Origin of the sequence: Fusobacterium sp. (assembly GCF_032477075.1) — a bacterium.
In the GTDB taxonomy this organism is placed as follows: domain Bacteria; phylum Fusobacteriota; class Fusobacteriia; order Fusobacteriales; family Fusobacteriaceae; genus Fusobacterium_A.
The window spans coordinates 1-57,671 of record NZ_JAWDXO010000005.1; the positions used below are offsets into that span (position 1 = coordinate 1).

Sequence of the window (57,671 nt, forward strand, 5' to 3'; positions counted from 1 at the left end):
AATCTATTTACTCAGTTTTTTTAACTGATTATTTACACCTATTTATTGTTTGTTGATTTTTTCTTCTCTCTCTATTCTGTTGTTAATGTCCTTATTTTCTTTATTTGATTTGTTTTATGCCTTGCACCGCTTTCCTGCGGCACATTGATTATAATATCACAATTAATACTTCTCGTCAACAAGTTTTTTAAAATATTTTTAAATATTTTTTATTCCTTTAAAGAACCCTTTATTTTATTGAACTCTTTATTAGGATAAGAATTTAAAAAATTATTTATTTCCATCTTAAATTTTAAAAAATTATTAAAAATTTTCAAAAAATAAAAGCTCTCTGAAATTTGAGAGCTTGCATTTTAAATTTTTTATATATTTTTTAAAGAACTTTCAATATATTAAATGATAACTATAAATAAAACCTTAAATCCCCTGCTGTTTTTCTTTAAAAAATATTCCTGATAATCTTAAAACTCTATTTTTATTATTTTTTATCTCCACAGAATAAATAAAAGAGGCTATATAAGTAGTAATAGGTGCGACTACTACCAGTCCTATACTTCCTATTATTATTTTAATAATTTCAGAGGTTACCATTTTCATATTTAATATTTGAAGTATAGTTGTATTTCTTTCCATAAACAGTATCATTAAAGTTAGAAAACCTCCTGAATATGCAAGTAAAAGAGTAGTTGTCATTGTTCCTATAACTGATCTTCCAACATTAAATCCTGACTTTATCAAGGCTTTCCTGGAGATATCAGGATTATGTATTTTTAATTCTTCAATAGTTGCTGTCATATCCATAGCTATATCCATGGCTGCTCCACTTGCTCCTATTACTATCGCTGCATAAAATATATCCAAAATATTTATACTCATAAAACTTGAAAATACAACACTTTGAGCCAGAGGCTGATTCATTCCATCAATTCTGAATGTATCCCCAAAAAGAAATGTAAGAGCAGCAGTAACAAAAAGTCCTGACATTGTTCCTAGAAAAGCACTGAATCCCTTTCTGGTAAATCCTGCTACCAGAAATATTATCAATGCTGAAAGAAGTATAAGGGCAAATACTGTTATTATAAAGACATTTTCTCCTTTTCTAAGTGCTGGTATAAGATATTCCCATATTATTATAATACTTCCTGCAAAAGAAAGAAGAGATTTAAAACCTACTTTCCTTGCATATATGATAAGAAGAATCACAAATATAAAAGCTAAACCAGCAATTTTGTCCATTCTTAAGAGAGACAATACTTTTCCATCTAATCTTCCATTATTTTCTAAAACTGCCATTAATACTTTATCTTTTTCTATATAGAATTCATCATACTCTATACTTCCACTTAAAAGATTATTTATTTCTAATATTTTTCCCTTATGCTTTCCTGTAAGAACCTTCACAGTAAGATGCTGACATCCTACTTTAGATATTCCCTGAACTATTGCATCGCTATTATCCACTGTAAGAACTCTTCCTATACTTTCTTTTTTAAAGAAATACCCTTCTAATTTTCCGCTGAAAACTAGAAGGGCAAGGAATGTCACTACAACTGCTATTCCTATTTTCTTCACCTATTTATCCCCCTGAGGTTATTTTATCTCTTTTCCCAAACTTTTTCCTATAAGTTTAGCTACTTCTGTGTTATCTTTAAAACCTGTAAAATTTTGAGAATCTTTTCCAACTGCTGCCAATGGTACTTGTACAGCTGTATGTGCATAAGATGTCCACTGCATTCCTGATCTCTCTGAGATTATATGAGTAACTGCTATAGCTACTGGACTATATCCTCCAAACATTTCACTTGCATCTTTATTTTTATCTTGAAGATCCATAGCTTTTACTATATTATTTTTTTCTGCATCTGTTAATTTTCCTAATCCCATATTATCTGCTATATATTTAAAGAATCCATCTCTATCTCCTGTATAAGCTTTTTGAAGAATATCCTCAACTGATACTTTTACATTTTTAAGTTCATCAAGTTTTAAAAAGTAGTTATTTCCAAAACCAAGTCCCATACCTCCAGTTTCATGGTCTGCAGCTACTACTATAAGTGTATCGTTTGGATTTTCTTTGTAGAATTTATAAGCTGTCTTAAGAGCATCATCAAAAGCTATAGTATCATATATTGTTCCCATAACATCATTAGCATGTGAAGCATGGTCAATTCTTCCACCCTCTACCATCATAAAGAAACCATCTTTATCTTTTTTTAACAGTTCAATTCCTTTTTCAGTCATTACACTAAGACTTGGACTATCAGACTTTCTGTCTATTTCATATGGCATATGAGAAGCTTCAAAGGCTGCAAATACTTTTTCTCCATCTTTTGGAGCCCAGTTCTTAAAATCTCCTGCTGATTTCTGTCCTACAAATGTTTTGTATCCTTTTTCTTGAAATTCCTTTACAAGATTTCTGTCATCTTTTCTCTTACTTGAAAGTTCTCCATCCTTTGGAGTAAAATGTCTGTATCCTCCACCTGCAAAATAGTCCACATTACTTTTTACATAATCTGATGCTATCCCATTTTCATCATCTCTATCTATGTTATGGGAAGCAAATACTGCTGGTGTAGCATGAGTTATTCTTGTTGTTGTCACCAAACCTGTTGCTCTTCCATCTTCCTGAGCCATTTCCAACAGAGTTTTCAAATCATTTCCCTTTGTATCCTTAGCTATGTATCCATTATTTGTCTTATGTCCAGTAGCTAGGGCTGTTCCTGCTGCTGCTGAGTCTGTTATAAGAGTATCTGCTGAATATGTAGTAGTTATTGCTGAAAATGGAAGTGAATTCATAAGAAGTTTTCCATCCTCTTTCATTACTCCTTTTTTATACTCCTCTGTAATCTGTCTTTGAGCGGCTCCCATACCGTCACCTATAAAATAGAATATATACTTTGCCTGTGCAAAACTTGTAGCCGCCATAAGCAGCATTCCTGCTAAAACCATTTTTTTCCTGTTCATTATCATTTCCTCCTTGACATTTTATTTTTGTTTTCAAAGATATTCTACCTTCATAATGTTAAAGGAGTTTTATATTTCTGTAAAAAAACTGTAAAAGAAAAAGTGATTAAAAAATCATTGCTTCTTAATCACTTTAAACTATACTTAATTTTAAAAACACTATTGAAATTTTCTTTTATTTCAATATTTTTTCTCTTTTATTGCCAATATAATAAGGGCTTTCATTACATATTCCAGCAAAAATAAATCCTCTGCTTTCATAGTAATCATTTAATTCTTTATTTTTTATACCACAGTCCAAACGAAATCTCTCTTTTCCATCCTGAGCAGCCTTTTCTTCACAATATTTTAGTATTATTTCTCCAAGCCCCTTTATTTCTGGGTCAGTAGTAAAATTATGGAGATAATATGATGAAATATTATCATCCCATCTTTTATCTTTCTCTAAAAGAACAAACATTCCAACTATCTTTTCTTCCATTTGAGCTACATATAATTCTCCATTGTCTGCTTTATCAGAAAAATAATCATGATTATAAAAATTCAAATATCCCTCATTATTCCACTGCTGAATTCCTTTTCTGTCCATCCATCTGCATCTTTCTTTCAACAGTTCTACAACAGCATTTACATCAGCTTTTATACCTTTTCTAAAACTTACTTCTCCATATTCCATTTTACCACCTTAATTTCTGAAAAATACTTTATAAGCTCTGTAAGTTTCATATACATCCAGTTTAGACGAAACTTCAAAAGGTGAGTGCATAGCCAACAGAGCTGGTCCTATATCAATAGTATTGATTCCAAGATGAGCAAGATACATAGCAACTGTTCCTCCTCCACCTTCATCTACTTTTCCTAATTCTCCTATCTGCCAGTTGACTTTGGCATCATTAAGCATTCTTCTTATTTTTCCTACATATTCTGCATCTGCATCATTAGTTCCGCTTTTTCCTCTTGCTCCAGTATATTTTGTAACTACTACTCCATATCCTATTTTGGCAGCATTTTGAGCATCATGAACTCCTCTGAATATAGGATCTATTCCTGCATTTACATCTGATGACATAGCATTGGAATTCCATAATGCTTTTCTAAGCATCATTTCATTGAAAATTCCTTTTATTTTGTATATCATATCTCCTGTAATATAGTTAATATAATCAGATTTAAGTCCTGTACTGCCTGTAGAACCTATTTCTTCCTTATCAGCTAGAAAACATACAGCAGTTCTTACTGGAATTTCTTTAAGATCTATTATCGCCATCATAGAAGTATATCCGCATATTCTGTCATCCTGTCCATATCCACCTATCATTGATCTGTCAAATCCTAAATCTCTGCATTTTCCAGCTGGAACTAATTCCAGTTCAGCAGAAATAAAGTCTTCTTCTATCATTCCATAATCTCTGTTCAATATTTCAAGAACTGTATATTTTATTCTTTCTTTTACATCTTTATCTTCTATAGATGATGGAATACTTCCTACAATTATTTGAAGTTCCTCTCCTTTTATTACTTCACCAGCTTTTCTCTCTCCTTGTATTTTAGCAGAAAGATGAGGCAGTATATCAGGAATTGTAAATACAGGATCATCATCCTTTTCTCCAATAGTTATCTCAACTTTCTTTCCTGAAGCTAATACTACTACTCCATGTAAAGCCAGTGGAAGAGATGCCCATTGATATTTTTTTATTCCTCCATAATAGTGAGTTTTCATATATGCTAAATCAAGGTCTTCGTATAAAGGATTTCCTTTTAAATCCAATCTTGGAGAATCTATATGAGATACTACATAGTTTATTCCATTTTCTATATCTTCTTTGCCTACAACAGCAAGAACAAGATTTTTTCCTCTGTTTACATAATATATCTTATCTCCAGCTGTTAATTTATCTTTTTTTTCAGCATTTACAAATCCGTTTTCTTCTATAAGTTTTATCCCTTCAGTTACAAATTCTCTTTCAGTTTTTGCTCCATCCAGAAATTTCTTGTATCCTTCAGAGAAATCAAATACTGCTTCTCTGCTGTCTATACATTTCCATCCATTTTCTTTTTTGTAATTCATCATTACCATCTCCTTTTTAGATGTTATCTCACTCTCTCAGTATATCATATATTAGAGTTTTTCTAAATAGAGAAGATATAAGTATCTTTAAAAAAATAAAAAAGAGAAAGTTATAATTTTCTATACTTTCTCTTCCCTTATCATTTTTATCATTCTATTTTGCAATCTCTGCATCTGCCCACAATGTCAACTGTTCCAGCATATCTTCACTTATTACTTGTTCTGCTGCTAAAACTTCTTTAGTTTTATTGTACATTTTTCCTCCTGTATCAGATTAAATATTTATATAAATTTTTTAATTTCTAATATGACATAGAAGGTTATTATATATCTCTTTTTAAGTTTTGACAAGTACTTGTTTTATGAATTTTTATTCTGTTTAACATGTTGTTACTCTATTTAACTTTAGACTTCCTATATTCACTACACCATACCATGTGATCATTTACCATTCCAGTAGCCTGCATAAAAGCATAACAGATAGTTGACCCTGCAAATTTAAATCCCTTTTTCTTCAATTCCTTACTCATTTTATCAGATATCTCAGTCTTAGCTGGAACTTCAGAAATATTTTCCCATTTATTAACTATTGGCTTATCTTCTGTAAATTTCCATATATATTTGCTGAAGCTCCCATATTCTTCCTGTATTTTCATAAAAGCTTTAGCATTGGAGATAAGTGCATCTATTTTGAGTCTGTTACGAATAATTCCTTCATCTTCCAGAAGAGATTTTTTCTTGTCATCATCATATTCAGCAATTACTTTATAGTCAAATTTATCAAAAGCTTTTCTCATATTTTCTCTTTTTCTCAAAATAGTGCTCCAGCTCAATCCTGCCTGCATAGTTTCCAGAATAAATATCTCAAAAAGCTTTTCATCTTTATACTCTGGCTTTCCCCATTCTTCATCATGATATTTAATATCAAGCTCCCCTTTTGCCCATTCACATCTTTTGATTTCTTTCATTGCCCAATCCCTCCTGTAGTCTTTTCTTACTTTCTATTATATTTCATCTACAGGCTAAGAGCAATAAATTAAATAGAAAAATAATTCAGCTTAGACGAATTCTCTCTTTATCTCTTGTTATTTATTTTTCAAAAGAGTTATTCTGCAATTTGAAACTATATGATCTCTTATTTCAGGTCCTAGCTTGTCAAAAAAACTATAGTCCCATCTGTCTTTTAAAAGTTCTTCCATTCTTCTGCTTCCAATATATTCCATATCTATTTTTTCTGCAAAACTCTTTATATCATTACAGCCCCATTTAAATTTAATTTCACTGCTTATACTGCTGACAGAAGGATGTTTTATATCTGAAAAATTAGGTGAACTTTCTATTATGAACCAACTTGTTTTTGATTTTTTAACAAGATTCTTCAAAAGTTCTTTTATTTTTTCCTCCTCAAAAAACATTAATATTCCTTCAAAGATAAAAATATTATTTTCAAAAGGAATAAAATCCCATTCAGCTGTTTTTGTTATATCTGCACTTATATTTTTCTCATTAGGTTGAAGGGGAAGTATATTATTTCTATACTCAATTACCTCTGGAAGATCTATATTTGTCCATGTAACATTTGACAGAGACAGTCTCTTGTTTCTGCAATCCAGACCACATCCAACATTAAAAACATTAAATTTCTTTTCTTTATCTTCTAAAATTTTTCTTAAATAGTCATCAATCAGCATAGTTCTTGATATAACTCCAGTAAAAGAATTTTTATCTTTGTCCAGTTCTGAAAAATTTATAATATCTCTATTCTTATTATCAGAAAAGAATTTTACAGCCTCTGCATCATAGATGTTTTTTTCTCCAACAGATTCTTTATATTTGAAATAAAATGGAATAAATAGTGTTTTTGATAAAATATTCATATTGTTTTTCCCTCCTTTTATTTTATATTTTTACAATACTCTTTTATCAATAAAAAATCAATATATTTTTATAATGAAATTTTTTTATTAACAAATATTTTGAATTAAAAAATTAAAAAGATATTTATTAAATATAAATAAAGGTTGATATAACAATTTAATGCTAGCTTAAATTTTAAAATTACTACAGCATTAAAATAAAAATAAATTTAATATATTAGATATTTTAATCCTCTATAATAAAATATATTATAAGTACAAAATTTATTCTAAAAATCTTCTTCCAAATTCTGGACTAATTATTCATATAAGTCAAGGAAAGTAATTTACAGGCAAAAATTTTCAACTATTATTAAAATCAGAAAGATTATTTATAACCAAAGTAGAAAAAGTTATGACAAACCTTTGATTATAAAAATAGAGCTTATTCAGGATCTAAAATTTGAAATTCCTGAACAAGCTCAAAAAAAATTTTAAGTATATAAAAATTATAACACTAAAAGAATGTATTCTTCCTTAGGCTATTTACTGTCTGTTCAATATGAAAAATAAAATCCATAAATTTTATTTAACTTTATATCTAAAAGATTGATAATTCTATCTCTTCCATCTTAATATTATACAAGATTTTATTATACATTCACACCATAATTCTGGCAAAGGGTTTTAAGCCCATTCTGATATCCTGCTCCCACTGCATTGAATTTCCAGTCATTTCCATGTCTGTAAATTTCACATACTACTAATGCTGTTTCAATAGAGAAATCCTCCATGAGATTAAATCTCAACACTTCTTGTCCATCAGTATCAGTTTCATTTATCATTCTGGCTACCCTTACATAAGCATTTGATACTTGACCAAAATTCTGCCTTCTGAATGCTGCATCATGAATAGTTACTGTTACAGCTATTTTATGTATTTCCTGAGGAATTTTTCTGAAATCAATGATAATCACTTCATCATCTCCATCACCATCTCCAGTTAAGTTATCTCCAGTATGAGTAACAGCACCATTATAAGCAGTAAGATTATTATAGAAAATAAAATCTTCATCTTTTAAAACTTTTTCATTTTTACCAAGCAAAAATGCTGAAGCATCTAAATCGAAATCATAACCACCAGAGTATTTATTAGTATCCCAACCTAGTCCAATTAATGCCATAGTTATACTTTTATCAAGATTTACACGTTGTCCTTTTGATAAATTTACACTCATTACATTTTCCCCTTTTTTCTATTTTTTTATTACAAATTTTTTTCTTATTATATCAACTGGTATAATAGTGAATGCCATAATAATTACTACTGCCCATTCTTTTAAAGTTAGTCCATAGCAACTTAAAACAACTCCACCTAAGTATGTCATAATAATTTGTACAATAACAATAAGAATAATTATATTAAGGAATCCTTTATTTTCAAAAATATTATCAAATAAATTAGTTTTCTCCGTTCTAGCATTAAAAGCATTAAAAACAGATATAAATATAAAGAAAGTAAAATACCCAGTTAGAAGATATTCATTATTTATTCCTGGTCTAAATAAAGCCTTTATTTGTGGAGTAAGAAGGAAGAACATACTTAATATAAATGTCCAAATACTTCCAGTGAATATAGCACTCCACATATAACTACTGACAATATTTTCTTCTCTGCGTTTAGGTTTTTCCTGCATAAATCTTTTCAAAGCTGGTTCTCCACCAAATGCCAGAGCTGCTAAAGTATCCATAACTAAATTTACCCATAAAATCTGAGTAATTGAAAGAGGATTTTCCATTCCAAGTAAAGGGGAAACAAATGATACCATTACTGCAGCTACATTGATTGTAAGCTGAAATATTATAAATTTCCTAATAGAATTGAAAATTGTTCTTCCATAAAGAATAGCTTTTTCAATAGACATAAAGTTATCATCTAGTATAACAATATCTGAAGCTTCTTTAGCTACTTCTGTACCACCACCCATAGCAAATCCAACATCAGCTTTTTTCAAGGCAGGAGAATCATTAACTCCATCTCCTGTCATTCCTACTACAAGATTCAACTCTTGAGCTATTTTTACAAGTCTAGATTTATCACTTGGCAAAGCTCTTGAGACTACTTTAATATTTTTCATTTGAGCAGCAATCTCACTATCTGTCATTTGAGCTAGTTCATCAGAAGTATAAACTAAATCTGTATCTTTAGTAAGAAGTCCAGCTTCTTCAGCAATAGCTACAGCAGTATCCTTTCTATCGCCAGTTATCATTACTACTTGTATTCCTGCCCCTTGCGCCTCTTTTATAGCAGAAATAGATTCAGGTCTTACTTCATCCCTAATACCTATAATACCAATTAAAGTACAATCTTCAATTTCTTTATCATCCTCATGTATTCTTTTCTCACAGCTTGCAAATGCTAATACCCTTATAGCTCTTCTGGCAAGCTCATTTATTATATTTTCTATTTTATCATAGTCATTAAACTCTTTTTTCTCTCCTTCTTCAGTATAATAATATTTACATTTTGAAAGAAGTTTTTCAGGAGCTCCTTTTACTAGTGTAATATCACAGTCACCAGTTACTGAACAGGCAGAATATTTATTTGTACTATTAAACGGCAATGAACAACAGACTTCCACATTCAAATCACAACAGTTTTTTCCAACAAAGCCGAGAATAGCTCTTTCAGTAGCATTTCCTCCCACTATCTTAATATTATCTCCATCTCCTGTAATAAGAGCATTTGTATTTTTGAATATATTAAGGGAAAATATTTTTTTTAATTCATCAGAAATATGGTCATATTTTTTAGTTTCCTTACCAGATCCATCCACAAATAATATTGTCTCTAATTTTCCTTTAGTAATAGTCCCTGTTTTATCTGAAAAAAGGATATTCAAGCTTCCAGCAGTTTCAATACCTACTATTTTTCTTACTAATACATTATCTTTCAGCATTTTTGACATATTCAATGCTGATACAATAGCTATCATTAATGGAAGACCTTCTGGAACAGCCATAACTATAATGATAACAGCAAGCATAACAGCATGAATTAAGTCATTCACTAAAACCATCCAGTTAGAACAATAAGCAATAATTCTTGTCATTTCAAATCCATTATGTATTACAATTCTTTGAAATAGAAGTGCTATTGCTATTGCTATACCACCAATATATCCAAATTTACTGATGTCATCTGCAAGTTTTCCAAGCTTTAATTTTAATGGAGATTCTCTATCATCATCTATTTGTAATTCACTTGCTATCTGACCATATATACTCTTATCTCCAACTACAGTAACTTCCATCACAGAATTCCCAGAACAGACAACTGCACCTCTGAATACTTTATATGGATTTAAAAAATCCATTGAAGCCTCTTCATCTTTATAATCTTCTGGCAATGGTTTTTTAGTGGCTTCCTTAGTTTCACCATTTAAAACAGATTGATCCACCTTAATAGTTCCATCTGTAATTATTCCATCTGCAGGAATCTTATCTCCAGATTGAAGTAAGATCCAATCTCCTACTACTATATCATTAATAGATATTTCAGTTACTTCATTGTTTCTATATACTTTACACATTATTCTTGAAGCTTCTTCTTGAAGCTTCTGGAAAGCATTTTCATTTCTATATTCAGAAAATGTAGAAACAAATGTAGCAAGTATGACAGCTACAGCTATACCAAAAGGTTCATACCATTCTGTTTGCCCCATGAATGTAAAAATAACATTGATAATCAGAGCTACACACAATATTTTTATCATTGGATCGCCAAAGTTATCCTTTAATTTATCAAAAAAACTTTCTGTTTCTTGTTCTGTAATTATATTGCTACCAAATTTTTCTTTTGATGCTACAACTTCTAAATCTGTTAATCCCCTCTTTTTCAAAATATTTTATCCTCCTTAGATGTTTTTCCTCTATTCTTGAAATTTTTTTACTATTTGCAGCACTTTATCTGAAAAAAGTTCTTTTTCAGATATAACATATTGTTCTCCCTGACTGGATAAAAAAATTTTTAACTGTTCAGGAAAAATAGATATATTTGCTTTTTCTAACATTGGAATATCCATTTCGCTATCTCCTGCACAGATTACTGTATCAGCTTCTAAAAAATTTTTTAATCTTTCTAAAGAAGTTCCTTTATTCAGTTCTTTAGGAAATATATATAATTTTTCTCCATGATTATGTATATCTACAAGTTCTTGATTTAGATTATCTTTTAATTTTTTTATGACTATTTCTATATTAAAACCTTTAGTAAAAATAAAAAGTTCATCTACTTTTCTAACTTCAAAATATATATTCTCATCTTCTGTTAGCAGTTTCATTCCTTTTTCCAGTTCTTTCATAGATTTTTTTGATATTTCTAATGATTTTTGATACCATTCACTGACAGTTTCCCCTCTATATAGGAGAATTCCCCCATTAGCTACAAGAGCATACTGTGGCTGATAATTTTCAAAAAATTTTATCCTTTGATATTGCTCCAGAGAGCGTGTTGTTATAGGAATAAAATTCACTTCTTTTAACAATTCATGGGAAATTTTTGACATATAAGAAAGTTTTTTCCCATTTTTTGTTTCTACAAGTATTTTATCTTTTCCTATATCTCTTTTATATGAATATATTAAAGTATTATCCAAATCTGTTGTAAAAATTTTCATTTTTATTCCTTTCAAATAAGTACAGGCATCTCTATATAAGATACTTTTTTTTCTTTTTTATCAATTTTCCAATTTTTATCTATACCTAAAAGTTGATTTACAGCTATATTAGGAATATTGATACCTGCTGCAAGACATGTATAATGTATTCCTCCAGACATTCTGGTATTTATTTCTAATAAATAAGGAATACCATTGCTATATCTAAATTGAATATTACAGGGATGTTCCAATCCATATTTATTAAAAAAATCTTCACATATATCTAAAATTTCTTTGTCATATCTTATTATTTCTGTTCTTGTTAGTGTTTTTATTCTTGGAATAGCAATTAAGCCATTTTTTGTTTTTAAACAATCTACACTTACTTCTTCACTTTCAAGATATGGCATCAGCATCATTTCAGCAGCATTCTCTCTTTTCTTTAAAGAATTATATACTTCTTCTGATGTAACTTTAAGTCCTTTTCTTACTAAAAAAATATCAGCATCCTTTATAGAATCATCTATTACTCTAAAACTTACAGCCCCTTCATCTTCAACAAATTTAAAACATATTTTTTTATAATTTATTTTTAGTTTTTTATAAGCCTCAATAAATTTTTCAGCAGTATTCACTATGTAATATTCAGGAATATTTCCAATTTTTAACATTTTGAATAATTCATATGTATTCTTTTTATTGTTAAGTTGTTTCATTTTTTCAAAATTTCTTTCTGCAAGAACCTTAACAGATATATCCTCAAACCTTTTTATATTTTTAACTATGTAAAGCTGCTTTTTTCTTGGAATAAATATATTTATAGAATGTTTCTGACAAAACTCTAAACAATACTGCACATATTCTTCATCACTTAAAATATCAGGTTCTTTTTCCCAATAATCACACACTGTTTTCATAACATTTTCTTCATTTCCATTAGTACCTATTACATAAAATTCCGTCTTGCTGTCTTCTTTTATCATATTAACCATGTGATAGGCAGTACTAAACCAGTGATTGAACCAAATAATGACTTTTTTCATTATTCCTCCAATTTAGAAGGGAGCAGCATATGCTCCCTTCATTTATTATTTATATCTAGCTGCTAGTTCACCAATACCATCATCAGTCGTTCCTTGACCTATTGCATTAAATTTCCATTCTTCATTATGACGATATACTTCTCCAAATATCAGAGCAGTACATCCACTATAGTCATCTGTCAAATTATATCTGCACATTTCTTTATTTGTCTTAGTATCAATTAGCCTTATAAAAGCATTTTTTATCATTCCAAAATGCTGTTTTCTGTCTTTGGCTTTAAATATATTAACAACTATTACTATTTTATCATAATTTTGAGGGACTTTTTTTAATTCAACAATAATCTGTTCATCATCTCCATCTCCCTCACCTGTAAGATTATCTCCTGTATGTCTTACAGAATTAGTATAATGTTTTAGATTTCCAAAATAAACAATATCTTTTTTATCTATCATTTTACCATTTTGAAGAAGCATTGCTGTAGCATCACAATCTATATTAGCTTTTTTGCCAAGCATTGAAAAAAAACCGCTTTTTTCTTCTGAGGCTTGATCCCACCCAAGCCCTAATATAATTTTATCTAAAGAACTATTATCTTTTGTCAGGCTTATCTTTTGCCCTTTTTGTAAACTTATTGACATAATATTATTCTCCTTTTTCTAATCAATATCTATTCCATAGTTGATGCAAAGAGCAGCTAAACCTCCTTGATATCCACTTCCTATTGCATTAAATTTCCATTCTCCATTATTTTTATAGAGCTCTCCAAATACTGCTGCTGTTTCAATTGAAAAATCTTCTCCTAAATCATATTTCAGTATCTCATTATTTACATCTTCGTCAACTATTCTTATATATGCATTTGATATCTGTCCAAAATTCTGCCTTCTTTCCTCAGCTTCATATATGGTAGCAGTAAATATTATCCTTATAATATTTTCAGGAACTTTAGAAAGATCAATGGCTATTTGCTCATCATCTCCATCTCCATCACCAGTTCTATTATCACCCATATGAATTACAGAACTACTGCTGTGTTTTAAGTTACCATAAAAAACAAAATCACTCTGTGAAGTTACCTTCCCATTTTCACCCAAGAGAAATGCAGCTGAATCTAGATCAAAATCTCCTCCTGTATCAAATTTATTGGTATCCCATCCAAGTCCTACTATCAATTTTTTTAATCCAGGATTATCTTTTGTCAGACTTACTTTTTGTCCTTTTTTTAAACTGATTCCCATTTGCTTACCTCCAAAAATTGAAAATTATGCTACTTCTATTCCAAAGTTAGCACAAAGAGCTGCTAAACCTCCTTGGAATCCACTTCCTACTGCATTAAATTTCCATTCTCCAGCATGTCTATAAATTTCTCCAACTACAACTGCTGTTTCAATTGAGAAGTCTTCTCCAAGATCATATCTGATAAGCTCTTGGTTATTACTTTCATTTACCACTCTTATATAGGCATTTGATATTTGTCCAAAATTTTGTCTTCTTGTTTCTGAATCATAAATAGTAACAGTAAATACAACTTTTTCTACATTAGCAGGGATTTTAGATAAATCTACCTTTATTTGTTCATCATCCCCATCTCCTTCACCTGTTAAGTTATCCCCCATATGTTCTACTGAACCACTTTTATGAATAAGATTACCATAAAAAACAAATTCTTCTTGTGAAGGAACTTTTCCATTTGCACCTGTTAAAAATGCTGCTGCATCTAAATCAAAATCAGCTCCACCATCATATTTGTTAGTATCCCATCCAAGACCAATCACAAGATTTTTTAACCCAGCATTTCCTTTTGTTAAGTCTACTTTTTGTCCCTTTGTTAAGTTTATTGGCATATTAATCATCTCCTCAATTTTTATAGTAAAAAAGTCTTACTTATCACCAAACATTTTATTAAAGTCATCTTTTATAGCTTTTAGACGTGCTTGATCTTCAATACGTTTTCTAGAAGCACTTTCTTGTATTTGCTTTGTTTCCTCTATTCCTTTTACAATAGTTTTCCAAGTTGTTTCTAAAGTTTCGATTTTTATAGAACTTCCAGAAGCCAACTGTGCTGCAAGCTTACTCTGTTCTGAAGTATTTTGAGCATTTTTAATCAGCATCTCATTTGTTTTTTCATCAAGAGCAGCCATTGCTTCAGCTTGTATACGCTGTCTTTTCAGCAATATAGCTTGTGAAAGAGCCTGCTTAAATATAGGAAGTGTGATTATAAAAGCTGAGTTTATTTTTCTTATAAGATTTACATTACTAAATTGCATAGTTTTTAACATAGGAATAGACTGCATAGCCACATTTTCTGCTATTCTTAGGTCTTGTGTCCTCTGTTCCAGCATTTGTTTTGCTTGTACTAAACTTGTTAATTCAAATTGAATGCTTTTATCATTTGACTTTTCCATCTCTTCAGTTCTTTGAGTAATAAAAGTGTCTATTTCCTTTATTCCTTGTTCTCCTGCCAGAATATATTTCAAAAGTTCATGATAATAATTTACATTTGTTTGAAACATCGTTTCAAGTTTTTTATTTGACTGTTTGATTTCAACTTCATATTGTTTTAGCTTCACATAGATTTTATCTATTTCATCTCCCATTGTATGGTATTTATCCAATATTTTTTCAAGTTGTTTTTTTAGATTTCCAAATATTCTTTCTAAAAATCCTGGTTTTTCTCTGATTTCATCAATGTCAAACTTACTCATTATCTTTCCAAGAAGTGTAAGCATTTCTCCAGTATCATTAATTTGAGCCATATTCATGCTTTTTAATACAGCATCAGAACATCTAGATATTTCTTCAGCAACTTCTCCTCCAAAAGAGATTATAGTTTCAGTATCATAAACAGATATTGAACTTACAAGATTGTCTACTTCACGTGAGTCTAAAAGCTTTTGAGTCATTTCACTTCTATCAGCCTGTATATTAAATTGTTTTACCTCAGCTTCAACTATAGTCATATTATTTTCATCAACAACTACAGGTTCTGTCGAATTCATTTTTATTCCCATTATAATCATACCCCTTTTCTTTAGTTTTATAATTTTTTAATTCATAAGGTTAAGAAGCGATCTTAACCCAAATCTTTCTTTTTTTATATCAAATTTTTTCTTTTCCTTATCATAAATTGGTATTTTCATATCATAAACATATTCTCCAATTTGATGCTTCACAAATATATTTTTTTCAAAGTGTCCATCAACACTTTGATACCCTGTTGGAACAAAAAGAAGAATATCAAATCCTAAAAATTTTAAGAAAGCTGTAATTATTCCATCTTCTTTACTCCCCATTTGTTCAGTAGTATCAACTATTACTAATTTTGGTATTTTTTTAGTGAAGTCATATTTTTGTATAAGTCTCAATATTTCTATATCAAGATTAAGTATTGTATTTAATATTGTAAATTCTATACCATTACTGAAAGTTCCAGGTATGATACCACTATCTAATAATTGCTGAGCTTTTTCAAAAATGTAATTCTGCATTTCATCTCTGATAAATTTATAATTATATGAAGGATGTTTTTTTATTACTTCCACTTGTATTTTCTTATTTTTTATAAATGAAACTACTGATTGTCCCAAAGTTTTTTTATTTTTTTCACTTATAAAAGGAAGATTTTTTATAAATATTCCTTCTGGCTGTAAGAACTGTTCTATTATTTTCCAATAACTATTTTTATCTTTATTTGGAACTCCACATATTTTAGAACATATTACTGGAACCATTACTCTATCAGAAAGTATTTCAAAATTTTGTCTATATTTAGCTTCTTGATTCCATAATATTCCAATCTCTTCATAGGTAGTTTGTAAAGTAATTGGAATAGCATTTTTAAATTGATTTTGTCTAAATAAACCAGAATCTTGATATAAAAGTGAATCCAAATCTCGTTCAGCATTATATGCTGTTGTCCCAAAATTTATATTTTCTAATTTTTTAGGAAATTTTCCTAAAGGAATAGAGAACTGATTTGTTTCTTCAAATAACAGTTTATCACTTATATTGCATTCTAAAGTTTTATCAGGACAAAATATTATAACATCAACTGGAATTCTTGCTAAAAGTCTTATAAACAGCTTTTCATTTTCATTTCTACAGCTGCCATAATAAATAAATACAGGATATTTTTTTAAATCTATTTTTTTGAATAGTACAGAAATATATCTATTTATCCAGCATAAAAGTATTACTCCGCTATTGCTTAATTTTTGCAGCCTTTCATCTTTATTTTCTGTCATTATTTCAGCAAAAGCTTTCTTTAAAAGAAGTTCAAGCTCAGAATTTTGTTTAAAGGAAATATTATTAGAAAGCTCATTTATCAGTTCTATAGAATTTTGATATAGTTTTTTCTTTATTTGCTGTACCTCTAACCCATCAGGATTATGTATTCCACCTTCTATGATTAATACTTCTCTTTCACTGCTGCTCAGTTTTAATTTCCATTTAAATAGTTCATTCATAAAATTATTTTTATCTTCAACACCTGTCATTTTGACAAACATATTATAATAATAATTATCTTTATTTCCCCTCATATTTGAAGATTTTAAAGAATCTTCAAATATATATCCAGCAGTAATCCAGGTATTTGTACTCATTATTCCCTGAGGTTGAACTATTTTTATTTGTTTTTTTTCATTAGGTTCATTGTATTTTTTTATTTCCAATGCTGTTATAGAAAAATCTTTTGGAAATGGTTGAGGGTTATCGTTTGGTATAATATAAGATAAAGCTGAATTCCTATCTAGATTTATATCTTCTCCAGTTTGAAGGAGAATTATATCACATCCTGCTTTAGCAAGTATATTTAGCATTTTTAATTCATGGTTGCTTGCATTTCCATCAAAAAGAATTTTAGGAACATTATCTTTTCCCAATGCTTTTAATACAGATTGAAATCTATAATAGAACCAACACATATATTTTACATAAGTATTTTTTAAAATATTAATATTTTTACCCTCTTTTTCCAATATTTTTAATTCTTCAAAAAGAGCTTCTATTATTATTGTAATTTGAATTTCTGAAAGTTGAGGTATCCATTTTTTCATAGTTTTTTCCATGAATACTTTATCCATTATGAAGTTTTTTCCAGTCATTTCAATAAAATAATTTATTCTTTCCTGAGTTGGGTTTTGAATATTATTTTTTATGTAGACCCCACATATTTTTACTTGTTCTAAGTACTTAAAGAGAAAATCTTCTATTTTTATACTGTATGAAGTTACTCTGTAAAAATATATGCCTTTAGGACTTCTTTCACTATATTTTTTAAAAAAATCATCTGTATTGTTAAATTTTATCTTTTCTACCATTTTTCCTCACATTCCACACAGTTATTCTCTTTTATTTTTATAAATCTGATAGATTTTTTATTATTCCGCAGGCTTTATAATTATTCAAAGGATAATATTCTATAGGGACATTTTTCTCTTGAGCTAATCTATATAAATGTTGTAAAACAGGATCATTTTTATACTTTTCACTTATTAGAAGCTTCCAAGGAACTCTTCTGAGCAATACTCTAGTAGCCTCTCCTATGCCAGGTTTTATAAAATTAATCTCTTTTATTCCGAATTGTTCTCCAATATTTAAAACTTCTTCAATACCATTTTTATCTGTTGCATTATTTACATTTTTTATATTAAAATCAAAATGCTTTTCTACTTCTTTTATAAATTCATAAGAAACATCTTCCTTTATTAAATCTGAATAATAAACTGCCCCATGAAAATCATTTCCAGTGATTATATCCTTTCTTAAAAAAGTTCTGCTGATAAGACCTGAAACTGTACTGTTAAGACACGAACTTGGAATCAATATATCTTCATGTGTTCCACATAATTCTGTAATATTGGCAGGATCTGATAACACTGCAAGTTCTGGAGATACTCCTTTATAATTTTCAAGAGATTTTTTTAATTCTGTAAGGATTGCTCCCTTTCCTATCCAGCCATCTACAAACTGAATATCTTCTGCTTTGTGGTTTTCAAGAATATATTTCATTGCATTATGGTCTATTTCTTTTCCTCTGATTATTGATATAGAATAATGTTTAAGATTTTTCATTCCATATTTTTTATTGAGATAATGTTTTATTAATATTCCAATAGGAATCCCAGCTCTTGCCAGAGAAACTAATACTAGATTTTCTCCTTTTGCTTTATATATTTTTTCTGCTGTAAGACATACTGCTTCTGCTGTTTGTTTTGAATAATTTTTTAAAGCTATGTCATACATTTCAATATATTTTTTAGTAGGTTTGTATTCTACAGGAAGCATTTCAGAGTAATGTGTTCCTTCCTGTATTTTTTTTTCCCTCTCTTCAGTTGACATAGGTATTACCATATTGGTAATATCTTTCAATAATAGAATTACATCTTCAGTATTATAAGAAGTTTTCAATCTAAACCACTCCATTGAAATATAGATATGTCATTACAATCATATTCCTTCAAGGCAGCAATCAAACTTTCTATTCCTTTACCTTTGGTTGATTTTGAATCATGAATAATAATAACTTTATCATATTTCTTCAAATTATATAAATACACTGTTCTATTTTCATCATAAATACTTCTTAACTCATGCCTTAAGTAAAGAGGATAGCCTTTTTCTCCACTTGGAAGAATAGGACTTCTGGTAACAGCATGAAATTTTACCTCATTACATTTGTATTCTTTTTCAATTTTTTCTCCTGTTATCATAGCTGGATACATAAATTCTTCCACTCCCAGTACAAGAACATCTTTATTTTCAAATTCTTCTTTTTTTAATTCTTTTGTTATCAATTCAGCCAGTTTATTACAGCTTTTTTCATATACTCTGCTGTCTATTCCTAATTTAGCATCTATATACTTATTTAAGGAATATTCTTTAATAAAAAAATCTTCTGAAAACTTCAGATCATATTTTCTTTCATTTTCATAACTGTATTTGTTTAATTGATCATCATAGTTTTCTGCTGATAGTTTTATTTCATATATACATTCTATTTGAGATTCATTAAATTTCTCCATATTTTTCTTATTCATTCCATTGAGTATAGAAATTACTCCGAAATTCAATTTCTTTTTTGAATATTGCTCTTCTAAAATATTTTTTATGCTCCAAATAGTATTCCCTGTGGTTATCTCATCCTCTGCAAATATTATTCTATCAGCTTCTTCAATCATTTCTTTTAAATTATTTTTTACAAGCTTTTGTTCTGTAGCATGGCTATGAGTCTCAGAAAAAAATATATATTCACTGTTTTTTACTGTTTCTCTAGTAGTATGTATATATTTTGTTCCTTCTAGACATTGAGATGCTATAGCTGCACCAATAGCAGTAGCTGTTTCTGCAAAACCTATAACTAATAATTTTTCATTTGGATATTTATCAATTAATTTACAAGCTAACTTTTTAAATAATTCTAATGCTGCTGTTGGACTTACAGGTATATGTTTCCCTTGCAGAGGATTTATCAAAAGAAATGTTCTCTTGTTATTATTATCTCTTTTAGCTACTTTTACAAGATCCTCTTTACTATATGTTTTCTGCATTTTTCATTTCACTCCATATGTTTCTGCTAATACCATTATCTTTTCAGCCCATTTTAAATGAACTTTTACTTCATTCATTCTTTCACCAGAATTGCTTTTTCCTACAGCTAGTACATTATTTTTCCAGCTTATTATTTCAAGTGCATCTTCATAATCTGATTTATCTACTATTAAATTATCATTTACTACAGCTATTTGATTAGGATGAATGACAGTTTTTCCTATAAATCCATTAATTTTATCTAATTGAATTTCTTTTGCTAATCCTGTTTTCCATTCATCATTTTTACTGGCAAAATATTCCCATACAGGACCAGAAACTACATATTCTCTTGAAAAAACAGTAAGAATATCACTCAATATATTTCTCACTGGAGTAATATCATAAATACTTTGGCTATAATTACGACGTACTTTGAATTCTTTGCAGAAATCATTTCCTCCTACTCTTATATTAAGTACCATTTCCTTTACATCATTAATTTTCTTTTTAAGTTTATACAAATATTCACTTCTAGTATTTAATTCAATAATTTCTGAACTTTCAAGTATAGGCATCATATATATTATTTTTTCAATTCCTTTATTGATTTCTTTCATATATGAATTGTATTCATCTGCACATTCCAAAGAATATTTTGGAAAAATAAAACCTGTAAATAGACTGCTATATTCCTTTATTCTTGTGAACATATTCAATATTTGTTCAGGTTTTCTAACCCTAATAAATATTTTGGGATAGTTATTCCATTGAGGATTATTTTTTTTATATGCATCTAATTCTCTGAATGTTTTTACTATTTGTTCTTCAGCTTCTTCTACAATATCATCACTTATAGCATCTTCTAAACAAAGAGAAAGGGAAAACTTGTCTTTAATCTTTTTTTCTATTATCATTTCAGATATTTTATCATTGATAGCAGGTGAATACATTAATGCACCAACTGTATAAGCCATTTTTTCTCTATTATCTAACATTAATTTCCTCCAAATAACTTTTCTATTTTAATATTTTTTAATCTTTGCTACCTTCTTGCCATTTGAATCCCCAACCATATTGTTTATCACATTCTTGATGCCCTTTATGAAATGTAACTAGTTTTTTTACTGTTATTGAATCTTTACCATCAAATAATAACTCAGCTATTGCACAGAAATTTCTATGATCACTCTGTTTTCCCATTTCTACAACTATGCTTTCATTTCCAGGAACTTGAACTGTAACTACAGCATTTGTTGCAGTCCAATTAGGAGCCCCTTCATATATGAAAGTATATATAATTATTTTACGAATACTATTTATTCCTTTAGGATTTACATAGATATTTTCTCCAGATTCTCCTCCTGCATTTCCCCTGTCATCTCCCTTATGCCAAATGAATGGAGCATTGCTATAGCACCCTTGATTTGTTCTTTGATCTCTGCTTCCTCCTCTTCCTTGAGAAAATTGCAATCCATCAATTATCATTTTTTCCCCATTGTTGAGTTCATAATAACATCCTAAATCTAAGTCTATTTCTTGATTCCCACCTAAAAGAGAGGCCAAAAATCCTTTCTTTTTAGGTTCTTGAGACCAATTTAGATTAATTACTATTTCCTGTTTTCCTGCCATATCTTCTTTGCTCAAACTTATCTTGTGTTGGTCTCCAAATTTTTCTAATTTTACTGCCATTTTCTTCCCCCTTCATTATTTTTTTCTATAATAAAACCTTTGATAAAACTAAGTATTGTTTTATGTTCCACAGCCAAGTTTATATTCTGACCTTTATCAAATCCTGCTGTAATTATTCCTATTAATTTCCCATTTAAATCTAAGAGAGCTCCTCCAGAGCTTCCATGGGAAATAGGTGCTGTAAATTGTATCATATACAAATCATCTATCATACGAAATCCTGATATTATTCCATCAGAAACAGAATTAAAAAGACCTAGTGGACTTCCAATTGCTATTACTTTTTGACCTCTTACCAGTTCTCTAGTATCTTGATAAAGTTTAATGTATTTATGAGCTTTTTCTATTTTTATTATCGCTAAATCATTTAAATCATGGTATTTAACAATTTCATTAGTGAAATATATCTTATCATCATTTTCCAGCTGTACTCCAAAATAATATCCATTTGAAATAACATGAAAATTTGTGAGAATATTCCCTTTATCATTGATAATAACTCCTGACCCAGTTTTAATACACTCTTTTTTTCTGTTAAATACACTTATCATCACAACAGATGAAGCTAATGTTGCAAGTTTTTCATATGATACTTCTTTTGTTTCGTTTTCTTTTATCTGTTCTATTATCTCCTTTGATTCATTTCTTTTTAAATTGACTTTAATCATATTGCTGCTTTCTTCAGCCTGATTAATTTTAACTTGATTTTTTGTGTTTTTTAATAATAAATCTTCAATAGAAATATCTATTTTTTTACTATTTGCTTCTTCATATGAAGAGGATAGTTTTAATAAATTTTCTGGTATATTAATTTTTTTCTTTTCTGAATCTAAGCAAACTATGTCACAGCCTAAAAGAACTAACATATATAAAAATAGATACTCTTGAAGTTTTAATTCTCCCATATATATTACTTTAGAAAAATTTTTTATTTCTTCTGTATTTTTAAATATTTTGGGAAAATATTTTTCTATCCAATATAGAAGCTTAATCCCAAAATTTTTTGTTATTGATTCATTTTGATTTTTTATATTAAAATATATTTCAATTATTTTTCTATATGCTTCTTTTGCAGTATATTCCCAACAATTATCTTGAAATTTAAACGGGAACTTTAAATCAATTAATTTTTCAATATTATGGTATGATAAATTTTTCCATTCCTCATAGATTACAGAATACTTTTCAACTAAATTGCTTGCTATAAAGTTATCTAAACTTTTTTCTATAAAAACTTCTGATAAAAGCCCCATAATTTCTTCCACGTAAGTTTTCTCACTTTTTATTCCAATATATCTAAAAAAATAGACATCTTTTTTATAATTAAAAAAACGTCCTGAAATATTTTTAAAAGATAAAATAGAAGTTAAAGCTATTGGATTTATTCTAACTTCTAATTTTTGTATTTGTTTCATAATTTTTGCTGAATAAATAACTGTCTATCAGCTTCCCCCTTTTTTAATAATATAAATTTTCAATTGTAACAAAGTCATTGAATAATTATGATAGAAAATGTTGCTAATCACAGTGTTTTGTTTCAGCTTGTATTAATGTTATTACACATAAATAATACCATAAAAAGTATTTATTTCAAAATAATAAATTCATTAGAACTTGGATTAATAAAAAATTTCAAACAAAGATTTAAAGGTAAACTATAGTTAACATAATAAAAATTTATTTTAAAGGATTTTTTAATAAAATATTATATTAGTAAAAAATTAATAATTTAAATACCTTAGCAAATAAAAAGATTGTTATAAATTAATAATTTATAACAATCTCTTTATTTTTTTACTATTTATTTTCCAATCTTTTATTCAATATTTCAGCTTCTTTTTCATATCCTTTTTTTCCAAGAAGAGCAAACATATTAGCCTTATAAGACTCTACTCCAGGTTGATTAAAAGGATTCACTCCTAAAAGATATCCACTGATTCCACAGGCTTTCTCAAAGAAATAGAACAAATATCCAAGATGAAATGGTGTAGCTTCAGGTATATTTACTACCAGATTTGGTACTCCTCCATCTACATGAGCCAGAAGTGTTCCTTGTGACGCTTTTTTATTTACAAAATCCATTCCTTTTCCCTTTAAATAATTAAGACCATCTAAGTCAACAGCTTCTTCTTCTATAGTAATATCTTTTTCTGGAGTTCCAATAAGTACAGCTGTTTCAAATAATTCTCTTCTTCCATCTTGTATATATTGACCCATTGAATGAAGATCAGTACTGAAATCTGCTGCTGCTGGGAAAAGTCCTTTTCCATCTTTTCCTTCTGATTCTCCAAATAGTTGTTTCCACCATTCCCCAAGATAATGAAGTCTTGGTTCATAATTAATTAACATTTCAATATTCTTTCCTTTTCTGTTAAGAATATTTCTGATAGCAGCATATTTATAACAATCATTTTCTTCAAATGGAGATGTATAAGCATTTTGAGCGGCTCTTGCTCCTTCCATTAATTCATCAATATTCACTCCACTGCATGCAATTGGAAGAAGCCCTACTGGTGTAAGTACAGAAAATCTTCCTCCTACATCATCAGGAATAACAAAAGCTTCATATCCTTCTTCATCAGCAAGCTTTTTCAATGCTCCTTTAGATTTATCAGTAGTAGCATATATTCTGCTCTTTGCTCCATCTTTTCCATATTTTTCTTCAATATGTTTTTTTAACACTCTGAAAGCTATTGCAGGTTCTGTAGTAGTTCCTGACTTAGATATAACATTGATAGAAAAATCTTTCCCTTCTAATACATCTAAAAGATGTGAAAGATATGTTCCAGAAATATTATTTCCTACATAGTATATTTCTGGTGCATTTCTCTTTTCTTTTGAAAGACTGTTGTAAAAAGTATGAGAAAGAAAATCAATAGCTGCTCTTGCCCCTAAATATGATCCCCCTATTCCTACTACAAGAAGTACATCTGAATCTTTTTTAATTTTTTCTGCTGCTGCTTTTATCCTTTGAAATTCCTCTTTGTTATAGTTAGTAGGCAGCTCTATCCACCCTAGATAGTCATTTCCTGCTCCTGTTTTTTCATTTAAAAATTTCTCTGCTACAGCTACCTGTTCCTTCATCATAACAAGCTCAGCTTCATTAAAAAATCCCAATGCTTTTGAATAATCCAATGACAGTTTTTCCATTTTGTTTCCTCCCTGTTTATTACCTTATCTATTTCTTATTTTCTAGTTTCTCTATTCTTAATTTAAGCTGTTCTATTATAATTTCATTTTCATTTACTCTCTTTTTAAGAAGTTCCACTGTTTCATTTATATTGTCTATTTTAGAGTTATAAGTTTTTGTATCAAATCCAATTTTATTCAATTCCTTAGAAAATTCAAGTATCAAAGCTTCCAGTATATTCAAATCCTCTTTGTTTGCTTTTTCCAATTCTACTTTATCCAGCAGTTTTGAAAGATCATATGCAAACTCATATCTAGATACAGAATCCTCTCCATTGAATTTATATGAATTTTCTTTTATTATTCCCTTTTTCACAAGATTTTCTACTGAGGAATATGCCCAATGTTCTTTGTTAAGATCTTCATAACCTAAAGCTGCAAATCCTATATTGAAAATCATGAAATTCCCTATTAATATTTTCTTCAAAATCTTGATTTTCTCTCACCTCTTCCTGCATAATTTCTGAATAATCCTCTTATTTAAAAATCATTTTAAATAGTTATATTCTACTTTCAGTATACCACAATGACCCCCTGCTTACAATGAAAATCAGAGTAAAAAATTCCCATTTACCATTAACTATCAAAATATATCATTGTAAATCAAATTTTTTAATTTTTTTTAAAAATTTAAAATTTAGTTGACGTCATAAAAAAATAGTGATAACTTATTTTATAATTATTTTTATCAAATAAAAAAGGATGAAATTTATGGAAAAAAATTTTACATCTAAAGATGTATTCAAGATGTCAATACCAATTTTTGTAGAATTATTACTCCAGCTCCTAGTAGGAAATGTAGACCAGTTTATGTTGAGTCATTATTCTCAAAATGCTGTGGCTGCAATTGGAAATGGAAATCAAATTATGAACGTTGTTATAATAGTTCTCAATGTAATGAGTATTGCTACTACTGTCCTTATTTCTCAATATCTAGGTGCAGGTGATAAAAGAAGAATAAATGAAGTTTGTAATGTATCCCTTGTTATTATAGGTACAATAAGTCTCATTACATCTTCTCTTATAATTGGATTTTATAAAGAAATATTTATCTGGCTGAAAGTTCCAGCTGCTATATTTGATGAAGCCTGCAGATATATTCTGATAGTTGGTTCATTCATAGTAATACAAGGATTTTATATGACTTTTGCTGCTATTCTCAGAAGTTTTGAAATGCTTAAACATGTCATGTGGACTGCTGCTGTTATGAATACTTTAAATATTATTGGAAATGCTATTCTTATCAATGGACTGTTTTTCTTTCCAAGATTAGGAATAACTGGGGCTGCTATTTCAACAAATATAAGCAAAGGTGTTGGTCTTGGAATACTTGTATATCTTTTTCTGAAAAAAACTGATGCAAAGCTTTCTTTTAAGTATATAACTCCATTTCCTATGCCGATTTTTAAAAGACTGCTTTCAATAGGAATTCCATCAGGTGGAGAAGCCCTTTCTTATAACTTATCTCAAATATATATTTTCAAATTTATCAATATTTTTGGTACTGCTGTTATAGCTACAAAAGTTTATTGCAGTATGCTTGCAAATATTGCTTATGTTTACTCTATAGCTATTGCTGAAGCTTCTCAGATAGTTGTTGGATATCTGGCAGGTGCTAATCAATTAGATAAAATAAATAAAAGAGTTAAATCTACAATTATTGTTTCACTATGTTTTTCTCTCTCAATAACATTTTTAATCTTTTTGAATAGTAACAGAATAATCGGAATATTCACTCATGATTCTGTTATTCTAGAACTTGGAAGACAGATAATTTTTATAGAAATCTTTCTTGAAATTGGACGTTCTGTTAATATAACAATGACAAAATGTTTGGTGGCTGTTGGAGATGTAAATTTTCCTGTTATAGTTGGAGTTATCTGTATGTGGTCTATTGCTGTATTAGGGGGATATATTCTTGGAGTTAAAATGGGATATGGACTAATAGGTATCTGGATAGCTATGACATTAGATGAAGCTGTTCGTGCAGGAATTTTTGTAATACGTTTCAAATCACAAAAATGGAGAAAAAAAATAAATATATAAATAAAAAAGGAAAATAAAAATAATAGAGTATGAATATAGTATAATCTTTCCCCAAGATGTTTTATATATAGAAAAGGAGCTTCTTCCCCAGAAGCTCTTTTTCCTAATTAGAAATAATTTTTAATACTATATAAATTAAAGTATGGAGGTATTTAATGAAGGGACTTATATTAATTTTAAGCATTTTTTTTATTTTTACATTTCTCTGCATGGGAACAGCCATATATATTTTTCTTTACTCTATGAGAATAGTGTTTTTATATCTGTAGATTTGCTTACTACTTCATATTATCTCTTTTTTGCAACTCTATTCATTTATTATTAAACCCAGTTCTTTCAAAAAAGAAACTTATATGTATATACTCAATAATAATTTTTATTCCACTACTATAATCTTATTTATATTTTTCTGATTCAACTATATTATTGGGTTAATATATATCTTTTATACTCTTTATTTTTAAATTATATATACAGAAATTTATTTCTTTCTAAAAAATATTAAATACTATTTTTTTAATTCTTCCATCAACTTAAAAATTTCATCCATTCCCATATCAAACATTCTGCTGTCTTCAGTAATAACAGAAAAATATTTTCTTACCTTATCTTCTCCAAACTCCATTTCCAGCTCATTCCAATATTTTGATTCTTTAGGAATAAATCCCAGAGTATCACTTCCTATTGAATCCATCCAAAAACGAATCTCATACTTAGGAGCAATCACTTTATTTAAATTTTTTATAGTAGTATCTCTATCTGCACCCTCTCCTGGATACTTTATAGTATATTCCCTATCTTTAAATTTTATAATCACATCAAATCCAATATCATTTTCTGATTCTCTGCCCTCTCCATCTAATTCTCCAGTTTGAAGAATTTTTTCACAATATTTTATTATTTCTTCATCATATTCACGCCAGTCTATCCATAAAATATCTTTGTCCTCCCATAATATATCAATTCTGTCCTCTACCTCTGCATTCAAATATTTTCTTATATTATCCATCTTTCTCCTCCATAGTTTTTATTTGCATACTTTTAATATAATTTCTTTTCAACTGTTTTATATTCATCTAACATATAAGTATAGTTTACATTATTTTTTCTATAAAATAAAGATTACCTTTTTAATATAAATTATTTTTATACTTTTTGCTATAAAAAAATATTTAAATACAGTATAATCAAGATAGGTTAAATTTAAATACAGGAGGTTATTCATATGAAAATTTTAATATTAAATGGAAGTCCCAGAATGAATGGAAATACTAGAACTGCTCTAAAAGCTATTGAATCTGGGATTGACACTTCAATAAATCAGGTAGAATTTGTAGACATAACAAAATACAAATTAAGTGGATGTACAGGATGCAACAGCTGTCATACTAATGGGGGAACTTGTATTATAAAAGATGACTGTATCCCTCTAGTAGAAAAAATTTGTGAAGCTGATACTGTGATATTTGGTTCTGCTGTTTATTGGTGGGGAATAACTGCACAACTTAAAATGCTCATAGATAAAATATATTTTAAAAGTGCTGTTATTTCTGAACAAAAGAAAAATATAGGAATAGTTGCTGTTGGAGCTGATGAACTAAGTGGAGAGCAATATGATCTTATCAGCAGACAGTTTAAATGTATCTGTGAATATCTGGACTGGAATCTTGTGATAAATGAGTCTATATCTGCTGCTGATATAGGAGATATGGCTAAACAAACTGAAAAAATAGAAGAATTAAAAGAGATTGGAAAAGGTTTAAAATAAAAAAAATCAAATTTTATTTCTATGTATATACATATTAAAAAATTTATTTTGTAAACTGGAAAATATCCTGAATAATATAATATTATTCAGGATATTTTTATTCAATTTTCTCCTCTATTAATCAGTCTTTCTGTCTATAAATTTTTTTGAGACAATAAATTTTATTTTTTTTGGGGATATATTTTCATTAGTTCCCTTGTTACTGGATTAGATATCATTCTTGGTTTTCTATCTAATATTTCAAAAGTTCCTCTTCTTACAAACTTTATCTTTTTATGTTTTATCAAAGCTTCTTTCATAGTTTCTAAAAAAATTTCTATCTCTTTTAGAGCCTGATTTATATCAATATAATTTTTCCCTATTTCTTGATATATTTTTGCAAAACTTCTCTTATTTATTATTTTCATCTCCTCCATTCACAAAATTTATTAATCCTTTTCCTGCTCTAAATTTTAATACTTTTTTAGGTTTAGTATATATCTTTTCACAATTTCTTGGATCTACAGTTTTTCTAGATTTTACATTTTTTTCTTCAAATACTCCCCAATTTTTAAATATAACTTTTTTATCTTCCTCTATAGCTTTCAATAATGCGTTCCAAAAATTATTTATTTTTTCTTTTGCTTCTTCTCTATTTTTAATACCATTTCTCTCTTTATAAAATTTAATAAATTCTGTTTCTGACATTTTTTCCCTCCAGTAAAATTATAATATGGTTTTCAACTTTTCTATTTCCTTTCATTTCATATATTTACACCTAAAATATTTTTAATTCTTTTTTATCACAGTATTCTCTTTTTAATAAAAAAAAGTATACTAATCTCACATTGTCTATTCTTATTTATAGTCTATTTTTAATTAATCTTTAGCAATTTAATTTTTTACTAAAACCTTCATTTTCCATATATATAAACTTATTTTCCATAATTTCAACTAGTCCATTTCTTTTATCTAACATTTTATTTATACTTTATTTAGATAGTGTATTTTATATTTATTTCCTTCCCATTCAACTACTTTAACTTTTAGTTGAATAAAAGTTCCATCATTTAATTCTACTTCTTCAGTGTAGAAATCTTCTATACAGTCAGAAATTTTACAGCATCTTTCACATGGCATTGATGACTGCCATATAAAAGAATGACATTTTTTGCCCAGACATTCCTCTCTGTTTTCTCCTAATTTTTCACAAGCAGGTTTATTAATATACATAACTTCAAGTGTTTCAACATCAGAAATAAATATCATTTCAAAAATTTGATCCAATACCCATTCAACATTTTTTAAATGACTGATAGGAGAATACTTTTCCATTTTCTCTGTATATATTTTATAACTATTTTTTCCTGATATTTTAGCTGAAAGTAATGCCATATCTGCATTATAATATAAGGAATCATAATCAATATCTTTAGAAGTAAAACAGACACCTGCTGAACATGTTATAATAATATCTGTCTCTATATTTTTTACCTTTTCAAAAAAATTATTCATCATAAAACTTATTTCCTTTTCACTAGTACTGCTTATGGTAAATACTATAAATTCATCTCCACCTAATCTTGAAATACTATCTATCTCAGAAAAACTCCTTTTTAAATTCTTTGATATCTGTTTAAGTATTCCATCTCCTTTTACATGCCCATATTTATCATTTATTCTTTTAAAATTATCAATATCAATAATAATGAAAGCTCCTTCTATATCATTGTTTTCTAATATTTTATTGACTCTTTTCTTAAATTCTCTCCTATTCAACAGTCCTGTTAATGGATCATGTTCTGAGTAATATTTCAGATCATAAATCATATTTTTTATATTTAAATCAAGTTCATCTGATTTTACTATTTTAAATAATTCTTTATCTTTTAAATTTAATAATTCTCCTGTTTTATTTGAAGATATTGCAGATCTATTTTCAACAAAAATTTTATCTAATTTATCTTCTGATATTGGTGGAGAATAATAATATCCTTGAGCATACTGGCATCCTATATTCTTGAGAATATCAACCTGCTCTTTAGTTTCTACTCCTTCAGCTATTACTGCCAAATGAAGTTCTTCTGCTAAATTTATTATTACTTTCAGGAGAATTCTGCTGTTTTTATTCTTTTCTATACTATGTACAAATTCCATATCCAGTTTTAAAATATCTATAGGTAATTTCGCCAGCATATTTAAAGATGAGTATCCAGTTCCAAAATCATCCATCTCTATTACAAATCCAATTTTTTTAAGCCTTTTAACTCCTTCTATTATCTGTTCAGAATTTTCTGTATAAGCAGATTCTGTTATTTCAAGATGTAAAGCTTTAGAAGATATATTATATTTTTTTACTAATTCTATTAATAACTCAGGGAGATTATTATTATATAGATTTATACGAGATACATTTACTGAAATCAATTTTTTACAAGCTTCCTCCCATACAAAGTAATCAATTTCTGTAATAAATCCATTTCTTTCAAAAAGCCCTATAAATGCTTCTGGAAATATCATTCCTTTTTTAGGATAATCCCATCTTACCAATGCCTCTGCTCCCACTATTTTCTCAGTTTTAAAATCATATTTTGGTTGGTAAAATACTTTAAATCTCCTTTCTGCAAGAGAAAGTTTCATATCATTTATAAGCATCTGTTCCTGAAGAAGCTCTTTACGAATAGAATCATTATAATATGCATATTTTTTATCATATTTATTTTTTACTGTATTTGCTGCAAACATAGCTCTGTCACACATTAATTCAATTGAAACATTTTTATCTTCTACCTGATATATTCCATAATGTATAATTATATTCATATTTTTATTAAATTCTGATATTTTTTTAGATATATTTTCCAAAATTTTTTCTATATTAACTACATCAGCAACACATATAATAAAATGGTCTGCTTCTGATCTTCCACATATTCCATAACCATTTATTTCTCCATTAATTATGTTTGCTGTATATTTCAGTAATCTGTCTCCTTCCTTACTTCCATATACATCATTTACAAGCTTAAATTTTGCTATATCAGCAAATACAATATAATATTTGCTTTTTGGTAAATCTTTAAAAAATGCTGTACATTTAAGATAAAAAAAGTCCTTGCTATATATTCCAGTAAGAGTATCTTTTTCTATTTTATTTACAAAGGAAGATGATTCACGCATTTTGATAATATTGGCAAGTCTGTGAAGAATGATAGCTGGTCTATAGGGCTTTACTAAAAAATCTGCAGCTCCCCTTGATAAAGCTTCCACTTCAGCAGCTTCATCTTCATATTGGTTGGTTACCACTACAGGTATATGAACTAAATCTGGATCTTTCATTTTTTCAGATAAAAAAGTATAGCCATCCATTATTGGCATAGCAATATCAAGAAGTACTGCTGAAATATTTTCTTTCTCTTTTTTTAGTATTTCCAATGCCTCTTTTCCATTTTCTGCCTGCAGGACTTTATAAGTAGAACCTAAAATATTATCCAATATTGTACGGTTTATATAATTATCATCAACTATTAATACCACCTTCATTACAGGCATTATTTTCTCCTTTATCTATTTTTTTAATACAAAAAGAAACTTTTACTTATTTTTATGCTTGATAAATTATGTCTATACCTATAAAATTATATTTTTAATTATAAAGTTATTTAAATTTTATATTAATATTTTTCTGAATATTTTTTATTTTCAATATTATATTTTCTTAAATAAATATAACTTTAATTATTTCATTATATATCTTTAAATTTAATTTTTCAACTTAAATATTTCTAATTTAAATTTCCATATATAAAATTTAGTATTTTATTACTATCCATATACATATAATTAATATATCTGACCATGACTATTTAGTAGTATTGCTTCTCTCCATTATTACACCTTACTAATAAAATTTTTATTTATAGAATTTTTTAGCAGCAGAAAAATTTCTTAAATAAATTTGAAATAAAAAACACCCTTTAAAATATGAAGGGTGCTAATAAATTATTTAAAATCCTAAATCTTCTTTTACTAAAATTACTTTTATTCTTCCAATATGCCTGCTATAACGTGTAATTAATATCTGGCAGCATACTGTATCTGGTTTTTTACAGTCATAACAGCATCCAGTCTTTTTGCATGGAGTATCTATATCAAATCTCTGGGCATTGAGGGGTGCAGCAGTGTTTCTAGCCCGTGACATAGCATCTTCCACACTTTTTACTACCTTATTCATTCCTATTATCATCACTACATGCTTTGGTCCATAGCATATAGCTGCTACTCTATTTGAATTTCCATCTATATTTACTAAAACCCCATCTTCTGAAACTGCATTAGAACTGACAAGGAAGTAATCACAGGAAAATATATCACGCATAAGTTTTTCTGATTCTTCTTGGGAAGAGCTCTGTTCTCTGTCTATGACTTTATAGTTACCCATTTTTACAGCTTTTTTCAACCCTATTTCCTCTATGCTTGCTGACCCTCCCCAACCTACACTGCTTCCTTCTGGTATAAGTTCAAGAGCTTTTTTTAAAGCATCTTCTTTTGTATCCACAAAAAAAGCTTCCATATTTCTTGATTTTAAAGCTTTTACCACTTGTTCTCCACGTAAAGAATCTCTCACTTCTTTTATTGTCATAACATTTTCCTCCTTATGTATAAAATCTATATTAATTTTATTAATGAGCATATACATATATAATCACCAGATAACTTGATAAGTTTACTCTCTATATTTCAAGTTTTTCAAGCATATATAAAAGTCCTTCTCTATCATTATCCAGTGTTATATGTTCCACTTGAGATTTTACTTCTGCAGGAGCATTTCCCATGGCAACTCCCATTCCTGTTGCTTTCAGCATATCTACATCATTATAGTTATCCCCAAAAGAAATTGTTTTTTCCATAGGAATTCCCTTTATTCTGCACAGTACTTCTACTGCATTGGATTTTAAAGCCTTTCCATCCATTATTTCTAAATATGTTTCTTTAGATCTATATATTGAAAGTTCTGGATAAATTGCTTTAAGCCTTTTTTCTACTTCTGCTATCTTTTCAGGAGCTCCCATACACATTATCTTATGTACTTCTGTATCCTTTTCAAGAAGTTCTTTAAAATCTCCTTTAAAGCACTTTAAGTTAGTAATTTCTTCTTCTTGTTTTATCCAATAATCACTGTCATCAAATGATATCCACTTACTATTTGAATAAATACTTATACATATATCCTTCCATTCCTTTTTTACGCTTTCTGTTATTTTTTCAGCTTTTTTTGGGGATATGCCATTACTTTTAAGAATTCTGCCATCTGCATCTAATACTAGTCCACCACTATAAGCAACTATTGGAGCTTTTATCCCTACAGTTTTCTGTATAGGATATATCCCTTCAGGCATTCGTGCTGATACAAGAATAAAGGGTATTCCCTTTTTCTCTAACTCTTTTATTTTTTTCTTGGTATTTTCCCTTACTTGATGTTTTGAATCCAAAAGAGTTCCATCTATATCACTGAATACCATTTTATATTTCATCATCTTTCCCTCCTTTAAGAAGCACTTTAGTTTCATTCAGCTTTATATTTATACTTTTAATTATTCTATATTTATTATAGCTAAAAAGGAGCATAAAGTATATTCTATATTTTAGGGAAATAAAATATTTAAATACAATATGTTATAACTACTATCTCTTAGCAATCATTTCAATTTCAACTTTTGCTCCCATTGGTAATCCTGTTACTGAAAAACATGATCTGGCAGGATAAGAACTCTTAAATTTTTTCTGCATAAATACACAGAGTAGAATTATCCTTACTTTCTTTTTCTCCAGCAACATTATTAAAAAATTTAAATCCTGAAAATCCTCCCATTTCTAATTCTTTTCTTATAGAATTTTTATTAAAAATATGATTCCAAATATTGTAACATTCACATTGATTTTCAGTTATTATAATATACTGTTCTAAAGATACCATTGATTCTCTGTAAATACTATTTCTTTGAATACATGAATATGGTTCATCACTCCAAAATCCACTATTTTCATATGTTATTTCTGTTTTTTCCTGAAATTTTTCATAAAAATTTTCTATAAATACATCTAAAATCAGTATTCCACCTGGTTTTAAAGCCTTATATATCTTCTTTAAAAAAATTTTTCTATCATCAGGAGAAAGTACCCCTAAATCACAATATATAAGTACTGCTATATCAAATTCAGCATCATAATCTATTTCAAGATAATTCATATATTTATATTTTATTTTCATATTTTTTTTAGCTGCTGAATCTACAGCATACTCTATTGAACGTTTTGAAAAATCTATCCCTGTGACATCAAATCCCTTATTATAAAACTTTTCTGCATATATACCAGGACCACATCCTAAATCAAGAAGTTTTCTATTACTTCTATTTTCTCCTAAAGATGTTATCCATTCTACTGATTTTTCTATAAAATCATGTTTCCTTGAAGCTCCTTCTTCATCAGGACTGAGATGAGCTTTCAGCATAAACTTAGATATATGTTCATCATCCCAAAACTTTTTACTGCTTGGAGCATATTCTGTTGGTTTTTCCTTGAGGTAATTAATTAATTTTTTCTTCATAGTTGGTCTCCTTTTGATTTATTTCAGTGATATGAGAATAAAAAAAAGCTGTGGTTTACCCACAGCTGGAAAATCATTATAGCCAGTGTGAAATAAATGGTTAAAATCATATGAACGCAAAAAAGCTGCAGTCAACAGCTGAAAAATTTTGTTCAATTATGATTACCTTTCATTTCCATGACATTCTCATATTACTGATTGTATAATATCAAGTATGTTGGACTACCTCACCTCAAATAGAATATTTTCTCATATCACTTTAAAGATATGATACTATAAAATAAAATTATTGTCAAAAAATAAAAAAACTGCCCTTTTCAGACAGTTTGGTTTTTTAATTGGTGGCTGGGCTGGATGGATTCGAACCAGCGCATGACGGAGTCAAAGTCCGTTGCCTTACCGCTTGGCGACAGCCCAACAACAGTATAATAGTATCAAATTTATCTTTGTTTGTCAATAAAATTTTTGAAAATATCCAAAAAAAATTTATTTCCAGCTGATTTCAGCTCATTTAACTCTGTACTACTATTTTATTTTCACAAAAAAAGATATGATATATATATCTAAAGAGCTCTTAGAAAAACTAAAATAGCAGGAGGTAATATAATGGCAAAAAAAAAATTCAATAATAAAAACAGTAGTGGAAAAAGAAATAGCTAAAGTTACAAACTCAATTAAAAGGCAGGAAGCTATTGAAAAAGAACTTGAAAATTCACAGGCTACATTGGAACACATAGCCGAACAGATTGAAGCTGGAACTCCTATTCCTGATGATTCAAAATTTTCAGGCTATGATGAATGGCAGACATTTCTTGAGAAAAAAATCAAATCAAAAAATTCCTCTCTTGAAACTATTGATAAACAGAAAAGTCTTCTGGCTGCTTATGAATTTTATCTTAAAAATAATGCTGAATAAAAAATAATTAATAACTCAATATGACTATAAGGGAGAAATATTTTCTCCCTTTTTATCATTTTATTTTGTTCAATAATACTTTTTACAAACAGCAACTATTAATTAACAAAATTCCAACTTGTCTTTCTTGTTTTTAAACATTAAAAATGATATATTTGAATTAAATCAATATAAAATATATAAAAATAAAAAATTTTAGAAAGGAATAATTATGACTGAAAATGAATTGCTTGAAATTTGGGAAGCTGCAAAAAAAGGAAACACATATTCAAGAAAACCTCTTCCTGTAGAATATGTAAAAGAGGCTGAAGACTATATAAATGAAATCAATAGCTCCATTGAAAAACGAAAAACATCTTGGTCTGTTTCATATCCTACAGTATTAATCAAAGAAATAGGAAAAGAAAATGAAGTTCTTGCTAAAAGAATACTTTTTGTTATTTCACAATGGAGAAGGGAAGGAATCATAAGTGATTTCTATTATATGTTCAATGATATAGATATAGCTGCAAAAATTGGCTATTCTCTTTCTGAAATAATTGAAGAATCTATTATAAAATTTAAAAAAAATATATCAATTGACAATATAGAAGTTTCTCTAGAGAAATTATGGAAGTATTATTCTGAAGAAGAATTTGTAAAATTTACAGATAGAATTTTCACATCTGATATGAATATATTATTAGAAAAGAAAAATGATGACTACTTGCTTTATATTCTTCTTACATCAGCTTCTATTCTCTATGTAAAAGACCCAGTAAAATATCAGCGTTACCTTGCTCCTATATACTCTTATGCTGATAAATTTGGAGATGTATGTACTTGTATAATCCTATCTAAAATTGCTCCTGTTTCAAAGGAAGCTGAAGAACTACTTATTAAATTAATAAAAGAAAATGAAGGAGCTAAAGTAAATATATACAGATTTGGATTTCACAGAGATTTCAAAAAGTTTAAAAAATTTTGTGATGATAAAAATATTCCTGAATACTATCCTCTTTTATTGCTTATCCTTGAAATTATGAATGAATATAATAATGATATGAAAAGAACTGCTCAATATTTCAATGAAACATATAATAATAACAGAGAGGAATTTATGAAAGTTTATCACAGATTATCTGATAAGATGCACTCTCCCAAAGCACTGTTTCTTTTAGCAATTATGATGAAAAACAAAAATGGGGAGGAAGAGTTAAAAGAGGAAAAATTAAATACTGATATAATCAGATATACAGAAAATATTTTGAATCACAAAAATAATAATGTTCTTGAATATTTAAAGGGAAGTATTACTAAAGAGGAAGTAATGAAAAAATATATGAGAGGAAACATTCCAATGGTTGAATATTTGTATACTGCTGTTGCATGTATGTATGACCACAGTTCTATTGCCAGAAAATTCTGGGATATTTATATGTCCTTTGCAGAACATGAATCTTATGATTCAACTAAAATAAAATTCTATAATTATTTCATTAAAGGAAGATCTAAATGGCTTAATGAATCTCCAATAGACTGTGCAAAAATTTTGATGAAATATGGATTCCCTTTTAAGAAAATCCTTGCTGTATATTGTATAGCTGGTGATAATTCATGGAATGGAGAAACTATCACTATGAGTGATGCCATAGAAATTATAAAAAATCATGAAAATGAAGCTTTAGAACTTCTTGATGAATGGAGAAAACTTGAAAAATGTTCAAGTGATGAAACTGCTTATCAAGCAAGACTTATGGAATTACTCTTTGATAAAAGTGATATTTCTGATTACTCTCTGCTTGTTGAAATGTTAAATCATAAATCTAAGGTTATCAAGAAAAAAGCTGAAGAAATAATTACAAAACACAAAGATAAAACTGAAAATCTCCTTGAATCTGCTAAAAACAAGGCAAAAGGAGAAACTCTCCAAATCATTAATCGTATAATAAAATTCTGGAATAATGAACATCTTTTTCATGAAGGTTTCTCTTTTACAAATGAGGCAGCAATAAAATTCTGTACAGAGAATTTTGATAAAGCCAACGACAAAGTTATCTCATGGATACCATATGGTATGCTTTCCGGAATTCGTTTTGCTGATCTCAGTGGAACAGCCCCAGATATAATAATGGAATTTATTTTAGTAGAATATATGTCTCTGGCTGCACCATATCGTATAAAAGCTGCTGATAAAGTAGCAGAGATACTAAATCTTCAAGATATACAAAAAGCTCTTGAAGGCATATATAATGAATGGATAAGAAATGGTGCTGATACAAAATTAAAAATGTTTATGCTTCCATATTGTGTTTTTGCTTCTGATTCACAAATACTTCAATTAAATAAACAACTTTTAAAATGGGCAGAAGCATCACGTGGAGCTCTTGCAGCATTTGCTGTATCAGTTGCAGCACTAAATGGTGGGAATGTAGCTTTGATGATGGTGGACAGCATATCTTCAAAGTTTCCTAATAATCAGGTGAAAAAAGCTGCTAAAGCTGCTTTTTCAGCTGCTGTTAAAATACTTGAAATTCCAGAAGATGTACTTTCAGATCGTATTGTTCCTTCACTTGGATTTGATAAAACTGGTAAAAAAATACTTGATTTTGGTGCTCATACTTTTACCCTTGCTTTAACACCAGATTTTGTCCTCTCTATCTATGACAATGGAAAAGAAAAATTTGTAAAATCACTTCCAAAGCCAACTGCTGAAGATGATCCTGTAAAAGCAGAGTCAGCTAAAAAAGATCTTTCTGAACTTAAAAAACAGATAAAAGCAGTAGTACAAACTCAATCTGCCAGATTGAAAAAAGTTCTTATGAATGGGCGTTACTGGAATAGTGAAAACTGGAATTCCCTCTTTGTTGAAAATCCAATAATGCATCAGTTTGCTATGGGGCTTATCTGGGGAGTTTATGAAAACAACAAACTTATAGAATCATTCAGATATATGGAGGATGGTACTTTCAATACAGTTGATGAAGATGAATTTACAGTTCCTGAAAAAGCTCATATTACCCTTGTACATCCTGTAGAGCTTGGAGAAGAACTTACTGCATCTTGGAAAACTCAGCTGGAAGATTATGAAATAATCCAGCCTATAGAACAGCTTGATATATCAATCCCAGAGCTTGCCTCTAAAGATATGGCTGGTAAAAAAATAATACGTTATTCTGATAAATATATCAAAGTTGGTAAAATAAACTCTGCTGCAAAAAAATATGAATTTATTCGTGGAGAAGTCCTTGATGCTGGTTCTTTCTTCTGTTACCATATTGTTGATAAGTTTCTTAATATATATGTTCATATAAATGTTGATGATATGTATATGGGACAGGATTTTGATGAGGAAATAACTATAAAGGAAGTTACTTTCTGTCGTCTGCCTGAATCAGGAGAACCTTTAGATGATATAAAAGACAATATGATATTAGATATTTCTTCACTTTCACAGAGATTTGTAAGCAGTGTTATTGCTCTTCTTGATAAAATAACAGAATAAAAAACTAGATAATTTTTAAATTAAAAAGCAGTTGAAGTCTTAAAATAATTTCAATTGCTTTTTGTATAACAGAATAATACTATTAGTAGTTTATCTTGAAATAAATATCTTAGTATGTTATCATAAATATTATTGTAATATAAATTTCAAAAAAAAGGGGAGGATTTTGTGTCCTTAAATGTTTCTAACTAAACCAACTAAATAAAAAGTTGTTTTTTAAAAAGCTTCCAGACCTTGTAATACACAAGTTTTTTTGTGATGTCTTTTTAGAAATAGGTAAGAAACATGGATATCATTAAACCAAACTTTATTGTAAATTAATAGATATTGAATAAAGAATTATTTTATAATTTTTAATATATTTTAAAATTAATTCATTGAAATTCAATATTAAATATATTGACATTTAATTTAAGTGATAAAAGGGTATAGTGACTTTAGTGTTACTATACCCTTTTTTATTTTTATCCATCTTTCTTTTTATTTTAATTAAAAATGGAGGATAATAATCAATGCTTAATTGTATAGAAAAAATTAAAAAAAATGTAAATCTAGAAGAAGGAAATAAAACTGTAGAAAATATATTAGTAACAATATATCTCCAAGAGGGAATATCAACTAAAGAACTAGCTAAACTGAATTTTCTTCCTCTTCCTGTTACAGCTGCTGTAAAAAAAGAATTTATTAAAGAAAAGCTGGTTATTCAAGATAGAGGAAGCAGACTCACTGCCAATGGAATACATTTTGTAGAAAATAAATTAGGATTTAAAAATATAGATAAAAAATTATATCTCAAATTGCTTACAAATCCTCAGGAAGAGTATGAGGAAATAAATAAAATAAAAGAGGAGATACACCATATTTTTGAAAATCGCCCTCAGGCAGATGTGACTTTAGATCAATCAAAGTCCAATATGGAAACCTCTTTAAAAAGAGCTGTATTATGTCTTAAAAATTATGACTTGATAGGAAAAAATATCTTATGCCTAGGTGATGATGATTTAACCAGTATTGCCTTAGGATTTTTATTGAAAAAACTCTTTCCTTCCGCTCTTTATCAAAGTACTGAAGTTACTGTAATAGATATAGATAAAAGAATAATTGAATATATAGCTGATACAGCTGTGAAAGAATCTCTGCCAATCAGGTGTGAATATATAGATTTAAAAAAAACTTTACCTGATAAATTTAAAAATAAGTTTGATTGTTTTTTTACAGATCCTCCATATACATTAAAAGGAATGAATCTATTTATTTCAAGAGGAATTGAGGCTTTAAAAAATGAAAGTGATCTCAATATTTATTTTTCTTTTGCTCATAAGTCTCCAACTTATCAACTAAATATGCAGAAAAACTTTTTAGCTATGGGACTTGCTATTTCAACTGTGACTCCAAGATTTAATACTTATGAAGGTGCCAGTATAATAGGGAGTACAGGGCAGATGATAGTACTTAAAACTACTGACATTAGAAAACCACTTATAAAAAATGTTTATAGTGGTCTTTTATATACTGGGGAATTTACAAAAACAGTCCGTCTTTATAAGTGTAAAAAATGTGGAAATAGTATAAAGACAGGAAATTCTGAAAAAATAAAAAATATTGAAACTCTTAAAAAAATAGGGTGCTGTAAATGTAATAATAAAATATTTGATTTAATTCAGAGAAAAAATAAGTAAAGGAGAATTTATGTTCAAATTAAAACAATTAGGACAACATCTTTTAGTTGAATATTACGATTGTGATGTTGAAATATTAAAAAATACATTATTAATTGAAAAATATATGATAGAAGCTGCAAAAGTAGCTAAAGCCACAATAGTAGAAAGTGTCTTTCATACTTTTAATCCATGGGGTGTAAGTGGAGTAATTGTTATAGAAGAATCTCATTTAACCATTCATACCTGGCCAGAATATAAATATGCTGCTGTAGATTTATTCACTTGTGGAAATATGATAAAACCCTTAGCAGCTTTTAATCTTTTAGAAATGAAATTAAAAGCAGAAAGATTCGATTTAAAAGAAGTGTCCAGAGGTTCATTAGAAAGGATATTAAAAAGATAAAATGAAAGGGCAGCTATAATTAGCTGCTCTTTTTATATAAATTACTGTTGTGGTACCACTGCAAAGAAAATTAAATCCTCATCACTATTATTTATAACACTGTGAGAATGTCCTTTAGGGCAGTAATGACATATTCCTGGATACAGTTCCTCTTCCCCTGCAAAATATATATTATCTCACTTCCAGTTTCATGTTTATGATATCCAACAGATGCTCCAGGTACAAGTTTACTATACATGATACGATTTTTTTCATCCATAAACATAAGAGCAGCAACATTCTTTTCTCCACCATAAAATTTTTCTAATATAGTTGTTTCCATCTCTTCAAACTTAATCAACATAAACTTTCCCCCTTTTTTATTTCTCATATATTAACATAGTTGTATAAAAAAAACAACCTGAAACCCTTAAGATTTCAGATTGTTTTTATTCCCAGATATTTTAAAATTCTTCTTCTACAGCTACTACTTCCTCTCCTTTTGACTCCATTTCATTATATCTAGCTATAACTGAATCAGTTATCTCTTTTCTTAATTCAGGAGTTATTGGATGGACGATATCTTTATATTCTCCATCAGGCATTTTTCTTGATGGCATAGCTACAAACATTCCTTTTTGTCCATCGATTATTTTTAGACCATGGATAACAAAACATTCATCGAATGTTACATCAGCATAAGCTTTCAGCTTCAACTCATTCTCATTCTTTACTACCCTTAGTCTAACATCTGTGATTTTCATAATTAATGCACCTTCCCTTATTTTAGTATCATCTATAAAGAACTGCAAAGATGTACTTCACAGCTTTTAAAATGCTCTTTTAATGTTTTATATATATTTTCTGCTTCTTTTTTATCAGCAAAAACATAATATGCACTTCCACTTCCTGACATAAAAAATTTTATATTATTTATTTCCGCTAATTTTTTTCTAAAATTCATTATGTTTTTATCTTCAAGGAGAAGTCCCTGTTCCAGATGATTTTCTATATTTTCTTCTATTGTAGATATACTATTTTCTTTCAGTCCCAGAACTATCTTATCTATATCTGCATCTTTTTTATTATTGAGCATATACATATTTTTATATGCTTTTCCTGTGGAAACTCCAAAGTTTGGTTTTATAACTATTATTAAGCTTTCCAGATTATTTTCTATTATTTTAATGTTTTCTCCTATACCAGTAACTCTGGCAGATTTGTTTATCAAAAAAAATGGAATATCTGCACCTATACTTTTTCCTATTTCTATGAGCTTTTCATTTGTAAAGTAATTTCCATGAAATTCATTTAATAATTTAAGTAGAAATGCTCCATTAGAACTTCCTCCACCAAGTCCAGCCTGATGAGGTATCTTTTTTTTAAGATATACCTCTATTTTTCTTTTTTCAAGACTACTTTCATCATAAAATTTATCATATATTTTATACAAAATATTTTCTTTTCCAGTTGGTATATCTCTTTTATTTGTTTTTATAGTCAATGTTCCAGAAATATCCTCTATTTCTCCACTCATTTCATCACTTAAACTGATAGGCACCATTACCATATCTAAAAGATGATACCCATCTTCTTGCTTCCCTATTATATTTAATCCTATATTTATCTTTCCATTGGAATTCAAAGAAAATTTCACTAAAAAATGTCCTCCTCGCTGTCCAGATCTATTTTTATTCCTCTGCTATCCAGAACTTTTATAAGTTCAGAAGTTTTTTCTTTAGCTACATTCCCAGCAGGAACTTCCAATATTTCAAATTTAAAATATTTGTTAAAATATTCCAATTCAAGAATCTGTCCTACTTTTACCTCAGTTCCAGCCTTTGCTACTTTTCCATTTAATTTGGCTTTACCCCCATCTACAACTACTTTAGCTATGGGTCTTCTTTTTATTATTCTGCTCACTTTTAAAAATTTATCCAATCTCATATATTATGTTCAAACCTCCAGTCTTATTATTTATATATACTATATTTTTTTCATATGTCAATGTTTATTTTTTGCTTCATTCCAAAATTTTTCCATAGTATCCAGTGAAGAACTTGTTAAATCGCAGTGCTTTTCTATATATCTGAACCTTGTATCAAATTTTTTTATTGTCTTCTCTAAAGCGTCAGTTGAATTTATATTTAAAAATCTTGAAAGATTTACCATTGAAAAAAGTAAATCTCCAAGTTCTTCTTTCATATTTTCCAAATCATTATTATTAATAGCCTGCTTTAGCTCATTTAGCTCCTCTTCAACTTTAGCTATAACATCTTTTGTATCAGTCCAGTCAAATCCTACTTTAGCAGCTTTTTTCTGTATTTTTTCTGCTTTAGCTAATGCTGGAAGATACATTGGCACACCATCAAGTGCGGATTCTCTTTTTTGTTGTTCTTTCTCAGTTTTCTTTATTTCTTCCCAGTTTTGTAATACCTCATCAGAAGTTATACCACCATCTTTTTCTTTAAATACATGGGGATGTCTTCTTATCATTTTCTCGTTTATTCCCTTTACTACATCTTCTATTGTAAATTTTCTTTCATCTTCACATATATCAGCCTGAAATACTATATTCAAAAGAAGATCACCTAATTCACCTTTCAGTTCATCTCCACCTTCATCCATTGCCTCTAGTACCTCACATGTTTCCTCCATTAAACATGGCTTCAGAGTCTCAAGAGTCTGTTCTCTATCCCATGGACATCCTCCCTCTCCTCTCAGCTTTTTTATTATTTCCACAAGTCTGTCGAATTCTTTCACTTACATCACTCCCTCATATTCATTGAAAAATCTATTAATATTCCCTTTATAGAATACTCCTTCTTCTCTGTTAAGATATTTCAGATTCCCCATTGTCATCATTTGAGATATTTTTTCTATATTAACTTTTTCATTTAAAAATCTTATAAAAAAACCATTTTTTTCCTGTCTGATAACATATATCCCTAATTCTCTAGCTTTAAGCTTAATTCCTATATAATAGAAAAGATTGATAACTTCCCTTGGTGGATTTCCAAATCTATCTTTTATCTCATTTTCTAATTCCTTTAACTCATCTTGAGTTTTCAGTTCTGCTGCTCTTCTATAAATAACTATTTTTTCATCTTTTTCTATATATTCATCAGGAATAAAAGCTGGCATATTAATTTTTATCTCCATTTCCATCTCTTCTTCTGGAGCATTTCCTTTAATACGCTGTATTTCTTCATTCAACATCTTAATATAGAGATTATAGCCAAATGTTTCAAGAGCTCCATGCTGCCTGTCTCCTAATATCTCTCCAGCTCCTCTTATTCTCATATCCTCTAATGATAATTGAAATCCTCCACCTGAATCTCCAAGATTTTTTATAGATTCCTCTCTTTCTTTAGCTTTTTTAGTTTGATGTTCTTTAGTAAGAAGATAACAGTAACTTTTTCTTCTTCCTCTTCCTATACGTCCTCTCAATTGATATATTTGGGAAAGTCCTAGTTTTTCCACTCCATCAATTATCATAGTATTGGCATTTTCTATATCAATACCATTTTCTATTATAGTAGTAGATATGAGCATATCTATATCACCATTTTCAAAATCTTTTATCTTGGTTTTTATCTCTTTTGGAAGCATTTGCCCATGTATATAATCCAATTTTAAGTAGTTAGGAAGAAGTTTTCTAAGTTCATTAGTTTTCTTTTCTATATTTTTCACAGAATTGAATATATAAAAAACCTGCCCTTCTCTAGCTATCTCACTCATAATTATCTCTTTAAGTTTTTTATCATCTTTTTCTATAAACATTGTTTCAATAGGTTTTCTTCCTTCTGGGGGAGTATCTATTATAGATAAATCTCTTATTCCCAACAAAGAAAGGTTCAAGGTTCTTGGAATTGGGGTAGCTGTTAAAGTTATCATATCTATTTTATTTTTTAACTTTTTTAATTGTTCTTTTGCTTTCACTCCAAATTTCTGTTCTTCATCTATTACTACAAGCCCTAAATCTTTAAATTTTACATCTGATGACAAAATTCTGTGAGTACCAATAACTATATCAATAGTTCCAGCAGCTATCTTTCTTAGCACTTCTTTCTGTTCTTTTTCACTTTTTAATCTGCTCAATATCTCAATAGTTACAGGGTAATTTTTAAATCTTTCTGTAAATCTCTCATAATGCTGCTGTGCAAGAACTGTTGTAGGTACCATTACAACTACCTGCTTTCCATCAATAGAGGCTTTAAAAGCTGCTCTTAAAGCTATTTCTGTCTTGCCATATCCCACATCTCCACATATTACTCTATCCATTACTCTGTCAGATTCCATGTCTCTTTTTACATCTTCTATGGCTTTCAACTGAGATGCAGTTTCTTTATATGGAAAGCTTTCCTCAAATTCTTCCTGCCATACTGTATCATGGGAAAAGGCATATCCTTTTTCAAAAGCTCTCTTTGCCTGTATCTCAATGATTTCTTTAGCAAAGATAACCATATCTTCTTCTAATTTCTGCCTTTTTCTTCTGAATCCTCTTCTTCCAAGCTGATATATATCAGGTATCACTCCAGGAGTAGATACATATTTTTCAATCTTATTTATTCCCTCTACTGGTACAAAAAGTTTATCTTCATCTGCATATTTTATCTTTAAATAATCCTGTCCATTCATAGTTTCTATTCCCTGATAGATACCTACTCCATAGTTTTCATGGATTATGAAATCATTTTCTCTGATTTGAGATACATCTTTATACTTCAGATTAACTTTTTCTTTGGGTTCTCTTTTTACCTTTATTCCTTTTAGTTCTCTGTCTGTAAGAATAAGTTTATCTTTCTCTCTATATCCCTCATAATGAGGATATCTCTGTATCTCTATGTTATATTTATTAAATATTTCTTTATATCTCTTCTCTTCCTCTGACAGCAAAACAATATTTTCTTTTGCACTTAATTTTTTAATATAGTCATAATCTTCAAATTTTTTAATCTCTTCTTCTGAAAATCTTTTTATTTCTATTTCTTCAGCACTTTCAAGTATTTCATAGAATCTTTTTCTAAATTTTTCTTCTTCATCTCTTTCTCTGAGTATATTTTCTTCTAATTTATATCTCAGCAGTTCATTATTTTCAAAATATATCTTTAAACCTTTTATTTTATTTTTTTTAATCAACTCATAAAAAGATAATTTTCCATCTTTATTATTGTTTATATACACATTTATATCATCAATATTCTCAATACTTTTCTGACTTTCAAGATCAAAATATGTTATTCTCTCTATTTCATCTCCAAAAAATTCAATCCTTACAGGATAATCTCCATCACTTGAAAAAATGTCAAGTATATCTCCTCTTATGCTGTACTGCATTCTTTTTTCTAGCATATATACTTTATCATACTTATTCTTTATAAGATTTTCCTGTATTTTACCTAAATTCATTTCCTTTCCTTTTTGAAAAGAAAGTTTATCTCCTTCTAAAGAATAATCTCTAAGAAATGCTTCAAGAGATATAAGTATTATAAATTTATCTTTTGATTTTAAAATTTTAAGGAGATCATAATTAAGTTTTTCAAATTCTTCATCCTCATAGCTGCTTTCAATTTTTAAAATTTTTCCATCATAAAAATCACTGAGGGTATTATAATAATCCTCAATATTTTTATTGGATGAGCATAGATATACTATGTTTCCTTTTATTTCTTTAAGTAAAAAGGGAATCCTCCCTCTATATTCTGTTATCATATCTCACTCCATTTTTATTTATTCATGCATATATTTTACTCTGTATTTTCAACTTTTCATAGTGAAAATATAATTCTGTTATAATAATTTTATTATTTTTTTATATGTATATGTTCAAAAATAAATTAAGTTTTATATATTCTTCTCAGTTCAGCAATATAGCTGTATATATTCAGAAATTTTCTCTTTACAAATCTATAAAAAAATAATATAATCAAATAATAAAAATTATTATTCATTTTTTCAGAAAAAGAAAATATTTTTTTAAATAATATTAAATTAATAAGGGGGAACTCTATGAACAAAAAATTATTTACTTTGCTCACAATGACAGTCCTTACAGTATCAAGCCTTACTCTTTATGCAAAAGATACAAAACTTGTAGTAGCACAGAATGCTGATGCGAAAAGTCTGAATCCTCAGATATCCAATGATATACCTACTCATAGAGTGAATATCAATATCTATGACAGACTTATTGAAAAAGACAAAGATATGAACCTTATACCTGGACTTGCTGAAAGCTGGGAACAAGTAGACCCTCTTACTCTTGTTTTAAAAATAAGAAAAGGAGTTAAATTCCACAATGGTGATCCTCTTACAACTGGAGATGTAGTATTCAGTTTAAAAAAAGCTACAGAAACTCCTGCTTTAATGGCATATTTTAGTGATTTAGAAAAAATAGAAGCTGTAGATGAAAATACAGTTAAAATAACAACTAAAGTTCCTTATGGACCTCTTGTTAACTACCTTGCCCATGTAGGTGCTGGTATAATGAGTGAAAAAGCTGTAACAGCTGGTGGAAATGACTATGGACAACATCCAGTAGGAACTGGACCATTTATGTTTGTATCTTGGACTTCTGGAGATAGAATAGTCTTAAAAGCCAATCCTAACTACTATAAAGGAAAACCTGGAGTTGACTCATTGACATTCAGAGTTATTCCAGAAGGAACAAATAGAACAATCGCTCTTGAAACTGGGGAAGCTGATATTGCTTATGATATAGATCCTATTGATGCAGATATGGTAAAAAATAATCCTAGATTAAAAGCCGACCAGAATTCTGCTATGAGTATGACATATCTTGGATTTAATACTCAAAAAGCTCCTTTTGATAAAAAAGAAGTAAGACAGGCAATAGCTTATGCAACTGATGTTGACAGTATTATTGATGCTGTTTTCCTTAAGGCTGCTAAAAAATCTAACTCTCCTGTATCTCCTAATGTATTTGGATATAGTAAAGATGCAAAACTTTATACTCAAAATATAACAAAAGCAAAAGGATTATTAGCTGAAGCCGGATACCCTAATGGATTCAAAGCAAGAATATGGACAAATGATAAAAGTGTAAGAAAAGATACAGCTGTTATCCTTCAAGATCAGCTTAAACAAATTGGTATAGATGTACAGATTGAAGTTCTTGAATGGGGTTCTTACTTAGATAGAGTTGCTAAAGGAGAACATGATATGTTTATACTTGGATGGTCTTCTAGTGCTGACTCTGATTCAGCTATGTATGCTCTTTTCCACTCTAAAAATTTAGGTGGAGCTGGAAACAGAACTTTTTACAAAAACTCAAAAGTTGATGAACTTCTAGATAAAGCAAGAGAAAGTACAGTTCCTGAAGATAGAATCAAATACTATAAAGAACTTCAAGATATAATTCAGGAAGATCTTCCTATGTTTGCACTTGTTTATCCTGATGATATTACAGGAATGCAGAAAACTGTAGAAGGATTTATTTTCCACCCAGAAGGAACTCACTATCTTGCACCAGTAACAAAAAAATAGTATAAATTAAAAATAAACAGCTGTCAAAGTTATATTTGATGGCTGTTTTTATATTAAAAAGAACTTTTAAATATATAAACCCCGCAGGGTTGAGGCTTAGTTTAGTAAACTAAGAGATAAATCACTATAATAACAATGATTAAAAGGATAATTATTAAAGTACCCCCTTCAATCTCATTGTTGTTAAAGTGAAACTCCAGCTTAAACATACTAAACCTCCTTGTGTAATGGATTTTCTATCAATAAGAAACGCTAATTACTTATTGATATGAAAAAGACTTTCACAATGTGAAAGTCTGTCTCATAGCGTTTTTTATTCCATTACACAAGTACCCTTTCAGGTACCTTTATTATACCATATTTTCTTAAAAAGTCAATTCTATACTTTTTTACTCTTTCTAAGTCAGATTTCTATCATATATTCATCATCTATTAATATATAATCACAATCATATTTTTGACACATTTCAAAATTTTTAATATTTTCTTCTATCATCATTTCCTTTATACAAAGTGAGTCTTCAAACCTTTTTTCTATAATATTTGCATATCCCTTTATTTTAGAGAAATTTTTTTTAATATACTCTTCTGTCATAATAAGACAGAAATATCTCATATGTTCCAGATATTCTTCCTCAAAATCCTTTTTCCAGTCAAATGGAATGTAACATCCTTCTACTATAAGGTTTTGTCTATTTTCAACTGCTGTTTTTATCATTTCTCTAACAATAGGCCACAGATAACCAGTTAATTCATTATCATCATTTGGAGTAAGAGTTGTGTTCCCACTTCTTATCAATCCCATTTTTAAATGGTCAATAGATAAATATGGAAAGTTATATTTTTCTAATAGCTTTTGTGCCATAAGTGTTTTTCCAGTATGTGAGCTTCCTGCAATCAATATAATCATAAATTCTCCTCTGATTTTTATTGAATAAATTTATAAAAAAGAGAATGGCTTAAAAAATTATTTTTTACTTAATAAGCCACCCTCACTGTAATTTAAAAGATTATATTATTACTCTATTTTTTCCAATTGAGATATATTCCCAGACTGTATATATTCTAAACTTCTGGCAATCTTTTCTACTGGCCAATTCCACCATTTCATTTTAAGTAATTTATCTACTATATCATCTGAAAAACGTTTTTTTAGCACTCTGGCAGGACTTCCTCCAACAATTGTATAAGGTGGCACATCTTTAGTAACAACTGCTCTTGTCCCAATAATAGCTCCATCTCCAATAGTTACCCCTGATAATATCACAGCTTCATAGCCAATCCATACATCATTTCCTATTGTAATACCTCCTCTATTATCCCATGAATCTCTTACATTCATTTTATGTCCCCATTCTTCACTAAACAGTGGAAAAGTATAAGTAGATAAAGAATGCAGTGTATGATTGGCACAGTTCATTAAAAACTTAGTTCCACAAGCAATGGAACAAAACTTTCCAATAATAAGTTTATCGTTGTTTACTGGATAATGATAAAGTACGTTATTCTTTTGAAATTCTAAAGGGTCATTATAAAAATCATTATAAATAGTATATTCTTCAACTTGGATATTAGGATTTGTAACTATATTTTTTAAATATACTATCTGTTTATCATTTGTTCTTGGATATATTTTATTTGTATCTGGAATAGTCATCATAATCTCCTTTTTAATTTGATCTATTAAAAAACTACTCCAGAAAAAACAATACAAAGCTTCATTTCTCACCTCCATTAAATTAACAGAGAAAATTTTATTATTATGTATATACATAATAATAAAATATTTATTTTTATTTTAAATATCCCACTAAAAGGGCTATATCATTTCCTGTAACTCCACTTATTCTAGAAGCTTCCCCTATTGAAAGAGGTTTTATTTCTTCCAACCCACATCTAGCTATATTAGATATTCCCTTCACTTCTGAGAAATCAAAATCAACAGGTATTTTTACCTCTTCAAGTCTTTTAAATTTCTCTATCTGTTCATTTTCTCTTTGAATAAAGATTTCATATTTTATCATTGTTTCTATCTGATTTTTTATAAATTCTGGATAATCATTTATCTCTGTTATATCTTTTAAGCTGTCATAAGTTACCTCTTTTATTTTTAAAAGATCTCCTATTTTGACACCTTTAGTAAGTTTCTGATTTGATCCAAGTTTTTCAAGAAGTGCATTAGCCTGAACCATTGGTACACTTATCTCTTTTAACCTTGCTATTTCATCATTCACTATTTTTATAGAATTTTCTAGATAATCAAGTTTTTCGGAAGATAGGATTCCTATCTCTTTAGCCTTTGTAAAAAGTCTCATAAAGGCATTGTCAAACCTAAGAGTTAATCTATATTCAGATCTTGATGGAAGGACTCTATAAGGCTCTGGTGTCTTCTTATGAATTATATCATCTATAAGCACTCCCATATACCCTTCACTTCTATCAATGATAACTGGTTCCTTTCCATCTACTTTTCTGGCAGCGTTTACTCCTGCTATAAATCCCTGACATGCTGCTTCTTCATAACCAGATGTTCCATTTATCTGACCTGCAAAGTAAAGCCCTTCTATTTTTTTACTCTCCAGACTTGGATAAAGCTGAGCTGCTGGAGCATAGTCATACTCTACTGCATAACCATATCTCATTACCCTTGCATTTTCCAATCCTGCTATTGTTCTCATCATTGCTTCCTGAGCAAATGGAGGCATTGCAGTAGTAAGTCCATTTACATACACTTCTTCTGATTCTGCTGATTCCAATTCTAAAAATATCTGATGATTTGATTTATCTGGAAAATTTATTACTTTTCTATCAAGTGATGGACAATGTCTAGGTCCATGAGTTTTTATTATTCCACTTACTATTGGAGAATATTGAAGCATCTCTTTTGCCACTTCAATTGTTTTTTCTGTAGTATAAGTAAGCCAAGTAGGTACTACATTATTCCTTTCTTTCTCAGTGAATATTGAAAAATATCTTGGATGTTCTTCTCCCTTTAATTCTTTCATTTTACTGAAATCTATACTTCTTTTATCAAGTCTTGGAGGTGTAGCTGTCTGATATCTTTCAATATTTATTCCATGCTCTCTTAAACTATCAGAAAGTTTTTCAGCAGAATTTTCTCCCTGTCTTCCAGCTGAATAGGCTACATCACCTATTACTATTTTTCCTTTTAAAAATGTTCCAGTGGCTAAAACTACAGATTCAGCATAATATTTTATTCCAAGTCTAGTTATTATTCCTTTTATTTTTCCATTTTCAACTATGATTTCATCTACACAGTCTTGAATTATTTCAAGATTATCTGTATGTTCTAAAAGTTTTCTCATTTCTATTCTATATAGATATTTATCTGCCTGTCCTCTGGTTATCCTTGCAGCAGGTCCTTTACTTTCATTGAGATGTTTTAACTGAAGATTAAATTTATCAGTATGTCTTCCCATCTCACCACCAAGTATATCCATTTCAGCAACAAGATTACTTTTTCCAGGTCCTCCTATTGAAGGATTACATGACATCATAGCAATAGTATCAAGATATAAAGTGAACATAACTGTTCTTTTTCCAAGTCTTGCAGCAGCAAGGCTTGCTTCTACTCCACCATGTCCTCCTCCTACTACTATTACTTCATATTTTTTTATTTCCATTTATTATTTCCTCCAAACCCAGATATTAAAAGTAAGAAGAGAGTGACTAAATTTAAGCCACTCTCATTTATTATTTTCCTACACAGAAATTACTGAATATATGATCCAGCAGATCTTCACTTGATATCTCTCCAGTAACTTCAGAAAGTGAATCTAAAGCACCTTTGATATCAACTGCCATAAGATCCATGGGAAGTCCATTCTCTATAGTTTCAAATATATTTTCCACAGACTGTTTCGTTTTTTCAAGAGCAGACTTATGCCTTATATTTGTTATTGTTATCTTTTGAGAACTGTCCTCTACATTTTCCTCAATGATATGCTTATATATTTCTTCTTCCATTTCATCTATACCTTGATTCTTTATAGCTGATATCTCCAACCATTTATTTATCTTAGTCAAAGGTGAAAGGTCTATATCTTCTCTTATATCTATTTTATTAAGTATTCCTATAACTTTTTCAGCTTTTATAGCCTCATGTATTCTCATGTCTTCCTCATCTAAAGCTTTTGAACCATCTACTACAAATAATATCAGATCAGCACTTTCAATAAGTTTTTTAGATTTTTCCACTCCAATATTTTCTACAAGGTCATCTGTTTTTCTTATACCAGCTGTATCCACTAATACAAGGGGAATACCCTTCAAATTTACTACTTCCTCTATTACATCTCTTGTAGTTCCAGCTACATGAGTTACTATTGCTCTCTCCTCTTTCAATACTGAGTTGAGTATACTTGATTTTCCAACATTAGGTTTCCCAACTATTGCAGTTTTTATACCTTCTTTTATCATTTTTCCTTTATCATATGATCTAATAAGAGTGTCTGTAGTATCTATTACCTCTCTTAAGTTATCTACAAGATTCTCAGGAAGAGGATCATCTATCCCTTCTTCTGGATAATCTAATACCACATTTATGTGAGCAGCTACATCTAATACCAATTTTTTCAGATGTTCTATCTGCTGCTTCAAATCTCCTCTCAATTGTTCCAATGAGAGAGATACAGATTTCTCTGTTTTTCCATGAATTATATCCATTACTGCTTCTGCCTGTGTAAGGTCTAATCTTCCATTCAAGAAAGCCCTTCTGGTAAATTCTCCACTTTCTGAAAGTCTTGCTCCATTTTTCAATACTGTTTCCAATACTTTTTCAGTAATAACAAAACCTCCATGGCAATTGATTTCTACCATATCCTCTTTTGTATATGTATTTGGAGCTTTCATTATAGAGACTAGAACTTCATCTATTAGATTATCATTATCATATAGATAACCATAGTTTATACTAAAATTTTTTAAATCTCCAACCGCTTTCTTCGATTTTGGTTTAAATATTTTTCCAAGTATCTCTAAAGCAAGATTTCCTGAGATTCTTATTATTCCTATACCACCTTCACCTCGAGGTGTAGAAATAGCTGCTATTGTATCGAAAAGCATGGCTCCTCCCTATTTTTTTCTTTTGATAACTATGTATCTTTTAGGGTCTCTACCTTCACTAAATGTATCTAATTCTGAATATTTATTTACAACTTCATGTATTACTTTTCTTTCTCTAGGTGGCATAGGATTAAGTCTTACAGCTTTATTAGTTTTCAATGCTTTTTCAGCCATTTTCTTTCCTAATTCTCTTAAAGTCTGATTTCTTTTTTCTTTAAATCCTTCTACATCCACTTCTATTCTGAATTCTTTTAACAAAGAATTCAATAAATATTCAAAACTATTTAAAGTCTTTCCTTTTTTTCCTATTATTATCCCATTATCTTCTCCATAGAGATTAACAAGATATGTTCTGTCATGTACTTTATTTACATCTATCCGAAGATTAAGTCCTATATGTTCTAGAAGTTCCTTAGCTTTAGCTTCTACAAGATCACTTGCGTCAACTGCTTCATCCAGTTTTTCCTTTATTATTTCTTTAGATTGTTTTTCTTTTATCTCTGTTTTTTCTCTATGCTCTTTAACTTCTTTCTTCTTATGTTCTTTTACTTCTGCTTTAACCTCTTTTTTAGGTTCAGTTTTTACAGTTTCTTTTCTTAATTCTTTATCTATTTCTATTTCATAAATACCTTCTCTATTAAATAAACCTAGAAAAGATAAACTTTTCTGCTTTTCTGTTACTCTTACTACATGCTCTGGTGATGCTTCTAATATTTTTAAAGCTCTAGTTATAGCTTGTTCCTTATTCATGGCTTTGATTTCTATAACATTACTCATAAATTACTCTCCTTTTTTCATGATCAGATACTGCTGAATAACCCCTGCCAAACTTGATGTCAACCAATAAATTTGTAATCCAGCTGGCATTTTATAAGAGATAAATACCATCATGATTGGGAACATATACATCATATTTTTCATTTGAGGATTATCTGATGACCCCATGACTTTCTGCTGTACAAATGACACTACCCCATTTAATACTGGAAGAATATAATAAGGATCTGGCTGAACAAGCTGCATCCATAAAAATGTTGAATCTTGAGGTACAATTCCTCCTCTTAATACTCCAAAAAGTGCCCATAATATAGGTAATTGAACTAATAGTGGAAGACATCCACCAGCTGGATTAACTTTATGTTTTTGATAAAGTTCCATTGTTTTCTGGTTAAGCATTTTAGAGTCACCTTTATATTGCTCTTTTATTTTATCTAACTCAGGTTGTAATTTTTTCATACTTTTCATAGACTTATCCTGTTTTAAAGTCAATGGAAGAAGTATTATTTTCATTAAAATTGTTACCCCTATGATAGCTAGTCCAAAGTTTCCTGTAAGATTATGCATAAATAACAACATAGACTCAATGATCCCTTTTAATAATCCATAAATATAACTCATTTATCCTCCCGAACTTTTTTCTTTTTTTCTGGTACAGGGTCAAATCCTCCTGGATTGAATGGATGGCATTTTGCTATCCTTTTTATTCCCAGATATAAACCTTTTGCAATTCCAAATTTTTCAACAGCTTCATATGTATAAGCTGAACAAGTAGGAATAAACCTACAATTTTTTCCTAAAAATATAGATATATACTTTTGGTAGAATCTTATCATACAAAGTATAATTTTTTTCATATTTAATTTTCCTGACTTTTAAAAAGTCTGCTGCTCTTGATCACTTTCATCATATCTTTTTCCATATCCTGATACTTGAGAGTTTTTACTTTCTCTCCAGCTGTCCTCTTGGCTACGAAAATGATATCATATCCGTCCTTGAGCTGATCTTCAAATTTACGATAATACTCCCTAAATAACCTTTTAAGCCTATTCCGACAAACCGCATTCCCAGTTTTTTTACTTACAACGAAACCACATCTCTTTAAATTTTTTTCATTCTTTTTAAAAAAAATAAGAGAGTAATAACCAAAACTTTTTCTTCCAGAATTGTAGATTATTTGAAACTCTCTGTCTTTTTTTAACTTATTCATAATTATAAAACTCCCAATAATTTTGAATTATTTCCACGATAACTATCTCTTGTAAAAACCCGGTGGTTTAAATCACCGGGTTCTATGCTGATAATACTTGTCTTCCTCTAGCTCTTCTTCTTTTTAAAACTTTTCTTCCATTTTTAGTAGCCATTCTAGCTCTGAACCCATGATCTTTCTTTCTTTTAGCTTGATTAGGTTGGAATGTTCTTTTCATTTTTTCACCTCCAAAAAAATTCTATATTTCAGATAGTAATTTTAAAGGAAAATTCTTGTTTTGTCAAGTAATTATTAGAAAATTTAATAAAATTTTAGATAAATTATTAAAAAAATATTTATGTTTTTTATTATTAGTTATATACATATATTCAAAAAGAACTGTTTTTCCTAAGTAATTGATAGTAATTTTTATATTTATTATTTTATAAAAAAATAAAAGAGACCAACCTCAAAAATATATTAGTTGTTATTTTGTTTTTTGTTTAATGTAATGACTTATATAAAAAATTCATTATCAAAAAACCATTGATATTATTAGGGAAATATTCAAAAAAGAAATGTATTTTATTTTTATTGATATACACATTGAATCTCCTAGTAAATTCAATAACTGAAAAAATAAAAAACTTGAGACTACTCAAAAAATATAAGATGGAAAATACTCCCAAATATTATTACTAATATACACATTAGAAAAACTAATATTTTCAATGAGTTTAAAAAAATATTATTATCCATATACATTATTAATCTTTATTTTATTTAAATTTTATGTTAAAATAAAATTCTGTTATTTATTATTGAGTATGTACAGATGATGGAATCCTTGATTTTTAAAGGATTATAAAAAAAATTTAAAAATCTTATTATTCAAAGTATATGTTAAAATTCCTTGAAAATTAAGTGATTATCTTTATACAAATTTGATATACTTATGATATAAAAAATATTATTGTGGATATACATAAAAAATGTTATATTATTGATTATATACAATTTATTTAGAATGTAACTTATTTATTTATATTGGATTTAGAGAGGAGATTAAACTATGAAAAAAGATGACTCTACAGATAATAATTTTGGAATTTTAGATAGTTTCAAGATCTCACAAAGTGGATCATTAGTGGAAGACATAAGAAATGTTGAAATAAAACTAAATACAGTCCCTGACATAGAAGTGAGAGAAGTGATTATCAAAGAGACAGGAAACTTTTTAAATCTTAAAGAGAATATT

53 protein-coding genes and 1 tRNA gene (1 of these 54 running past the window's edge) are annotated in these 57,671 nt (G+C 28.6%); 8 read left to right on the forward strand and 46 right to left on the reverse strand.

The features are described from left to right. Window positions 1-417: 417 nt before the first annotated feature. From E6771_RS03510 to E6771_RS03615, 22 genes are all read right to left on the reverse strand, one after another. Complete coding sequence (locus E6771_RS03510) at window positions 418-1,572, reverse strand: YibE/F family protein (RefSeq protein WP_316089711.1); 1,155 nt, start codon at window positions 1,570-1,572, stop codon at window positions 418-420. Window positions 1,573-1,590: 18 nt separating this feature from the next. Continuing rightward, the gene (locus E6771_RS03515; RefSeq protein WP_316089712.1) at window positions 1,591-2,964 is read right to left on the reverse strand and encodes an alkaline phosphatase; all 1,374 of its coding nucleotides are present in this window, start codon (window positions 2,962-2,964) and stop codon (window positions 1,591-1,593) included. Window positions 2,965-3,139: 175 nt separating this feature from the next. Further along, complete coding sequence (locus tag E6771_RS03520) at window positions 3,140-3,640, reverse strand: GNAT family N-acetyltransferase (protein ID WP_316089714.1); 501 nt, start codon at window positions 3,638-3,640, stop codon at window positions 3,140-3,142. A 9-nt stretch (window positions 3,641-3,649) separates the two neighbouring features. Further along, window positions 3,650-5,032: an aminopeptidase gene (locus E6771_RS03525; RefSeq protein ID WP_316089715.1), complete on the reverse strand. Its 1,383-nt coding sequence runs from the start codon at window positions 5,030-5,032 to the stop codon at window positions 3,650-3,652. Window positions 5,033-5,427: 395 nt separating this feature from the next. Next, the gene (locus E6771_RS03530; RefSeq protein WP_316089717.1) at window positions 5,428-6,000 is read right to left on the reverse strand and encodes a DNA-3-methyladenine glycosylase I; all 573 of its coding nucleotides are present in this window, start codon (window positions 5,998-6,000) and stop codon (window positions 5,428-5,430) included. Window positions 6,001-6,117: 117 nt separating this feature from the next. Beyond that, on the reverse strand, window positions 6,118-6,909 hold the full coding sequence (locus tag E6771_RS03535) for a class I SAM-dependent methyltransferase (RefSeq protein ID WP_316089718.1): 792 nt from the start codon (window positions 6,907-6,909) through the stop codon (window positions 6,118-6,120). 632 nt (window positions 6,910-7,541) lie between these two features. After that, entirely contained in the window at window positions 7,542-8,126 is a 585-nt protein-coding gene (locus E6771_RS03540; RefSeq protein ID WP_316089720.1) for a TerD family protein, read from the reverse strand. Between the two features lie 18 nt (window positions 8,127-8,144). After that, window positions 8,145-10,790, reverse strand: a complete 2,646-nt coding sequence (locus E6771_RS03545; RefSeq protein WP_316089721.1) for a calcium-translocating P-type ATPase, PMCA-type — start codon at window positions 10,788-10,790, stop codon at window positions 8,145-8,147. Between the two features lie 30 nt (window positions 10,791-10,820). Then, on the reverse strand, window positions 10,821-11,567 hold the full coding sequence (locus tag E6771_RS03550; RefSeq protein WP_316089723.1) for an HAD hydrolase family protein: 747 nt from the start codon (window positions 11,565-11,567) through the stop codon (window positions 10,821-10,823). An 11-nt stretch (window positions 11,568-11,578) separates the two neighbouring features. Further along, window positions 11,579-12,592 (reverse strand): ATP-grasp domain-containing protein, encoded by a 1,014-nt coding sequence (locus E6771_RS03555; protein ID WP_316089725.1) that lies wholly within the window; start codon window positions 12,590-12,592, stop codon window positions 11,579-11,581. Between the two features lie 45 nt (window positions 12,593-12,637). Beyond that, window positions 12,638-13,234, reverse strand: coding sequence for a TerD family protein (locus E6771_RS03560; protein WP_316089726.1), 597 nt, complete (start codon window positions 13,232-13,234; stop codon window positions 12,638-12,640). 18 nt (window positions 13,235-13,252) lie between these two features. Beyond that, a complete protein-coding gene (locus E6771_RS03565) occupies window positions 13,253-13,834 on the reverse strand; it encodes a TerD family protein (RefSeq protein WP_316089728.1) in 582 nt (193 codons plus the stop codon). A gap of 24 nt (window positions 13,835-13,858) precedes the next feature. Next, the gene (locus E6771_RS03570; protein WP_316089729.1) at window positions 13,859-14,440 is read right to left on the reverse strand and encodes a TerD family protein; all 582 of its coding nucleotides are present in this window, start codon (window positions 14,438-14,440) and stop codon (window positions 13,859-13,861) included. A 36-nt stretch (window positions 14,441-14,476) separates the two neighbouring features. Next, a complete protein-coding gene (locus tag E6771_RS03575) occupies window positions 14,477-15,607 on the reverse strand; it encodes a toxic anion resistance protein (protein ID WP_316089730.1) in 1,131 nt (376 codons plus the stop codon). Window positions 15,608-15,643: 36 nt separating this feature from the next. Continuing rightward, entirely contained in the window at window positions 15,644-17,917 is a 2,274-nt protein-coding gene (locus E6771_RS03580) for a YceG family protein (RefSeq protein WP_316089731.1), read from the reverse strand. A gap of 37 nt (window positions 17,918-17,954) precedes the next feature. Beyond that, on the reverse strand, window positions 17,955-19,022 hold the full coding sequence (locus E6771_RS03585; RefSeq protein ID WP_316089732.1) for a cysteine protease StiP family protein: 1,068 nt from the start codon (window positions 19,020-19,022) through the stop codon (window positions 17,955-17,957). Then, entirely contained in the window at window positions 19,004-20,146 is a 1,143-nt protein-coding gene (locus E6771_RS03590) for a phosphoribosyltransferase domain-containing protein (RefSeq protein ID WP_316089733.1), read from the reverse strand. Before E6771_RS03590 ends, E6771_RS03585 begins: the two co-directional genes overlap by 19 nt. Before the next feature lie 3 nt (window positions 20,147-20,149). After that, window positions 20,150-21,124, reverse strand: a complete 975-nt coding sequence (locus E6771_RS03595) for an HpcH/HpaI aldolase/citrate lyase family protein (RefSeq protein ID WP_316089735.1) — start codon at window positions 21,122-21,124, stop codon at window positions 20,150-20,152. 37 nt (window positions 21,125-21,161) lie between these two features. Further along, complete coding sequence (locus E6771_RS03600; RefSeq protein ID WP_316089736.1) at window positions 21,162-21,818, reverse strand: hypothetical protein; 657 nt, start codon at window positions 21,816-21,818, stop codon at window positions 21,162-21,164. After that, window positions 21,809-23,233, reverse strand: a complete 1,425-nt coding sequence (locus tag E6771_RS03605) for a trypsin-like peptidase domain-containing protein (protein WP_316089737.1) — start codon at window positions 23,231-23,233, stop codon at window positions 21,809-21,811. The genes E6771_RS03600 and E6771_RS03605 overlap by 10 nt, the downstream gene beginning before the upstream one ends. Before the next feature lie 382 nt (window positions 23,234-23,615). After that, window positions 23,616-24,968: a glucose-6-phosphate isomerase gene (locus E6771_RS03610; RefSeq protein ID WP_316089738.1), complete on the reverse strand. Its 1,353-nt coding sequence runs from the start codon at window positions 24,966-24,968 to the stop codon at window positions 23,616-23,618. A 28-nt stretch (window positions 24,969-24,996) separates the two neighbouring features. After that, the gene (locus E6771_RS03615; protein ID WP_316089739.1) at window positions 24,997-25,434 is read right to left on the reverse strand and encodes an S-layer homology domain-containing protein; all 438 of its coding nucleotides are present in this window, start codon (window positions 25,432-25,434) and stop codon (window positions 24,997-24,999) included. A gap of 284 nt (window positions 25,435-25,718) precedes the next feature. Here E6771_RS03615 and E6771_RS03620 point away from each other — a divergent pair, with 284 nt between their 5' ends. Continuing rightward, window positions 25,719-27,053: an MATE family efflux transporter gene (locus tag E6771_RS03620; RefSeq protein ID WP_316089740.1), complete on the forward strand. Its 1,335-nt coding sequence runs from the start codon at window positions 25,719-25,721 to the stop codon at window positions 27,051-27,053. Between the two features lie 508 nt (window positions 27,054-27,561). Here the strand turns inward: E6771_RS03620 and E6771_RS03625 are convergent. Then, the gene (locus E6771_RS03625; RefSeq protein WP_316089741.1) at window positions 27,562-28,062 is read right to left on the reverse strand and encodes a hypothetical protein; all 501 of its coding nucleotides are present in this window, start codon (window positions 28,060-28,062) and stop codon (window positions 27,562-27,564) included. 216 nt (window positions 28,063-28,278) lie between these two features. On the opposite strand from E6771_RS03625, the gene E6771_RS03630 reads away from it, so the two are divergent. Beyond that, window positions 28,279-28,821: a flavodoxin family protein gene (locus tag E6771_RS03630; RefSeq protein ID WP_316089742.1), complete on the forward strand. Its 543-nt coding sequence runs from the start codon at window positions 28,279-28,281 to the stop codon at window positions 28,819-28,821. Between the two features lie 161 nt (window positions 28,822-28,982). Here the strand turns inward: E6771_RS03630 and E6771_RS03635 are convergent, their stop codons facing one another. The 8 genes from E6771_RS03635 to E6771_RS03670 form a co-directional block, all read right to left on the reverse strand. Next, on the reverse strand, window positions 28,983-29,228 hold the full coding sequence (locus E6771_RS03635; RefSeq protein ID WP_410054663.1) for an HU family DNA-binding protein: 246 nt from the start codon (window positions 29,226-29,228) through the stop codon (window positions 28,983-28,985). Beyond that, on the reverse strand, window positions 29,212-29,508 hold the full coding sequence (locus tag E6771_RS03640; RefSeq protein ID WP_316089743.1) for an HU family DNA-binding protein: 297 nt from the start codon (window positions 29,506-29,508) through the stop codon (window positions 29,212-29,214). Before E6771_RS03640 ends, E6771_RS03635 begins: the two co-directional genes overlap by 17 nt. Before the next feature lie 276 nt (window positions 29,509-29,784). Then, a complete protein-coding gene (locus E6771_RS03645; RefSeq protein WP_316089744.1) occupies window positions 29,785-32,352 on the reverse strand; it encodes an EAL domain-containing protein in 2,568 nt (855 codons plus the stop codon). A 454-nt stretch (window positions 32,353-32,806) separates the two neighbouring features. Continuing rightward, window positions 32,807-33,442: a lactate utilization protein gene (locus tag E6771_RS03650; RefSeq protein ID WP_316089745.1), complete on the reverse strand. Its 636-nt coding sequence runs from the start codon at window positions 33,440-33,442 to the stop codon at window positions 32,807-32,809. Window positions 33,443-33,533: 91 nt separating this feature from the next. Beyond that, window positions 33,534-34,337, reverse strand: a complete 804-nt coding sequence (locus tag E6771_RS03655; RefSeq protein WP_316089746.1) for a Cof-type HAD-IIB family hydrolase — start codon at window positions 34,335-34,337, stop codon at window positions 33,534-33,536. A gap of 148 nt (window positions 34,338-34,485) precedes the next feature. Then, window positions 34,486-34,590: a RidA family protein gene (locus E6771_RS03660; RefSeq protein ID WP_316089748.1), complete on the reverse strand. Its 105-nt coding sequence runs from the start codon at window positions 34,588-34,590 to the stop codon at window positions 34,486-34,488. Then, window positions 34,574-35,410, reverse strand: coding sequence for a class I SAM-dependent methyltransferase (locus E6771_RS03665; RefSeq protein ID WP_316089749.1), 837 nt, complete (start codon window positions 35,408-35,410; stop codon window positions 34,574-34,576). The genes E6771_RS03660 and E6771_RS03665 overlap by 17 nt, the downstream gene beginning before the upstream one ends. Before the next feature lie 342 nt (window positions 35,411-35,752). Next, window positions 35,753-35,827 (reverse strand) — tRNA-Gln (locus E6771_RS03670). A gap of 223 nt (window positions 35,828-36,050) precedes the next feature. Between E6771_RS03670 and E6771_RS03675 the strand changes: the two genes are divergently transcribed. The 4 genes from E6771_RS03675 (at window position 36,051) to speD (ending at window position 41,874) form a co-directional block, all read left to right on the forward strand. Further along, window positions 36,051-36,326 (forward strand): hypothetical protein, encoded by a 276-nt coding sequence (locus tag E6771_RS03675; RefSeq protein WP_316089750.1) that lies wholly within the window; start codon window positions 36,051-36,053, stop codon window positions 36,324-36,326. A gap of 211 nt (window positions 36,327-36,537) precedes the next feature. Continuing rightward, window positions 36,538-39,810, forward strand: a complete 3,273-nt coding sequence (locus tag E6771_RS03680; RefSeq protein ID WP_316089751.1) for a DUF4132 domain-containing protein — start codon at window positions 36,538-36,540, stop codon at window positions 39,808-39,810. A 512-nt stretch (window positions 39,811-40,322) separates the two neighbouring features. Next, complete coding sequence (locus E6771_RS03685; protein ID WP_316089752.1) at window positions 40,323-41,489, forward strand: bis-aminopropyl spermidine synthase family protein; 1,167 nt, start codon at window positions 40,323-40,325, stop codon at window positions 41,487-41,489. Between the two features lie 10 nt (window positions 41,490-41,499). After that, window positions 41,500-41,874 (forward strand): adenosylmethionine decarboxylase, encoded by a 375-nt coding sequence (speD, locus tag E6771_RS03690; RefSeq protein ID WP_096404484.1) that lies wholly within the window; start codon window positions 41,500-41,502, stop codon window positions 41,872-41,874. A gap of 91 nt (window positions 41,875-41,965) precedes the next feature. Here the strand turns inward: speD and E6771_RS03695 are convergent, their stop codons facing one another. The 6 genes from E6771_RS03695 to mfd form a co-directional block, all read right to left on the reverse strand. Then, window positions 41,966-42,217: a hypothetical protein gene (locus E6771_RS03695; protein ID WP_316089753.1), complete on the reverse strand. Its 252-nt coding sequence runs from the start codon at window positions 42,215-42,217 to the stop codon at window positions 41,966-41,968. A 100-nt stretch (window positions 42,218-42,317) separates the two neighbouring features. Beyond that, complete coding sequence (spoVG, locus tag E6771_RS03700; protein WP_316089755.1) at window positions 42,318-42,617, reverse strand: septation regulator SpoVG; 300 nt, start codon at window positions 42,615-42,617, stop codon at window positions 42,318-42,320. 32 nt (window positions 42,618-42,649) lie between these two features. Beyond that, window positions 42,650-43,510 carry a 4-(cytidine 5'-diphospho)-2-C-methyl-D-erythritol kinase gene (gene ispE / locus E6771_RS03705; protein WP_316089756.1) on the reverse strand — a complete coding sequence of 287 codons (861 nt, stop codon included), beginning with the start codon at window positions 43,508-43,510 and terminating at the stop codon, window positions 42,650-42,652. Further along, window positions 43,510-43,800: an RNA-binding S4 domain-containing protein gene (locus E6771_RS03710; protein WP_096404487.1), complete on the reverse strand. Its 291-nt coding sequence runs from the start codon at window positions 43,798-43,800 to the stop codon at window positions 43,510-43,512. Before E6771_RS03710 ends, ispE begins: the two co-directional genes overlap by 1 nt. Before the next feature lie 57 nt (window positions 43,801-43,857). Continuing rightward, window positions 43,858-44,616 carry a nucleoside triphosphate pyrophosphohydrolase gene (gene mazG / locus E6771_RS03715; protein ID WP_316089757.1) on the reverse strand — a complete coding sequence of 253 codons (759 nt, stop codon included), beginning with the start codon at window positions 44,614-44,616 and terminating at the stop codon, window positions 43,858-43,860. Further along, window positions 44,617-47,568 carry a transcription-repair coupling factor gene (gene mfd, locus E6771_RS03720; RefSeq protein ID WP_316089758.1) on the reverse strand — a complete coding sequence of 984 codons (2,952 nt, stop codon included), beginning with the start codon at window positions 47,566-47,568 and terminating at the stop codon, window positions 44,617-44,619. A 297-nt stretch (window positions 47,569-47,865) separates the two neighbouring features. Here mfd and E6771_RS03725 point away from each other — a divergent pair, with 297 nt between their 5' ends. Then, complete coding sequence (locus tag E6771_RS03725; protein WP_316089759.1) at window positions 47,866-49,362, forward strand: glutathione ABC transporter substrate-binding protein; 1,497 nt, start codon at window positions 47,866-47,868, stop codon at window positions 49,360-49,362. Window positions 49,363-49,765: 403 nt separating this feature from the next. Here the strand turns inward: E6771_RS03725 and E6771_RS03730 are convergent, their stop codons facing one another. The 9 genes from E6771_RS03730 to rpmH all read right to left on the reverse strand — a co-directional run bounded on the left by E6771_RS03730 (window position 49,766) and on the right by rpmH (window position 56,651). Beyond that, a complete protein-coding gene (locus E6771_RS03730) occupies window positions 49,766-50,272 on the reverse strand; it encodes an adenylate kinase (RefSeq protein WP_316089760.1) in 507 nt (168 codons plus the stop codon). 108 nt (window positions 50,273-50,380) lie between these two features. Next, window positions 50,381-51,019, reverse strand: coding sequence for a CatB-related O-acetyltransferase (locus E6771_RS03735; RefSeq protein ID WP_316089761.1), 639 nt, complete (start codon window positions 51,017-51,019; stop codon window positions 50,381-50,383). A gap of 136 nt (window positions 51,020-51,155) precedes the next feature. Further along, the gene (mnmG, locus tag E6771_RS03740) at window positions 51,156-53,006 is read right to left on the reverse strand and encodes a tRNA uridine-5-carboxymethylaminomethyl(34) synthesis enzyme MnmG (RefSeq protein WP_316089762.1); all 1,851 of its coding nucleotides are present in this window, start codon (window positions 53,004-53,006) and stop codon (window positions 51,156-51,158) included. A 70-nt stretch (window positions 53,007-53,076) separates the two neighbouring features. Next, on the reverse strand, window positions 53,077-54,447 hold the full coding sequence (gene mnmE, locus E6771_RS03745) for a tRNA uridine-5-carboxymethylaminomethyl(34) synthesis GTPase MnmE (protein ID WP_316089763.1): 1,371 nt from the start codon (window positions 54,445-54,447) through the stop codon (window positions 53,077-53,079). A gap of 9 nt (window positions 54,448-54,456) precedes the next feature. After that, window positions 54,457-55,224, reverse strand: coding sequence for a protein jag (locus E6771_RS03750; protein ID WP_316089764.1), 768 nt, complete (start codon window positions 55,222-55,224; stop codon window positions 54,457-54,459). 3 nt (window positions 55,225-55,227) lie between these two features. Next, complete coding sequence (locus tag E6771_RS03755) at window positions 55,228-55,845, reverse strand: YidC/Oxa1 family membrane protein insertase (RefSeq protein WP_096404496.1); 618 nt, start codon at window positions 55,843-55,845, stop codon at window positions 55,228-55,230. Continuing rightward, window positions 55,842-56,081, reverse strand: a complete 240-nt coding sequence (yidD, locus tag E6771_RS03760; protein WP_316089765.1) for a membrane protein insertion efficiency factor YidD — start codon at window positions 56,079-56,081, stop codon at window positions 55,842-55,844. Before yidD ends, E6771_RS03755 begins: the two co-directional genes overlap by 4 nt. 2 nt (window positions 56,082-56,083) lie before the next feature. Further along, on the reverse strand, window positions 56,084-56,434 hold the full coding sequence (gene rnpA / locus E6771_RS03765) for a ribonuclease P protein component (RefSeq protein WP_316089766.1): 351 nt from the start codon (window positions 56,432-56,434) through the stop codon (window positions 56,084-56,086). Between the two features lie 82 nt (window positions 56,435-56,516). Then, entirely contained in the window at window positions 56,517-56,651 is a 135-nt protein-coding gene (rpmH, locus tag E6771_RS03770; RefSeq protein ID WP_005978558.1) for a 50S ribosomal protein L34, read from the reverse strand. A gap of 834 nt (window positions 56,652-57,485) precedes the next feature. Here rpmH and E6771_RS03775 point away from each other — a divergent pair. After that, window positions 57,486-57,671, forward strand: the 5' portion of a protein-coding gene (locus E6771_RS03775; protein WP_316089767.1) for a chromosomal replication initiator DnaA. 1,605 nt of this gene lie beyond the right edge of the window; only the first 186 of its 1,791 coding nucleotides appear in the window; its start codon is at window positions 57,486-57,488; the stop codon falls past the right edge of the window.

Coding starts and splice junctions, on each gene's coding strand:
- E6771_RS03515 (WP_316089712.1), bottom strand. CDS start 2,964: ATGAACAGGAAAAAAATGGTTTTAGCAGGAATGCTGCTTATGGCGGCT.
- E6771_RS03520 (WP_316089714.1), bottom strand. CDS start 3,640: ATGGAATATGGAGAAGTAAGTTTTAGAAAAGGTATAAAAGCTGATGTA.
- E6771_RS03525 (WP_316089715.1), bottom strand. CDS start 5,032: ATGAATTACAAAAAAGAAAATGGATGGAAATGTATAGACAGCAGAGAA.
- E6771_RS03530 (WP_316089717.1), bottom strand. CDS start 6,000: ATGAAAGAAATCAAAAGATGTGAATGGGCAAAAGGGGAGCTTGATATT.
- E6771_RS03535 (WP_316089718.1), bottom strand. CDS start 6,909: ATGAATATTTTATCAAAAACACTATTTATTCCATTTTATTTCAAATAT.
- E6771_RS03540 (WP_316089720.1), bottom strand. CDS start 8,126: ATGAGTGTAAATTTATCAAAAGGACAACGTGTAAATCTTGATAAAAGT.
- E6771_RS03550 (WP_316089723.1), bottom strand. CDS start 11,567: ATGAAAATTTTTACAACAGATTTGGATAATACTTTAATATATTCATAT.
- E6771_RS03555 (WP_316089725.1), bottom strand. CDS start 12,592: ATGAAAAAAGTCATTATTTGGTTCAATCACTGGTTTAGTACTGCCTAT.
- E6771_RS03560 (WP_316089726.1), bottom strand. CDS start 13,234: ATGTCAATAAGTTTACAAAAAGGGCAAAAGATAAGCCTGACAAAAGAT.
- E6771_RS03565 (WP_316089728.1), bottom strand. CDS start 13,834: ATGGGAATCAGTTTAAAAAAAGGACAAAAAGTAAGTCTGACAAAAGAT.
- E6771_RS03570 (WP_316089729.1), bottom strand. CDS start 14,440: ATGCCAATAAACTTAACAAAGGGACAAAAAGTAGACTTAACAAAAGGA.
- E6771_RS03575 (WP_316089730.1), bottom strand. CDS start 15,607: ATGGGAATAAAAATGAATTCGACAGAACCTGTAGTTGTTGATGAAAAT.
- E6771_RS03580 (WP_316089731.1), bottom strand. CDS start 17,917: ATGGTAGAAAAGATAAAATTTAACAATACAGATGATTTTTTTAAAAAA.
- E6771_RS03585 (WP_316089732.1), bottom strand. CDS start 19,022: ATGGAGTGGTTTAGATTGAAAACTTCTTATAATACTGAAGATGTAATT.
- E6771_RS03590 (WP_316089733.1), bottom strand. CDS start 20,146: ATGCAGAAAACATATAGTAAAGAGGATCTTGTAAAAGTAGCTAAAAGA.
- E6771_RS03595 (WP_316089735.1), bottom strand. CDS start 21,124: ATGTTAGATAATAGAGAAAAAATGGCTTATACAGTTGGTGCATTAATG.
- E6771_RS03600 (WP_316089736.1), bottom strand. CDS start 21,818: ATGGCAGTAAAATTAGAAAAATTTGGAGACCAACACAAGATAAGTTTG.
- E6771_RS03605 (WP_316089737.1), bottom strand. CDS start 23,233: ATGAAACAAATACAAAAATTAGAAGTTAGAATAAATCCAATAGCTTTA.
- E6771_RS03610 (WP_316089738.1), bottom strand. CDS start 24,968: ATGGAAAAACTGTCATTGGATTATTCAAAAGCATTGGGATTTTTTAAT.
- E6771_RS03620 (WP_316089740.1), top strand. CDS start 25,719: ATGGAAAAAAATTTTACATCTAAAGATGTATTCAAGATGTCAATACCA.
- E6771_RS03625 (WP_316089741.1), bottom strand. CDS start 28,062: ATGGATAATATAAGAAAATATTTGAATGCAGAGGTAGAGGACAGAATT.
- E6771_RS03630 (WP_316089742.1), top strand. CDS start 28,279: ATGAAAATTTTAATATTAAATGGAAGTCCCAGAATGAATGGAAATACT.
- E6771_RS03635 (WP_410054663.1), bottom strand. CDS start 29,228: ATGAAAATAATAAATAAGAGAAGTTTTGCAAAAATATATCAAGAAATA.
- E6771_RS03640 (WP_316089743.1), bottom strand. CDS start 29,508: ATGTCAGAAACAGAATTTATTAAATTTTATAAAGAGAGAAATGGTATT.
- E6771_RS03645 (WP_316089744.1), bottom strand. CDS start 32,352: ATGCCTGTAATGAAGGTGGTATTAATAGTTGATGATAATTATATAAAC.
- E6771_RS03650 (WP_316089745.1), bottom strand. CDS start 33,442: ATGACAATAAAAGAAGTGAGAGATTCTTTACGTGGAGAACAAGTGGTA.
- E6771_RS03655 (WP_316089746.1), bottom strand. CDS start 34,337: ATGATGAAATATAAAATGGTATTCAGTGATATAGATGGAACTCTTTTG.
- E6771_RS03660 (WP_316089748.1), bottom strand. CDS start 34,590: ATGCAGAAAAAATTTAAGAGTTCTTATCCTGCCAGATCATGTTTTTCA.
- E6771_RS03665 (WP_316089749.1), bottom strand. CDS start 35,410: ATGAAGAAAAAATTAATTAATTACCTCAAGGAAAAACCAACAGAATAT.
- E6771_RS03680 (WP_316089751.1), top strand. CDS start 36,538: ATGACTGAAAATGAATTGCTTGAAATTTGGGAAGCTGCAAAAAAAGGA.
- E6771_RS03685 (WP_316089752.1), top strand. CDS start 40,323: ATGCTTAATTGTATAGAAAAAATTAAAAAAAATGTAAATCTAGAAGAA.
- speD (WP_096404484.1), top strand. CDS start 41,500: ATGTTCAAATTAAAACAATTAGGACAACATCTTTTAGTTGAATATTAC.
- E6771_RS03695 (WP_316089753.1), bottom strand. CDS start 42,217: ATGTTGATTAAGTTTGAAGAGATGGAAACAACTATATTAGAAAAATTT.
- spoVG (WP_316089755.1), bottom strand. CDS start 42,617: ATGAAAATCACAGATGTTAGACTAAGGGTAGTAAAGAATGAGAATGAG.
- E6771_RS03710 (WP_096404487.1), bottom strand. CDS start 43,800: ATGAGATTGGATAAATTTTTAAAAGTGAGCAGAATAATAAAAAGAAGA.
- mfd (WP_316089758.1), bottom strand. CDS start 47,568: ATGATAACAGAATATAGAGGGAGGATTCCCTTTTTACTTAAAGAAATA.
- E6771_RS03725 (WP_316089759.1), top strand. CDS start 47,866: ATGAACAAAAAATTATTTACTTTGCTCACAATGACAGTCCTTACAGTA.
- E6771_RS03730 (WP_316089760.1), bottom strand. CDS start 50,272: ATGATTATATTGATTGCAGGAAGCTCACATACTGGAAAAACACTTATG.
- E6771_RS03735 (WP_316089761.1), bottom strand. CDS start 51,019: ATGACTATTCCAGATACAAATAAAATATATCCAAGAACAAATGATAAA.
- mnmG (WP_316089762.1), bottom strand. CDS start 53,006: ATGGAAATAAAAAAATATGAAGTAATAGTAGTAGGAGGAGGACATGGT.
- mnmE (WP_316089763.1), bottom strand. CDS start 54,447: ATGCTTTTCGATACAATAGCAGCTATTTCTACACCTCGAGGTGAAGGT.
- E6771_RS03750 (WP_316089764.1), bottom strand. CDS start 55,224: ATGAGTAATGTTATAGAAATCAAAGCCATGAATAAGGAACAAGCTATA.
- E6771_RS03755 (WP_096404496.1), bottom strand. CDS start 55,845: ATGAGTTATATTTATGGATTATTAAAAGGGATCATTGAGTCTATGTTG.
- yidD (WP_316089765.1), bottom strand. CDS start 56,081: ATGAAAAAAATTATACTTTGTATGATAAGATTCTACCAAAAGTATATA.
- rnpA (WP_316089766.1), bottom strand. CDS start 56,434: ATGAATAAGTTAAAAAAAGACAGAGAGTTTCAAATAATCTACAATTCT.
- rpmH (WP_005978558.1), bottom strand. CDS start 56,651: ATGAAAAGAACATTCCAACCTAATCAAGCTAAAAGAAAGAAAGATCAT.